This window comes from Pseudotamlana haliotis (assembly GCF_008806375.1).
GTDB lineage: Bacteria > Bacteroidota > Bacteroidia > Flavobacteriales > Flavobacteriaceae > Pseudotamlana > Pseudotamlana haliotis.
The window spans coordinates 1-57,671 of the sequence record NZ_WAAT01000050.1; the positions used below are offsets into that span (position 1 = coordinate 1).

Sequence of the window (57,671 nt, forward strand, 5' to 3'; positions counted from 1 at the left end):
AACGATTAAACAAATAAACGTTAGGTAGATGCTTCAGTCGTGCCTCCTTCTGCATGACAAATAAAACGGCTTGTCATCACCCTTCCAACTTCGCTGACAACTCAAACCAACGTTCTTCCTTTTCATCCATGGTGTCAATGATTTTCTGCAAGTCATCAGAAAGTTTGTTAATTTGTTCTTGAGTTAAATCAGGGTTGAGGAACTTGTTTTCCAGCTCTTTTTTGTCGTACGCTAGAGAATTCAGTTTGCTTTCAATGTTTTTAAGTTCTTTTTCCTCGTTATACGATAGTTTAGAAGCTTCATTTTGTTTTACAGATTTCGGATCTTTTTTGTCGGTTTGAGCTTCAGAAACAGTCGGTTGACTATCTTCATAAACACGATAATCTGTATAATTCCCAGGGAAATCTTCAACCACACCTTCGCCTCTAAAAACAAATAAGTGATCAACGACTTTATCCATAAAATAACGGTCGTGCGATACCACTATAATACAGCCAGGAAAATCTAATAAGAAGCTTTCAAGAACGTTAAGCGTAACAATATCGAGGTCGTTGGTAGGTTCATCGAGAATTAAAAAGTTCGGATTCTGAATTAAAACCGTACAAAGGTATAAACGCTTGCGTTCGCCACCACTCAGTTTTTCTACAAAATCATATTGTTTTTTTCTGCTGAAAAGAAAACGCTCTAAGAGCTGTTGTGCACTAATTTGGCGGCCTTTTTTTAAGGGGATATAATCACCAAATTCGCGAATCACATCAATGACTTTTTGTTCAGGCTTAATGGTGATTCCATTTTGTGTGTAGTAGCCAAATTTAACGGTTTCTCCTTTTATAACCTTCCCAGCATCAGGCGCCATGGTTTGGGTTAAAATATTTAAAAAAGTGGTTTTTCCTGTACCATTTTTTCCTATAATACCAACACGTTCGCCTTTTTTAAAGTTATATTCAAAGCCATCTAAAATGACTTTATCCTTAAAGGCTTTGCCAACCTTATGAAATTCTAATATTTTACTACCAAGACGCTCCATATTAAGTTCTAATTGAACCTGGTGGTCGTTTCTGCGTTGGTGTGCTCGGTGTTTTATATCGGCAAAATCATCAATTCTCGATTTAGATTTTGTAGTTCGTGCTTTGGGCTGGCGACGCATCCAATCCAACTCTTTTTTAAACAGTTGCTTGGCTTTACCAGTTTCAACAGCTTCACGTTCAATGCGTGCTTCGCGTTTTTCAAGGTAATACGAATAGTTGCCCTTATAACTATACATTTGGCCTTCGTCAAGCTCAATGATTTCATTGCAAACACGTTCTAAAAAATAGCGGTCGTGAGTGACCATAAACAGGGTGATGTTTTCTTTGGCAAAAAAAGCTTCTAACCATTCAATCATTTCTAAATCTAAATGATTGGTAGGTTCGTCTAAAATTAAGAGGTCTGGCTTGTTAATTAAAGCATTGGCGAGAGCGAGACGTTTTTTTTGTCCGCCCGAAAGCACGCTCACCTTCATGTCAAGCTTTTCGAGTTTCAGTTTGAAAAGAATTTGCTTGTATAAGGTTTCAAAATCCCAAGCTTGATGGCGTTCCATAGCTTCAAAAGCTGCTTGGTATGCATCGGTGTCATCGGGGTTTAGGAGTGATTTTTCGTAATTGGAAATGACTTTCAATATGGGGCTGTCACTGGCAAAAATGGTTTCTTCAACCGTTAAATTCGGATCAAATTTCGGGTCTTGTGATAAAAAGGACACCTTAATATCTTTTCGGTATATGACATTTCCAGAATCGGCTTGATCATCACCAGAAAGTATATTTAAGATGGAAGTTTTTCCCGTCCCGTTTTTGGCCACAAAGGCAATTTTCTGGTCTTTATGCACACTAAATGAAATGTCTTCAAAAAGCACATGTTCGCCGTAAGATTTTGATATGTTTTCAACCGTTAAATAATTCAAAGTGTATTTGTTTTTTTGCAAATAACGGAAAATTAAATGGTGTAATATAAATGAAGGTTTAATTAATGCACAGCTGTAGTCGCCTCGAGGGGGGTAGAGGGGCTCAACAGCAAGACTTAGTGACACGCTTACAGTCCCCTAAATCAACAACAACAAAAAAAACACCATAAGTTTCATGGTTGCTTTCGAAAAGCTATATTTGTGATTTACAAAACGAACCCTAATATGAAGAAATGGCTACTTGTGACTTTGGTCATTATTAATACCATTTTTGTGTCCTGTATTACAAATAAAGATGTGGTGTATCTCCAAGAGAACGAAGATGGCAGCGACAGCATTCCTGTTTTACGAGAGTTACCAAAACCCTACAAAGTTCAAGTGAACGACCTGTTGAGTATCAATGTAAAGGCTTTAGATGAAGAACTTACTAAAATATTCAATCCAGTTCAAACCAATACTAATGGTACCAATACTCAACAGAGCCAGTCTGCTTTATATTTCAACGGTTTTACGGTAGATGATCACGGTAAAATCAAGTTTCCGATTTTAGGAGAAATTACCGTTTTAGGCTATACCACTACCGAAATAGAAGAAATTGTTAAGCAAGAACTGTTAGAACAGTATTTTAAAGAAACTGCCGAGTTGTTTGTAACAGTAAGACTTCCAGGGGTGACTTATACCGTGACCGGTGAAGTTAACGGTACAGGGATTTATACCATTTTTGAAGATCGGGTCAATATTATTGATGCACTTGCCAATGCCGGTGATATTAGTCTTACAGGAAACCGAAAAGATATACTTATCGTGAGGCAATATCCAGACGGACAACGGATTCATCATATCGATTTAACAGATATTAAGGCTATGAATTCCCCTTATTATTACATTCAACCAAACGATATTATATTAGTAAAACCATTAAAACGTAAAGTTTTAGGTGCTGGACAAACAGTGATGCAAAATTTTGCCACCGTTTTGTCAATTTTAGCAGGGATAACCTCTATTTACGTATTAACCAAAAGTTTATAAAAGCCAGACTATGACAGAAGAATTTGAGAATTCGGGATCATCAGCAGCAAGCTTTGATATAAAAAAGTTCTTGTTTAGAGCCTTAAGCTACTGGAAACTGTTTGTGTTACTTCTAGCTATAGGTGTCTTCTTTGTGTATCAAAAAAACATTAGAGAGGAATTCTCATACCGTTTAGGAACAAAAATTTCTATTGAAGACGATAGCAACCCACTTTTTACTTCTAATGCCAGTTTAACTTTTAACTGGGGAGGTGTTACCGCTAAGGTGCAAACTATGATTGTGACTTTAAAATCAAGGTCGCATCACGAAAAGGTTGTAGATCGCTTAGAGTTTTATAAAAGCTACCTAAAGGAAGGTCGGTTTAGAAAACATGATATTTATAAGGCTGCACCATTTCGGTTTTATCAAGACAATAGTTTCGGACAACTCATAAACAAACCCATTCAAATAAAGTTTCTAGATGAGGAAACTTTTGAGTTGCAAGTAGAGTTTACAGGGGTTACAGCGGCCGTTCAAAACTATAATACCAAAGAAATTTCTCATGTCGATGTTCCACTAGGCATTTTTAAACAGCCATTTAAGTTAGGTGAACCTATTAATTTACCTTTTCTAAAAGGAGTTGTGAGGTTAGCAGAAGACAGGCAGGCCAGTGCTGGATCGGTATATTTTATCCAGTTTAATAATTTTGATGGGGTTGTAGCCAGTTATAATTCACGGTTAGGAGTTTCTAATATGAAATCGTCTTCAATTTTAGATATTACCTTAGTCGATAAAAATAAAGGCAAAATCGTAGATTATTTAAATGCGGTAGTTGATGTTTTAAGTGAAGATGAGCTGAGTAGAAAAAATCAATATGTAACCAACGCCATTCAGTTTATAGACGATCAAATTGCACGTGTTAAAGTTGAAATGACCGATAATGTTGAAGAGCTAAACGACTACAGAAAAGAAAATAAAATTTATCAACTCGATAGTGATGGCTCGCTATTGAATGAAAAACTATCCAAGTACGAGGAAGAAAAGGAAGCCATAAACAAACAGTTGGATTATTATGCCAATCTTAAAAATTACTTGCAAACTAGTAATTCCTTTACCGATGTTCCGGCACCTTCAATTGCTGGGGTGACTGATCCGAATATTCTATCTAATGTTTCTAAAATTAATGAGCTTTCAGTACAAAAATCGAAATTACAATACTCGGTTAAAAATGATGCTTCTATTTTTAATGATTTAAACCGACAAATAGAAGGTTTAAAAAATGTACTTCTAGAAAACATCAGTTCGGTAACCAGTGTGCTAAGACGAGAATTGGAGGGGGCATACGGCAACTTAAACAAATTACAATTACAATTTAGTAAACTGCCAGAAGACCAGCAAAAGTTACTAACCATTCAACGTCAATACACCTTAAGCGAGAAATCATTCAACGTGTTTTTAGCAAAACGAGGGGAGGCCGAAATTATAAAAGCCTCCAATGTTTCTGATATTTTGGTCGTAGATCGAGCTAAAAATACAGGCGCAACAGTTTTGGGGCGAAACCTAAACGTGCGTTACGTTTTTGCCTTTTTTGCAGCTTTGTTGGTGCCCTTAATTATCGCCTTTATTTTAACCTTTTTAGATAATAATATTCATAGTCCGTTAGATATTGAAAAGTTATCTACCATTCCGTTGTTGGGAGTTATCGGTAAGAACGCCTTAGACGATAATTTGGTGGTACACCGAAAGCCAAAATCAGCCGTAGCAGAATCCTTTAGGGCCATTCGAAGTAATTTACAGTACTATTATAAGACCAAAGATTTTGACGGTACAAAAACCTTAATGATTACCTCTTCGGTTAGTGGTGAAGGTAAAACGTTTTGTTCCATTAATATGGCGACAGTTTTCGCTTTAAGCGGAAAGAAAACCATTTTATTAGGTTTAGACCTTAGAAAGCCAAAGATTTTTGGTGATTTTAAGATTAAGAATGATTTAGGGGTGGTGAATTACTTAATCGGACAATCGACATTGGAAGAAGTGGTTCAAAAAAGTGGTATTGAGCATTTAGATTTGATTGTGTCTGGACCTATTCCGCCAAACCCTTCAGAATTATTGATTGGGGAAAACATGAAAACCTTAATCACCGAACTGAAAAAAGAGTACGAATACATTGTATTGGATACACCGCCAGTAGGTCTAGTAGCCGATGCCCTAGAGCTTTTGGATTTTGTAGATGCTTCCATTTACGTGGTACGCCAAGATTATACTAAAAAGGGGATGCTTAATTTTATTAATGAAAAGTACCTTTCGAAACAAATAAAAAACCTCAGTTTTGTATATAATGGTTACGACCAAAAAGCCAAATACGGCTATGGTTATGGCTATGGCTACGGCTACGGCTATGGATACGGAAATTATGCCAATGGGTATCATGAAGATGATAAAAAGAAAAAGGGTGTTTTTAATAAGATAAAAGGTTTTTTTAATAAGAATAAAAGGGCTTAGTTTTTAGGGGTGACGGCGGGAACTTGAGTTAGGTACTTAACACGTAGCGTCATGCCGAACTTGATTCGGTATCTCATTATTGTTGTTATTCTGATTTTGTTTTAGAGTTATAATAGTTAGCCTCGAACCTATCGTCACACTGAACTGCTTTCAGAAGCTCATAAAAAACGAACCCATCAATTGTAAAAAATAATGCCATTAGAAACTAGAATATATCAAAAGGAAAACCACTTAAAATTAGGTCACTTGTTTAAGGCCAGTTTTAAAGATATGCTTAGTTCTCGGTTTTTAGCAAAACAACTGGCAGTACGAGATATTAAGGCGCAATACAGACAAAGTTTTTTTGGAATTTTGTGGGCCTTTATAACCCCTATGTTTACGGCTTTAGTTTGGGTGTTTTTATCACGATCGGGTACAGTCACACTTACTGAAACTGGAGCACCATATCCCGTTTTTGCCTTTACCGGCACCTTAATTTGGTCCATCATTACAGAGTCCATAAACGCACCTACAGCAAGTACAAAAAGTGCTAAAGGGATCATGTCTAAAATTAACTTCCCCAAAGAAGCTTTAGTTTTATCGGGGGTCTATAAACTTCTGTTTAACACCTGTATAAAAACCCTTTTGTTATTGTTTTTTGTGTTTTTTTATGGAGTAGGTTTTCATGTGTCGCAATTATTTTTTCCATTGGCTATTTTAATGGCCATTTTATTTGGAACCACCATAGGCTTATTTTTAACACCTATAGGTATGCTATATAATGATGTGGGTAAAATTATTAGTGTCGGCCTTAGTTTTTTAATGTATGTTACACCAGTGGTTTATGTTATTCCTAAAGAAGGATTAATGAAAACCATTATGGAACTTAATCCTTTAACGCCGCTAATTTTAACCTCTAGAGATTTGATATTAGGTAATCCACCTGCTTTTTTAAACTATTTTTTAATACTATTTGCCGTAAGTGCGCTGTTGTTTTCAGTAGCTTTGGTATTTTACCGCATATCGATTCCTATTTTAGTAGAACGATCTAATGCGTAGTGTGGTGAGAGGTGAAACGTGAAGCGTCAATCGTGAGACGTGAAACGAAATTTACGTCTCACGGAAATCGTTTCACGCCTATTCAGGCTAATGAGCACGTTTCACGTCTAACGTTTCACGTTATAAAAAAAATGAAAGAAGAAAAAAACATACATACAAATAGTGAGGTTCTTGTTAAAGTAGAAGGGCTTAGTAAAAAATTCTGTAAGGATTTAAAAACGAGTCTATGGTATGGTGTGAAAGACTTAACCGCTAATGTTTTTGGAAATAAAAACGTGCGTCAATTACGCGATAAGGAATTTTGGGCCGTAAAGGATATTAATTTTGAATTAAGGCGTGGTGAATGTTTAGGGTTAATAGGTCATAATGGTGCAGGAAAATCCACTTTACTTAAAATACTAAATGGCTTAATAAATCCAGATGAAGGAAAAGTGACTATAAGAGGTCGCGTTGGTGCATTAATTGAACTAGGGGCCGGATTTAACCCCATTCTAAGCGGACGTGAAAATATTTATAATAACGGTGCGGTTTTAGGGTTTAGTAAAAAAGAAATTGACGAGAAGGTTGAAGCCATAATCGATTTTTCTGAAATTCGAGAGTTTATCGATATGCCTGTGCAAAACTACAGCTCAGGAATGAAAGTGCGTTTGGGTTTTGCCGTAGCTGCTCAAATGGAGCCTGATGTATTGATTATTGATGAGGTATTGGCTGTTGGAGATATTGGGTTTGCTATGAAATCTTTTAATGCTATTAGTCAAATATTAAAAACATCTGCTGTGATTTTTGTGAGTCATAGTATGCCATTTATCTCTAGGATATGTGATAATATTATTTTGATGGACAAAGGTAAGATGCTATTAAAAACAAATGACGTAGGTTTTGGGGTTCAATCGTATTTTGATAATCAAAAATTGTTGGGGGCTTTAAATTTTGGTGAAGAAAATATAATCCTTAATAATGTAAAAATACATTCAGAAAACCCACGTCTAGAAGGTATTATAGAATATGGTAAAAAATCAATTTTTGAAATAAATATAGATTCATTAAATGATTACCCAAAAGTGAAAGTTTCCATACTTGTTTATAATATGGCTCAAATTAATGTTGCGCTATTTGAATCTAGATATATTAGTATTAAATCAATAAAAGGTCAAAAATTCATTTTTGATTTCGGTGATAGTTTTCTGTCTATAAGTAATTATTTTATAACAGTTCGTTTTGATGATTTAGATAATAAAAAAGCACTTGTAGTTTCTAATTATGTAAACTATAGAAGCTTTCAAGTCACCGGTGCTGAAAGATTAGTTTTTGCACCACTTTATTTAAAAGAAAAAATATGAGTTTATTAAATATTTTTAAAAATAAGAAAAGAGATAAAGTTGGTTTATTTATATTAGGTGCACAAAAATGTGGTACTACTTCATTACACTATTACCTAGATCAACACCCTTTATTAGTTGGTTCACAACCAAAAGAGACTGATTTTTTTAGTTTCGATGGGTATTATGAAAAGGGTGTCAAATGGTATCATAAATGTTTTGAGTTAAACCTAAAACCAAATTGGTTATTAAAATTTGATTCCTCAACAGAATATTTGTACATACCATATTGTGCAGAAAGGATTAAAAAATATAATTCTAATTCTAAATTTATTATAATAAAAAGAGACCCTTTTAAACGAGCAGTGTCGGCTTATAAAATGTATAGGGCTTTAAGTGAGGGTAAACTGTGGTCAAAAAGTTATTTGAAAAAAGTTAAAATGCATAATAGTGTTTTACAATCTAAAATGATTGAATTATTAAATAGAAAACCATTTCCTGAATTTGTGAATTTAGTTGAAGAAGAAATCAAATTGCTTGATCAAATAAATAATGATTTTATATATGAACCTAGTCTTATATCACGAGGGAACTATGAGCATCAAATGAATCGATTTTTATTGCATTTTCCTAAAGAAAATATATTCGAAATTGATTTTGAGAGATATACGGAAAACACAATAGAAGTATTAAATGAGGTACTTGTTTTTTTGGGTGTAAATCATGATTTTTTTGACGAAAGTTATGATTTTTCAATTCAACTAAAATCAAGTGAATCTTTTTCAATAGACGCAGCAGCATATAAACATGTACAACAATTATTTAATGAAAAAATAAATGCATGAAAGTTAAGTCTCCTATAACATCAGGAAGTACAAAATTATTAAAAAAACTTCCAATAAGTTATTTGAGTTTTTTATACTCAGAAGGATTGGGTGTGTCTATAGAAGAATACTTTAACGGGCTTGAATACATTTATTTATATCAGTGTGTTGATACAGGTTATAAATTTTATTATCCTTTTAATATAGCAGGACAAGAGTCCTTTTATAAGAAATTAGAATTGGATAATAATTGGTATTATCAGAAATGGAAATGGGAATATGAAGAAGCTAATTCATTTATTAAGGAAGGACAGAGAGTCTTAGAAGTAGGTTGTGGTAGAGGGCATTTTCTAGATCATTTAAAAAATAGAAATATTAAAACCGTAGGCTTGGAACTGAATAAAGAAGCTATGGCTTATGCAAATGAGAATGATATTAACGTATTAAACAAATTAGTTGAAGAATACTCTAAAGAAGTGATTGAGAAATTTGATGTTGTTTGTGCTTTTCAATTACTTGAACATATATGGGATATTGATTTGTTTTTAACTCATTGTATGAGCTTGTTAAAACCAAAAGGATTATTGATTTTTGCCGTGCCTAATAATGATGCGTTTTTTTTCAATCAAAAAAAAACACTTCCAAAAAGTAATGTTAGATTTATTAACCAATTACAAACATTAGCGCTTAATATGCCACCTCATCATATGGGGCTTTGGGATAAAAAGTCTTTAAAGAGTGTAGCAGATCATTACTCAAATTTAGAGTCCGTTTGTATAAAAGAGGAGCCAATTCATGTAGGAAGAAATGAGTTGAATACTGAAATATTAAAAAATTTAAGTATTAATAAAAAAATTTTTAATAAACTTAAAAAGGTTTTTTTTAAAAGAAGTTTAGTAAAAGGAGATAGTTTATTAGTCGTTTATGAAAAAAAATAAGAGTTTATTAATTATTTCTTTGATGCAAGGTTGTCCATGGGGTGGAAGTGAAGAATTATGGTTTAAAACAGCAATTCATTCATTGTCAGAAGGTACTTGTGTAGATATTTTGATAAAGAAATGGCCAAACGATCATGTGAATATTACAAAGTTAAGATTGAAAGGTGCCAAAATTCACTATTTTAATGATAATCAACCCAAAAAGAAAGGTATTGTTAAAAGACTTATTAGTAAAAGCTCTAATACAAATGATACTGGTTTTGGGAATATAAATTTGTCAGAGATTGACAAGGTTTTGGTGAGTCAAGGTGATACTTTCTCGGCTTTTGGTAATGTTTTATTTCAAAATTTATTAAAAACTAATAAACCAATTTATTTAATCAGTGAGCATTTATCAGATACAGGAATACCAAATGATAATATGAGAAAGATTGCAAGAAATTCATTAAATAGAATTGAGAAGTTCTTTTTTGTTTCTAACCGTTCTCTTGAGCTTACTAAAAGGTATTTAAATTCTAATGGTGATAATTTTCTTTTAGTAAATAACCCTGTAAACTTAAATAATAAAGTTGTAGTTGAATATCCTAAAAAGAAAACACCAAGTTTTGGAGTGGTTGCTAGGTTAGATTGTAAGTTTAAAGGGCAAGATGTATTAATAGAAGTTTTAAGTCAAGAAAAATGGAAGTTAAGGGAATGGGAATGTAATTTGTATGGTGATGGACCAGATTATGAATACCTTAATAGTTTGATTACAGCTTATGGCTTAAACAATAAAATTTTTATTCGTGGGCATTATAAATCTGTTAAAGAGATTTGGGATTTAAATCATGTTTTGATTTTACCATCGATAAGCGAAGGAACACCTTTGTCGTTAGTGGAAGCACAAATTAGTGGTCGAGTATCAGTAGGGACAGATGTTGGTGGAATTGCTGAAGTTATTGAAGATGGTATAAACGGTTGGATTGCTCAGGCACCATTAAAACATTATTTAGATGACGCAATGGAAAAGGCATGGCATGCAATGGATAAATGGGAGGAGATGGGACAAGTAGCTCATAACATGATAATGAAAAGGTATCATAAAGATGCTGGAGAAGAGTTATATAATATCATTTATAGAAGTTAGTTACTTCTTATAATAAATTAAGCCTTTTTCTTTCGTACAACACAAGTCAATAATTTTTTATACTAACATGGTTCATATTTCAGTAATAGTTTGTTGTTACAATAGTGAAAAATTATTAAAAGAGACCTTAACTCATTTGGTAAAACAAGACGTTAAAGATGGTTTTGTGTATGAAGTTATTTTAGTAGACAATAATTCATGTGATCAAACAGCCCAAGTAGCAAGAGATTTATGGAGTCAGTTTAAAACAACGGTTTGTTTAAATATTATTAAAGAAGAGAAACCAGGTTTATCTTATGCAAGAAAAACAGGGGTTTTAGCTAGTAAAGGTGGTATTATTATATTTTGTGACGATGATAATTGGTTACAAGTAGATTATTTACAAATAGCTTATGGTTTTATGAATAGTAACCCCAAAGTGGGCGCATTAGGAGGACAATCTGAAGGTGTTTTAGAAATAGAAGAACCAAATTGGTGGCACAAAGAAAAACTTAATTATGCGGTAGGTGTACAAGGGGGTCAGGATGGCGATATTACAAAAAGAGGTTATGTTTGGGGGGCTGGTCTGGTTATTAGAAGTAGTATATTACAAAGATTATACGATATCAACTTTGAATCATTATTAACAGATAGGGTTGGAAGTGAATTGTCCTCTGGTGGTGATAGTGAAATATGTAAATGGGTACTATTAATGGACTATAAATTATGGTATTTAGAGTCTTTACGGTTTAAACATTATATTACAAAAAATAGACTTACCGATGAGTATTTGATAAAATTACTGGAAGGGCATAAACAAGCACAACCTTTATTAAATCTTTATAATTGGTTTTTTTATAATGGTATTTTTAAAAAAGTAAATAGTTTAACATTAAAAAATAGAGGAAGTTATATAAAGAAAGCTATAAAGTGCTATATAAGAAATGATAAAAGTTGGAGTACACATTGTCAATTGGCATTAGGAACGTTTTTGAAAATTCATACTGATTTATATTTAATTACCAAAACGTATAGACGCCTAAGTAAAAAGCAGCTTGATGAAAAGAATAATATCTAAAATAAACAAAAAAATTAGTATCATATACCGTACTTGTTACTACCATAAGTTAAAAAATAAAACGATAATAGTACATACGTTGGGCAAAGTAGGTTCTTCTACTATTTATGAAGAGCTTAAAAAAATTAGTCCGTGGAAAAATATTTTTCATACTCATTTTTTATCCAATGAGTGGCTAAATGTAAAATTAAAAGAAGGAAATCATTATGAATCTAATTATAAGGCAGCAAAAAAGGTGTTTTCCTATTTAGATAAAAACTCAGATAAAAAAAAGTATATTATAGCTCTTGTAAGAGAACCTGTTTCTCGTGAAATTTCAAATTTCATGCAAAATCCAAAAGATTTTATAGAAGGAGATATTTTATCAGAATCATTAGATAGTTTGAAAAACAGCTATTTACAAAAACTTAATTATGATTATACCTTAAATTGGTTTGATACTGAATTTTTAAATTATACGGGCTTTGATGTTTATTCTAAACCTTTTGATAAGGATAGAGGGTTTTCTATATATCATCATGACGACTTTGAAGTGTTAATTATTAAACTCGAAAAGTTAAATGAATGCTATAGTGGTGCTATGAAGGAGTTTTTTGATTTAAATTTGAAATTAAGTGGTAATTCCAACCAATCATCACAAAAAGAAATTTCAAATATTTATAAAGAATTACAACAAACGATTAAATTTCCAAAAGAAGAATTAAGCACGCTTTATACTCATAAATATATCTCTCATTTTTATACTTTGGAAGAGATAAAACAATTTAAAGAAAAATGGTCTTAATTTTAAATTTGAGATAATATATGTTAATTTCAATAATCACTATTAACTATAATGACTTAGAAGGTTTAAAAAAAACCATGACAAGTGTATTATCTCAAACTTTTAAAGATGTAGAATACATTGTAATTGATGGTGGTAGTACAGATGGAAGCAAAGACTATATAAAAAGTCATGAAGACGATTTGGCCTACTGGGTAAGTGAACCTGATTCTGGAATTTATAATGCCATGAATAAGGGGATAGATCAAGTTACTGGAGATTATGTGTTGTTTTTGAATAGTGGGGATTATTTGGTAGATCAATTTGTTTTGAAAAAATTTATAGCATTTAACCCTGTCGAAGATCTTGTTTATGGTAATACGTTAATAGTTATTAATGGCGAATTGGTTTTAAAAAAGATGGCTGAGTCAATTAATAGTATCGCTAAGTGTTTAACAAATACAATCAATCATCAAACTATATTTTATAATAAACGATTATTTGATGATGGGAGTCGTTATGATTGTACATATAAAATTTGTTCAGATTGGGTATTTACCAACAATGCTATTATATTTAAAAACGCTAGTTCGCGCCATATTGATTTAGAAATTCCTGTTTATGACACTAATGGTGTGAGTGGCAGTATTGAATTAAGGGTTAAAGATAGAAAGCGGTATTTGGAAACTAATTTTGATTCACATTTTTTAAACTTATTGAAAGACTATAATCAGTTGAACACTGATTATACTAAGTTTAAAAACAATAAATGGATCCTTAGAATGCTTAAAATAAAGCGCATTTATACTAAAATAGTTAAAAAACGTTAGTATGAACATACCTTTAGTTAGCATTATAATCCCTACCTATAACGCTGTTGATTTATTGCCAGAAACGGTTGAAAGTGCCCTACAGCAAACCTATAAAAACATTGAAATTATTGTTATAGATGATGGTTCTACAGATACAACAAAAGCATTGTTTGATGAGTTTCAGCAAAAGGGAGTGCACAGTTATACTATTAAAAACCAAGGAGCTTCAAACGCTCGTAATATTGGTTTGTCTAAGTCCAAAGGGGAGTACATTCAATTTTTAGATGCCGATGATATACTGCACCCAAATAAAATTGAATTGCAAGTTGAAAACATGTTACTTGAAAACGCAGACCTATCATATACTACTTGGGCACACTTTTCAACGGATATTAATAGGCATAGTACTTTTAAGTTTAAGGATATAAATTTTCCTAAAATTTGCACGGGTAAAGAAATGATGATTAGTTTTGGAATGCAAAATTGGTTTATGCCCGTTTTTTGTTGGTTAACACATAAAAGCTTGATTGAAAAAGCTGGTAATTGGAATATTGAGATTACCAACAATGATGATGGGGAGTATTTTTCTAGAGTATTGTACAATGCCAAAAAGGTAATTTGTATCAATCAAATTTTAAGCTATTACAGAGTGTTACCTACCATTAGTTTAAGTAATTTAAATTCTGTAGATAAAATTAATTCAGCCTATAACAGTTACCAAATAATAGAAGAGTTGTTGCAAAAAACAATGAACCCTGTTTTACTAACTTACCCTAGAAGACTGTACTATACTCAATATTTAATAATCAAAAAAGATTATCCTAAATTAGCTAAAAGAGCAGCGAAATCATTTGATAGAATAAAAGGAGACTTTTTTTTAAGTCGTAATAAAAATAGATGGTCATTTATTACAGCTTTTGGCTTATATTATGGTTTGCCTCTATATGAGTTTTTGTTTAAAACAGTTTTAAAGTTAAAGAAGATTGGGGTTAAATAAACAAAATTTAATTTTTAAATTAAACGCTTTCCCTCAAGTCTCCGAGACTTTTGTTGTTAACTCTATAATAGAGGCGATTGAAAGTAGAAATGACGTGATGGTGGTAACCGATATACTAAACTCTTTACGCCAAAGTTCACAATTAGACCTTATAAATAAATATAGGTTACTCGATAAAACCTTGGTTTTTGAGCAACCTAAAGATAAATCTAGGCGCATGAATGCTTTTCTTAAGCTTTGCTTACATCCTGTTTATTTATTTTTCTATTTAAAATTCTATCAGTCCTGTAAAAAACGTAGCTTAGATTATGTGTTTTATCTAAATTTTTATAAAAAATACAGAGCGGAAACTAATACATTTCATGTGCATTTTGCGACTGCCTTAGAGCCACTTTTAGTATTAAAGAGAATTGGTTTTCTAAAAGGTAAAATAATTGTAACCTTTCATGGTTATGATGCTCACTATTTACCACATGGTGAAATGTTAAACGAGTTAACAAATAATTATAAAAAGTACGTTGACCACATTACAGTAAACTCAATTTACCTTAAAAACGTTTTGTTAAACAAAGGTTTTCCTGAAGTGTTAATATCCATAGTTCCTATAGGTGTTGATGTAAGTTTTTTTAGGAGATCGAAGCCGAAAGTCATTAACCAAGGACCTGGATTAAAACTCATTACTGTAGGTCGTTTGATTCCTTTAAAAGGGCAACGATACGGTATTAAAGCAGTGAAAAACTTAATTGAAAAAGGATTGAACTTACATTACACAATTGTTGGTGATGGTACAGATTTAGTGCTCTTAAAGCAATTAGCGAAGGAATTAAATATAGAGGATTACATATCCTTCACCGGAGCTAAAAGTCAACAGGAAATAAAGCATTTGTTGGAGGATCATGATGTGTTTATTATGCCGTCCACTCACGATAAAAGTGGTAGGCGTGAAGCTTTTGGTGTGGTGTCCCTAGAAGCGCAGGCTATGGGGTTACCCGTAATTGCTTTTAATTCTGGAGGTGTCGTGGATACATTAGTGGATAAACAAACAGGGTTCGTTGTTAATGATCGAGATGTTGAAGGGATTTCAAAGAAAATAGAAGAACTTTATAATAACCCTAAGGTGTTAAGCGTCGTGAGCAACAATGCTATTGAGCATATTAATTCAAATTTTAATTTAAAACAAACAAATAAAGGGTATTTAAAATTGTATTAATATTATGATGCTGTTGGTTGAAAACGTTGAATTCTATAATGATTCTTCTAAGTCTCTTGAAAATTAATTTATATTTGCTCTCATATCTATTTTCATGAAAACGCCCTTAGTTTCAATAATAATCCCAACTTTCAACCGCGCTCACTTAATTGGTGAAACTTTAGATTCGGTGTTAGCACAAACCTACACGAATTGGGAGTGTATTGTAGTAGATGATGGGAGTACAGATGGTACTGGTGCGGTAATGAAATCCTACTGTGAAAAGGATGCCCGGTTTCAGTATCATCACAGGCCAAAAGACCGATTACCAGGCGGAAATGCGGCTCGTAATTATGGGTTTGAGCTTAGTAAGGGTGAGTATGTGAATTGGTTAGATAGTGATGACTTGTTTTCAAGTAATAAAATAGAAAATCAAATTTGTTATTTAATTGAAAAATCAGCTGATATTTCCACATGTAAATGGGGGAGAGGGCAGGGTTTTAATAGTTTAGATTTAAAATTAAGCTTAAATATTTATAAGGACTATAATATGGGTATAGAGCTTATTAAAGACTATGGAAGTTTTTCAGAGTTTTTTCCATCCCACGTATTTTTAATAAAAAAGACTAATATATTTAAGTCTGGTTTATGGAATGAAGATTTAAAAATAAATCAAGATGGTGAGTTTTTTTGTAGATTATTAATTGTTTCTAAAAAAATTGCTTTTGTTGAAAATACTATTGTATTGTATCGTAATAATAAAGGGGGAAATACAAGTTCCATAGATAGCCTATTAAAGGCAAAACATTTAATTATTAGTTGGAAACTTATTGAGCAATACTTGCGAATAAAGGATTTAAAATATTTTGAGGATTATATTACTAATGGAAAGGATTATTGTTATTTGAAGTTGAATGAGAAATATTATAATTTAATTTTAAAGCATTTATATTTTTTTAAAAAGCAATTCAGATATAATTCTTTAGTGAATCGTATAAAACGTATGTTGTTTTGAAAAAAATTTTAATCATAGGGCCTATAGGTGATTTTGGAGGAAGAGAATTGGAGGCTGGGTTTATTGCAGACTCTCTAAAAAATAACGCAGAGATTCTTATTTGTTCAACAGGTGTAATATCTAATGATTCTCAAGTGTTTAATTTTGTTAATAGGAAACAAGTGGTTTCCCTTAAGGCATTGGTTTTTGATAGAAACTTTTTGATTAAGCTTTTTACATATTTTTCATGGTTAAAAAATAATGTAAAAGGTTCTCCTTTATTATATCTTTCAAATAAAGTTAATAAAAAGTATTTTAATCTTAATAAATTAGTAAAAAGGGAGCTTGAACAAATGGTGCAAAACTCAGATGTTGTGATAATTTGTGCTCAGTTAACCTCAAATTATGTTAAAACGATTATTATATCTGCTAATAAATTAAAAATTCCTGTTTTTTTCAGAACGACAGGAACCATTAAATCAATAAACTTAAGTCAATCTAATTATTTAGAATTAGTAACTCAATTTATTCATCACTCAAAGAAAAATGCTTTTAATTTAAATTCACAAATGAACCTTCCATATAAAGTTATAGATCAATGTGCATTTAATGAAAAAGAACTTTTAAAAATTCCGTTGATCAGTAAAAAAGTAAAAAAGTATTTAGTTTTAGGTAGAATAGAAAAGGAAAAAAACATAGATATTATAATTAGAGCATTTCTTAAAGTTAAAGAGAAAGGAGATCTTTTATATATAATTGGGGCAGGAAGTGAGTTGTTAAATTTAAAAGAGTTATCACGAAATAATGATTTTATTATTTTTACTGGATTTGTTAACTATCAAAGTTTAAAAACGTATTTTCATATTGCGGATGCTGTTGTCATTGCATCAAAAGAGGAAACAGGGCCATTGGTTGGTATCGAGGCTATGGCAGGTGGAAAAATTATAATATCCACAAAAGTTGGAGCGATGCCTGATCGATTAATAGAAACTAATGCCTTTTGGTTCGAACAAGATGTAGATAGTCTTACTAGACAATTGAAAAGGGTGAAAAACTTGACAAGTCTTGAAGTATTACAGATTTCTAAAACAAATAGAGGTAGGTATCTAGAAAATTATTCGCTATCGATTCTGAAATCAAATTATTTAGACGTCTTAAATAATGTATTGTAAATATGCGAGTAGGTTTTAACCCTAATAAAGATAAAGAAATAGACCAGGTTGAATATACGCATCAGGTTATAATGCCGGTGCATATTCCCCATTTTGAAGGCTATTTTAAAGATAGTTTTAAAATTCTAGAATATAGTTTAGAATCTTTGTTTAAAACATCTCATAAAAACACATATATAACTGTGGTTAATAACGGGAGCTGTGAAGAGGTAAAGAACTTCTTAAATAGTTTATTTCATCAAGATTTAATTCATGAGCTTATTCATACAATATGTATAGGTAAGCTTAATGCTATTCTAAAGGGGGTGGTAGGTAATAGGATAGAGTTAGTAACAATTTCTGATGCCGATGTACTGTTTCTTCCTAATTGGCAACAAGAAACGGTAAAGATCTTTGAAAATGTACCAAAGGCAGGAGTGGTAGGTATTGTACCTCAATTTAAAATGTTTGAAGCCAATTGTGGTAATGTACTTTTTGATACTTTTTTTAGTAAAAAACTAAAATTTTTACCAGTAAAAAATCCAGATGCCTTAGCCTTGTTTTACAAAAGTATTGGTTGGGCTAATGATTATAATCAAGATTATTTAAAATATAATTTAGGACTTGACTTGAGTGAGGATTTTAAGGTTTTAGTTGGTTCTGGGCATTTTGTAGCAACTTATAAAAAAGATATGTTTGATGAGGTGAAATCTTATTTAGGTTATAAATTAGGAGGGCTAAGCGAAGCTTATCTTGATAAATCATCACTTAAAAAAGATTATTGGCGATTAACAACTCAAGATAACTATGCCTACCATATGGGGAATACTCTTGAAGATTGGATGGAAACCGATTATCCGGTAAAAAATACACAGCAGGTTACTCATTCAGGTTTTTCAAAGCGTAAACCTATGAGCCATTTTATGTTTTTCTTAAAGAATAGACTGTTTTCTAAGTTTATTTCCATCCCATTTCTATATAAATGTTTTTTAAGAAGCAAAGGCCTGCCTAAAGCTATGATAAATAAATATTAGCTTTATGTTAAACCCAACTTTCTCCATACTAATCACTACAAAAAACCGACTAGAAGACCTAAAACAAACGCTTAGGGAATTGATGGTTTTTATTGATAATAATGAGGTAGAATTTATTATTTGTGACGATGGTTCTACTGATGGGACTTCAAATTTTATAGCTACCAAATATAAAACGATTTGTTTAATTAAAAACAACAAGAGTGAAGGCCTTATATACAGTCGCAATAAGCTACTTGCTTTAACAAAAGCAAAATACGCCATCACTTTAGATGATGATGCACATATAGTATCTAAAAACTCATTAGAAATTATAGAGACTTTTTTTAAGTCTCATCCCAAATGTGCTGTTATGGCTCTTCGGGTTTTTTGGGGTAAAACATTACCTGTTAATTTAAACTGTAACAAAGCTTCTTTAAGGGTCCAGGGCTTTGTAGGTTGTGGCCATGTATGGCGCATGGAAGCATGGAGAGATATACCTTATTACCCAGATTGGTTTGTGTTTTATGGCGAAGAAGATTTTGCTTCGTATCAATTATTTAAGAAAGGATGGAATATTGTTTATAACCCTAATGTATTAGTTCACCATAGAGTGGATGTGAAGTCTAGAAAAAAACAAAAAGACTACAGACTAAGGTTAAGAAGGTCTTTAAGGTCGGGGTGGTATTTATATTTTTTATTTTACCCTATTAACAAAATCCCTAAAAGACTTGTTTATACTTTTTGGCAACAAATAAAAAAGAAAACTTTTAAAGGAGATGTTAAAGCTACTATTGCTATATTTCAAGCAATGGGAGATGTCGTGTATAATTTTCCACGATTAATTAAATATGCCAATAGGTTAACAAATGGGGAGTTTAAAGAATATCAAAAATTACCAGATACGAAGCTGTATTGGAAACCTTTAGAGTCATAAAATGGATGAAACAAATGTTTAAAAAATTTATTACATACCAAAACAGGTTGAAAATCAGATATAAAGGGCGGGCTTTATTTGCTAAATTATATCCTTTTAATTTATCGAAAATAGCTAGAATTCATAAAACTGATAAGTTTGGTGGTCATTTTTATACACCGCATTATCAAAACCATTTTTCGAAGTTTAAGTTTAAGCGAAATACTATTTTAGAAATAGGGGTTGGAGGTTATGAAGACCCGTATCTGGGAGGGAACTCTTTAAGAATGTGGAAATCGTATTTTCCGTTTTCCAAAATTTATTCATTGGATATACATGATAAATCATTCCTTCAAGAAAATAGGATTAAAATTTTTAAAGGAAGTCAGGTAGATTTTAATTTTTTAGATACAATTACTGTTGAAATAGGGGGTATTGATATTATAATAGATGATGGAAGTCATATAAATGAACATGTTATAGAAAGTTTTAAGTACCTTTTTCCAAAACTTAAAAATGGAGGTATATATGTAGTTGAAGACACTCAAACATCATATTGGAAGGATTATGGTGGTGATTCAATTAATTTAGACAATAAAGAAACAATCTATGGTTTTTTTAAGGGGTTAATAGATGGCTTAAATAATGAAGAGTTTGTTATTGAAGGATATCAAAAATCTTACTTTGATAAACATATTGTTTCGATGCATTTTTATCATAACATGATATTTATTTATAAGGGAGAGAATAATGAATTGTCTAATTTTTTAGTTAAAAACAAAATCCCTCATGAATAAATCCAAAATAGCGATATTAACTACGGTTGCTAATTTCGATTTATATAAGATAACATCAAAATTGTTCCCTAATGATATAAAAAAATATGTAATAGACGGAAGTAATGGAATGCATGGTATTCATAGTCTAATTTACATGTTTGATAAGTTATCTAAAAAAGATATAGATTGGTTAATTTTAGCGGATGAAGACGTGATTTTTAAAAATAACAATCTTATTTTCTCTTTAATAGATAAGATGGAAGCAGACCAATTTACCGCTTGTGGTGTTAGAGATGGTGGTGTTGTTAAACATAGAACCTATAATCCTCATATGGTCAACACTTTTTTTACAGTCTTAAACTTTAGAGAAATTATTAAAATATGGGATAAGCAAAAGGTGTTAAAAAATCAATACCTTTTACCATTAGAATTTAATATAGATAATGCAGAGTTAAGAGGTGTTTTTGATATTGACAGTTTATATGAACCTTATTATTGTTTCTTTTTATGGTTAAAAAGAAAAGGAAAGTCGTTTTTGTATTTGGAATCTAAAATGTTAGATGATAACATTTCTAATGTTATTTTATTTAGTAATCAAGAAGTGGCTTATCATACTTGGTATGCTAGAAGTTATAATAAAAATGAAAAGCACACTAACAGAATTAATGGAGTCTTTAACACCTTGGGTATAGATTTTAATATTGATACCAATGATTTAGATTTAAATATTACAATATTTAAAGATCGTTTCTTTTATACAAGAATGAAGATCTTAAAAATTATTACAAAGATTCAAAGGAAAATAAATTTAAATAAAGTTTAAACTTTATAGTGGTAATTTAATTATCATAAAGAGGAAGAGTATTGAAAACCATAGCCATTATACCAGCCAGAGGAAAATCTAAACGTTTGCCTAATAAAAACACCAAATTGTTAGGAGGTGTGCCATTATTGATTCATAGTATAAATTATGCTAAACAACATAATTTTATAGATGCGATTTATGTGTCTACAAATGATGAAAATATAAGAAAAATAGCTTTAAACTGCGGAGTTCAGGTAATTGACAGGCCCGAAGGCTTATCTGGGGATTTAGAACCCACAGTGTCTGCTTTAAAGCATGTTCTAGAGTCTATTGATTGTGATGTTGAAAATGTGGTCCTCCTACAGCCCACGAATCCATTGCGTCCTAAAGACTTACTGAAAGACGCATTTCAAACATTTGTTGAAAAGGATTTTGACAGCCTGTTTACAGTGACTAGAAGCTATGAAAAGCTTGGAAAAATTGAAAATAGCTGTTTTAAATCATTTAATTATGCCATAGGACAGCGTAGCCAAGATTTGGAACCTTTGTATTATGAAAACGGTTTGCTGTATATCACCAAGGCGAAACACATTTTAAAGAACGTAATAATTACGGAAAAAGCTTATCCCTTCGAGGTGGATCATGTTTTTGCAAAGGTGGACATTGATACTCAAGAAGATTTTGATTATGCCGAATTTTTGTTTCATAAATCAAGGACGTCCTCATCAGGCTTATAAAATGAATTATAAAAAGAAGTCTCTAATTGTTGAAGAAAAAATATAAAATAATGAATCGCCCATTTATTGAAATAGCAGGACGTAAAATCGGTCAAGATTATCCACCATTGGTTATTGCTGAAATAGGTATAAACCATGAAGGATCCTTAATGGTTGCAAAAGAAATGGTAGATGCGGCAGCGCGAGCAGGTGCTGAGGTCGTGAAGCATCAAACTCATATTGTGGAAGATGAAATGAGTGGTGCTGCTAAAAAAGTCATTCCAGGTAATGCTGAAATTTCAATTTACGAAATTATGGAACGCTGCGCACTCAACGAAGCCGATGAATTGGCTTTAAAAAACTATGTGGAAAGCAAGGGAATGATTTTTATATCCACCCCATTTTCACGTGCTGCAGCCAATCGTTTAAAACGCTTCGATATTCCTGCGTATAAAATAGGCTCCGGCGAATGTAATAATTATCCATTACTAGAACATATTGCTCAGTTTGGAAAACCTGTTATTCTAAGTACAGGGATGAACACTCTGGAAAGTGTGAAAAAAGCAGTCGCTATTTTTGATAAATATCAAGTCCCAGTGGCACTATTACATACTACTAATTTATATCCTACACCTAGTCATTTGGTTCGTTTTGGCGCAATGCAAGCACTACATCAAGCTTTTCCAGAGAAGGTTTTTGGACTTAGTGACCACACTTTAAATAATAATGCAAGTTTGGGAGCTGTAGCCTTAGGAGCATCTGTTTTAGAACGTCATTTTACAGATCATATGCAACGTACAGGTCCAGATATTATATGCAGTATGGATGAGCAAACCTGTAAAGCATTAATAGAAAACAGTGCGGAATTAGCTTTAATGCGTGGAGGTACTAAAGAACCAGCCAAAGAAGAACAAGTAACTATTGATTTTGCTTTTGCCACGGTTTGTACCATAGCTCCAATTAAAAAAGGTGAAGCTTTTACTAAAGAAAATATTTGGGTAAAACGTCCAGGAACTGGTGAGATTTTAGCAGAACATTTTAATGGTTTAATAGGTAAAATAGCCGCTAAAGATTTAGAGAATGATGTACAATTACAGCTTTTAGATGTTAGGTGATTTTTTTAGTTTTTTTAGGGACAGAGTGTTCCCCTCTAGAGCGGGGTTAGGGGTGTGTCATATTTAAATACACCCACTAATACTTTAGCATTTAAAATAAAAGCATTAAAATTGTTGGCTAGAACCATAATGAAACAATTCTAACCTATTTTTTAGTATAATTCATGAAGAAAATTGCATTCCTTACGGGAACAAGAGCTGATTTTGGAAAACTAAAATCATTGATTGCTATTTTACAGGATGCAACTGATTTTGATCCTCATATTTTTGTAACAGGGATGCATTTACAAGAGTTATACGGTTATACACTGATTGAAGTTCAAAAAAGTGGGTTTAAAAATATTTATACTTTTGAAAATCAAACCCATGAAACGTCAATGGATTTAACCTTGGCTAAAACAATTTCGGGATTTTCTGAGTATGTAAAAGAGATGGCGCCAGACTTAATTGTTATTCATGGGGATCGAGTAGAAGCTCTAGCAGGAGCTATTGTAGGGAGCTTAAACAATATTTTAGTGGCACATATTGAGGGCGGAGAAGTCTCTGGAACAATAGATGAATTATTACGCCATGCCACAAGTAAAATGAGTCACGTACATTTCGTATCAAACCATCAGGCCAAGTTAAGATTGGTTCAAATGGGAGAAATAGAAGCATCTATTTATACCATTGGGTCTCCAGATGTAGATATCATGTTTTCAAAAAAGCTGCCAACGTTAGAGAATGTAAAAGCATATTACGACATTCCTTTTGAAACTTATAGTATTGTTATGTTTCACCCAGTAACAACTGAGTTTTCTGAGATGTCAGGTTACGCCGAAGCTTTAGTAAATGCCTTGATGTCTAGCAAGCATAATTATGTGATTATATACCCTAATAATGATTTAGGAAGCGCTAGTGTTTTAAAGGCTTTTAAACGTCTGGAAGGGAAATCGAAATTTAAGCTTATACCATCTTTGCGTTTTGAATATTTTTTAACTTTGTTGAAAAATGCTCAAAGTATTGTTGGTAATAGTAGTGCAGGTGTTCGGGAAGCCCCCTATTATGGTGTGCCAGTAATAAACATTGGAACACGGCAAAAAAATCGTGTGACGCATTCTGAAATCATAAATATAAATTATGAAGAGCCCAATATTCTAGAAGCTTTAAATTGTATTCCAAAGTTAGAAAGAAAATCACAATTTTCTGAATTTGGAGGCGGGCAAAGCGCTGAGCTTTTTCTGGAATCCTTACAACAGCAAGGTTTTTGGAGCTTAAATCATCAAAAACAATTTAGAGAACTTAAATGAACGGTAAATTAGGTATAGTAATAACCGACGGAGTAGGCTTTAGAAATTTTATTTTAAGCGATTTTTTAAAAGAAGCAGAGGCTACTTTTGGTGAGGTGGTTATTTTATCATGCTTGCCCAGAGAAGTTTATAGGCTTCATACCCACGTGCGTGTAATTGAGTTGGATGTTTTTGAAGAAACTTTTAAAACATGGTTTTTTAGAAAAGCAAAAGAAATAGCACATCTTAAATTACACCAAAAAGGAAATTTGGGCATTAAAGATAATTTAAAAACGAATGATTCAAAACTTAAAACGACAAGGGGATACGCTACCCGATTCATTTATAAATTAACGTCAATTTTCCATTCAGAATCCAACATTCAACAATTTCAGAAGTTGCAAAACAGCACGTTTGCTAATCATCAAATAACCCATGCATATACTTCTATTTTAAGGGAAGAACAATTTAGTTTATTGTTTTTTACCCACCAGCGGCCACCATATATTGCACCGTTGGTTTATGCTGCGCAACAGCAGCAACTTAAGACAGCAGCATTTATTTTTAGCTGGGATAATTTAGCATCCAAAGGGCGTATGGCTTCAAGTTTTGATTATTATTTGGTTTGGAGTTCGTTGATGAAACAGGATTTAAATCAGTTTTATACCTCCATAAACAAGGAGCATATTAAAATTGTTGGCACCCCGCAATTTGTACCTTACGTGTTGCCTGAATACAAAATATCTAAACAGGATTTTATTTCTGAATTTAGTTTAGATACTAATTTAAAAACCATTTGTTTTAGCTGTGGCGATATTTCAACCAGTAAAAATGATGAATTATATATTGAAACCATTGCTGAAGCCATTCAAGATAAAACCATACAACTCGTAAATTTTGTTGTAAGAACATCGCCTGCGGAAGACCCTATTCGGTTTAAAAATTTAGTTGAAAAATATCCGTCTATAAAATGGAATTTCCCTAAATGGAATCAAGTGAGGGCAAACCATCAAGAATCTTGGTCGCAACGCATCCCCTCACGAGATGATGTTAAACAGTTAAGAGCTTTATTGGAATATTCTGATTTAAATATCAACATGCTATCCACCATGAGTTTGGATTTTATGCTGTTTAACAAACCGGTTATCAACCCTGTTTTTGGGAATAAAACCAATGGCTTGTACGACGATCAACGTTTTTTAGGTTATGCCCATATTGAACATTTAGTGAACAGTCAAGCATCAAAAGTGGTTAAAACTAAAGAAGCATTATTGGAAGCTATTGCTAGTTATTTAATGGATGATGTAGGTGGTGAGCATAGGGAAAACTTCATTCACCAACAGGTGGGTGTTTCTTTAGAAAAAACAAGTAAAGAATTAGTAGAGGGTTTAAAAGCATGGGCGTAAAACCAAAACATATCGCCATTATTTGCAACTATGAACTACTTGAAAGCAGAGTAGGCGGTATGGATTATTTTTTCTGGGCTTTTAATAAGAAATGCAGGGAAAATCAGATAAAAATTGATTGGTTTTTCCCGAATATGGCATCTCATGGCGACTATGGAACATTTCATATAATTCCCACTGAAACTATAAGTTTAGAACAGAATTTTATACATTATATTAAAACCGAAAATCTTCAGTATTCTCATATTATCACGCATTTTGTGGAGTTATGTACCTCGTTTTTTGCGGATATAAGAAAATGTCAAACTTCAAAAATTATTGTCGTCGACCATAATCCAAGGCCTTTAGTAGGATATTCCCTTAAAAAAAGAATCAAAAAAAGAATTAAAGGAGCTTTGTATTCAAAACACATCAATCAATTTATTGGTGTTTCCGATTATACCCGTAAAGCTATTTTACAGGATTTCGGAAGTTTTTTAGAGCTTAAAACCCACACTATTTATAATGGGGTGTTGATTGATAGCATTATTCCTAAAACAACAGAAAGACGAACAGAGAACCCGAAGTTTTTGGTGGTATCGCACCTGCGTTTTTCAAAAGGTATTCAAGATTTAATTGAAGCTGTTAATGTATTGCCTACCAATTTAAAATCTAATTTGGAAATTACTTTGTATGGTGATGGTCCTTATAAAAGTGAATTACTGCAATTAGTTTCTAAGTATGATCTTGAATCTAATTTTTATTTTCAGGGCAGTCATTCTAGCATTAATGAATTATATCAAAATTTTGATTATTTAGTGCAGCCTACTCATATGGAGTGTTTTAGTTTGTCTATTTTAGAAAGTTTGGCAGCTAATATTCCAGTAATAACAACACCTGTTGGTGGCAATTTAGAAGTAATAACCCATGATAAAAATGGTTTTGTATTTGAGACAAAAAACAGTCGAGAATTATCAGAATTATTAAATTCTATTATGAAAGGTAAAAAAGGTATTGTTGGGAATACAAGAACTTTAATTGAAAATAAATTTTCAATTGATAGGATGGTGAAAAAGCATTTTGAATTAATAAATAACAATTAATGCTTTTCAATTCATTTACTTTTTTTGTGTTTTTTAGCATTGTGTTTTTATGTTATTGGTTCGCTTTAAAGGATAAAACAAAATCACAGAATATTTTTATTCTAGCATCAAGCTATATTTTTTACGGCTGGTGGGACTGGAGGTTTCTAGGGTTGATTGCACTTAGTACTTTAGTTGATTATTATTTAGGGAAGCTAATTAGTAAAGAATTAAATACTATTAGAAAAAAGATTCTACTGGCTATTAGTATTATTTTTAATGTAGGATTGCTATGTTATTTTAAGTATTATAATTTTTTTATTGATAACTGGGTTGACGCCTGGCAGAGTATAGGGTTTGAGTCTAATATTTCATCATTAAATATTATTTTACCAGTTGGGATTTCTTTCTATACATTCCAAACAATGAGCTACACTATTGATGTTTATAGAAATAAAATCAAGCATTCAAATTCATTAATTAATTTCGCAGCGTTTGTAGCATTTTTTCCTCAGTTAGTTGCAGGACCCATAGAAAGGGCTTCACATTTATTGCCGCAATTTAGCATAAAAAGGGTCTTCAATTATGACCAAGCAGTCTCGGGATTTTATTTAATTGTTTGGGGGTTGTTTAAAAAAATAGTTATTGCTGATACCTGTGCTACATATGTAAACACCATATTTGATAATTATGAAAACATGAATTCTCTAAGTCTTTTGCTCGGAGCTGTCTATTTCGCTTTTCAAATATATGGTGATTTTTCTGGTTATTCAGACATTGCGATTGGTATATCAAGACTTTTGGGATTTGATATTATGATGAACTTTAATAAGCCTTATTTCTCAAGAAATATTGCAGAATTTTGGAGGCGTTGGCATATATCATTATCCACTTGGTTTCGTGATTACGTGTATATACCGCTAGGAGGCAGTATAGGCACTCCTGTTGGTAAAGTTAGGAATGTTTTTATTATTTTTTTAATTAGTGGATTTTGGCATGGTGCTAACTGGACATTTGTTTTTTGGGGATTATTAAATGCAGTATATTTTTTGCCTTTATTATTATTAAATAAAAATCGAAAATATTTAAATAATGTATCCATTTCTTTTAACCTTTCAGGGTTAATGAATATAATAAATATGTTTATAACATTTTTTTTAGTTGTAACTACTTGGGTGTTTTTTAGATCAAAAACCATTACCGAAGCATTTGCATATTTAAAACGTTTTATATCCGATTTGAATTTTACAAATCAATATTTATCTATAGAACGTTATGCAATAGAAGCATTAATTTTAGTGTCCTTTTTTATATTAGTTGAATGGTTTTCTAGAAATTATGAACATCCTTTTCTAGGAAAGTATAAAACAATATATTTAACATTTATTATTTTTTTAATCATTGTTTTAGGTGTTTATTCAGAACATTCAGATTTCATATATTTTCAATTCTAAATGAAGAGATTTCTAAGAAATAGTATTGTTTTAAGTGTTGGGATTATTACATTACTTTATGGGCTAGATTTTATATATACAAATGTTTATGAAAATTCTTTTCCAAGAAATAAAACGCAACATATTCTAAATTTAGAAGAAGGCGAAAAGTTAGATTATGTTTTTTTAGGAAGTTCAAGAGTAGAAAATTCAATTGTTAGTAGAGAAATTGAAAATATCACAGGAAAAAGAACGATAAATCTTGGAACCCAAGGAGCAAAATTAGATGATATCAATATTTTTTTAAGACTTTTAATAGAAAAGAATGTAAAAATAGAAAAGCTTTTTATACAAGTAGATTATATTTTTAACCATGAGTCAAGTTCAGATATTGTTCGTTCTCAGGCATTACCTTACATCAAAACTAATAGTGTTATTAAAGAATATTTGAAGCGAGTGGATTCTAATTATTTTAAAAACTATTACCTTCCTTTTTATAGATATGCAAAAAATGATTATAGATTAGGGTTTAGAGAGTTTATAGCGAGTCTCGTAAATAAAAAGTCTAAAATCGATTTTAATGACGGATTTGTACCATTATTTGGTGTAATAAATAAAAATGATTTTGGAGGTTCTGAGTTACCACAATCAATCTTGAAATCTAATAAAAGTTTAAAAGAGATAGATTCTCTATGCAAAATGAATAAAATAGATGTTATTTATTTTTGTGCACCATTTTGTTCCAGATTAAAGACTAATGATTATTTAATGAAATTAAAAGAAAAGCTTCCTAATTTTAAAGATTTTTCATCATCAATTCCAAGTGATTCTTTATTTCAGAATTGTAGTCATTTAAATAAAAATGGCGCTGAAGTTTTTTCAAAATTACTTATAGAAAGTCTCAGTTTATGAAAATTGCATTCCTAACGCCCGAATATCCACACCCCAAAACAGGACATGCTGGGGGTATTGGTACCAGTATTTTGAATTTAGCAAAGGCATTGTCGCAGTTAAACCATGATGTTAGTGTTTTAGTTTACGGACAAGGTGAAGACGATCATTTTACTGAAAATAACATTGATTTTTATAAAATTAAGAATGTAAAAGTGAAAGGTTTATCACTTCTATTTACTCAAAAAAAAGTAGAACGGTTGCTTAACTTCTTATATGATTCGGGAAAGATTGATATTGTTGAAGCACCTGATTGGACAGGGTTTACAGCTTTTGTTAAACCAAAATGTCCGTTGGTAATTCGAGAAAATGGCAGTGACACCTATTTTTGCCATTTAGATGATAGAACCGTAAAATTTAAAAATAAATTTCTTGAAAAGCGTGCTTTAAGAAATGCAAATGGTATTATTAGCGTGAGTGCTTTTACAGGTAATTTAACCAATGAGTTAATGGCCATAAACAGAACCTTTACTGTTATACCAAACAGTATTGATGCCTCACAATTTGAGCCTAAGCAAAATGAACATAAAAAGTTAACCATACTCTATTTTGGAACGCTCATTCGTAAAAAAGGCCTGTTGGAGTTACCTCAAATATTTAATTTAGTTCATGAAAATAATAAGCAAGTTGAATTAATTCTAGTTGGAAAAGATAGTCCGGATATTAAAACGGATTCTAAATCTACTTGGGAGTTGATGAAGCCAATGTTTAATAAATCAGCAATAAAGAAAGTAAGGTATTTGGGGGCGGTTCCTTATTCGAAAATTCAAGATTTAATTAATGAAACTACGGTTTGTGTGTTTCCTACCTTCGCAGAAGCTTTGCCGGTGTCGTGGTTGGAAGCCATGGCTATGGAAAAGGCAATTATTGCTTCAAACATTGGTTGGGCTAAGGAAATGATTGATGATGGTGTTGATGGTTATTTAGTGCACCCCAAAAATCATGACATTTATGCACAACGCATATTGGAGTTACTAGATAACCCTATAAAACAAAGGACATTTGGCATGGCCGCACGTCAAAAAGTAAAAAATAAATTTAGTCATGATATCGTTGCAAAACGTTCGGTTGAATTTTACAATAAATTATTAAAGCCCTAATGGAATTAAAGGAATATTATACAAAGCAGGGAACCGTATTGTTATATACAGGAAACCCTAATTTCCAGTTGTTAGAAGTCTTAGCAAAAGGAGAAGGTGATATTTGGCATAGCAGTTTAGATCAAGGCTATAAAAATTCATTCCCAGAAATAATTTATCAAACGGTTGTTTTCTTTTGGTATGCTAACGATTTTGAAGGTTTAGACAAATCGGTGAGTTGGCGTATTAACCCACATGCTTTTGTAATACGAAAAGAGGTTTGGGAAACTTTAGAAGGTTTTGATACTGACTACGATAATATAAAAACAGCTGCTTTAGATTTTGGATTTAACGCATTACGCTATCAAGGTGTTGTGCCTTTATATGTCAAGGAGTTATTTCAAGCCCAAAGTGAAATTGTCTCTATTTCTTCCAAGGATGTTTATGCATTTTATATTAAAAATTTTAAAAAATCACAAGGTGTTTACATGTTGTGTCGCCGTATGTTTTTGAGGCCTTTTGAGGTTTTTGATTTTTTTAATGCTTTGCGCAATTTTAAGTTATCAAGTAAAACCAAGATTTTGCCGCCAAGGAGTTTACTAGATATTCAAGGAGCTCCAAAAGTAAGTTATATTATTCCTACCATGTTACGTCAGGAGTATACAATGAACTTGCTGAATGATTTGGAGCATCAAACCTACAAACCTTATGAGGTTATTGTAGTGGATGCTACACCGGAAGGATCAAGAAATGAGACCTTATATAATGCTGATAATTATTCGTTTAAAGTTGTTTTTAAGTGGCAGACTACAAAAGGTAGTTGTCGTGCAAGAAATGAAGCGATAAAATTGTGTTCTGGAGATTATATTATATTTGGTGATGATGACATCAGAATTCAACCTGAGTTCATAGAAAACCATATTAAATTATTACAAACCTATAACGCCGAGGCATGTAACGGGTTAGATATAAGAGCAGATCATCAACGACAAACGTTAATAGATTTAGATAGTAAATTAAAAAAGATAGAAGATTCTAGGTGGAAAGTAGGAGCATCACAATCATTTAGTAATGCAAATTCATGCGTGTCTAAACGGGTTGTTGATATTTTGGTTGGGAATGATATAAATTATGATGGAGGTTATGGTGAAGATAGCGATTTTGGATTATCAATTTCAAAATTAGGTGTTACTGTTATGCATAATCCGTTTTCTGTTAATTTGCATTTAAAACCGCCTTTAGGAGGGTATCGATTTTGGGGAAAACAAGCAGGTATTAAAGGGAAAAAGCGAAAACAACAACCTTGGGAATTAGATGTTCCTGTAAAAAAAATAGTGCCGGTACCAAGTCCTACAATAATGTACCAACTTTATAAGCATTTTGATACAAACCAGCGGCGCGAATATAAAATAAAGTACTTCGTCTTTTATTTTACAAAGGCAAAAGTGTTTGAGCTCCCTAAGCGTGTTATTCAATTTCCAATACGGGTTTTAAAGTTTAATAAATCGGTGTTTTATGCCAAGCGGTTAATGGCGTTAGGGAAAAGAACGGAATAGAAATAATTAAAAGAAAGGAATATTACCTTTGTTAAAATAGATAGAATTAGGGCTTTACGGACTATTTGTACACTTGTAATTAAATAATAGGTCTTTAAATTAATAGCAACTCACAATAATGAACTTCACCTTAATAGTTTGTACATACATGCGTCCAGAGCCTTTATTAAAGCTATTAAACTCTGTGAAGGCTCAAACCCTATATCCCAATGAAATATTAATTATTGACGGTTCTACAAATCATGAAACGGAAATTATTTTTAATGAAAACCCATTCAAAAACCTAAAATATTTCAAAGTAGAAGAAAACCAAAGAGGGTTAACCAAACAACGAAATTTTGGAGTAAGTAAAGTGTCTGAGACTGTTGAGGTGGTTTGTTTTTTAGATGATGATGTAATTTTAGAATCTGATTATTTTGAACAATTGATGGTAACCTACGCCGAAAAACCAGAGGCCTTAGCCGTAGGTGGTTATATCACGAATGAGGTGGCATGGGGACGAACTGATGATCAAAATGATTCAAGTAAATTTTATTATGATGGCTGGATGCGCAATGAACCTTCTCGATTCAAAATGCGTAAAAAATTTGGATTATTACCAGATGTAGAGCCTGGTTTTATGCCTACATTTTCACACGGACGCTCTATTAGTTTTTTACCACCTTCGGAAAAAATATATCAGGTCGAACAGCTTATGGGAGGCGTTTCTTCATGCAAGAAAAGTGTTTTTAAAACTTTAAAATTTTCTACTTATTTTGAAGGTTATGGCCTGTATGAAGACGCCGATTTCTCCTTGCGAGTTGCCAAACAAGGCAAGCTTTACGTGAACACCGCAGCTAAATTGGAGCATTTTCATGATGCATCTGGACGCCCAAATAAATTTAAATATGGAAAAATGGTGATTCGGAACGGTTGGTATGTATGGCGGGTGAAGTATCCGAAACCAAGTTTTAAAGCCGTAATGAAATGGCATGCCACCGCTTTTTTACTTACTTTAGTGCGTCTTACAAATGTGGTTAACACGAAAAATAAGCAAGAAGCTTTTAGAGAAAGCTTCGGGAGAATTGTAGGGTGGTTATCTTTAATTTTTAATGCGCCAAAGGTAGATAGTTAAATGACTCGTTTTCTTTTAGATATAAAAAAATATAAAAAGTATAGTGGAAGGAAGTCAGCTTTGCTTTTGATTTTAACGAACCAAGGGTTGTGGGCCCTTTTTGTTTATAGGCTTGGTAATGCCTGTTATCGAAGTAAGCTCCCCGTTTTTTTTAAAAGAGTTGCACTTCTTTTATTCGTGTTTTGGCAAAAGGGCATCGAAATCGTTACAGGAATTTCTTTGCCTTATTCTGCTCAAATTGGTGAAGGATTTTATATTGGCCACTTTGGTGGTGTTATCGTTAACCCTTCTGCCATAATTGGAAGGAATTGTAATATTTCTCAAGGCGTAACCATTGGGGTGAGTGGTAGAGATGAAAAAAGAGGCGTACCTGTTATAGGTGACAATGTGTATATGGGAGCAAATGCTGTTATCGTAGGAAAAATTAAAATAGGCAATAACTGCGTTATAGGTGCAAATTCATTAGTGAACATGAATATTGAAGATAATAAAACTGTTCTTGGTGTTCCGGCGCAGGTTATTAGCGATAATACATCAAAAAATTATATTTAATGAAGTTCTTTGTAGTTTCAGATGCGCCAACATTAAAAAAAGATGATCTCTATTGTGCTTATGCCCCTTATGTATTAGAAATGGGTATGTGGTTTAAGCATGTCACTGATATCACTGTGATGTCTCCTACAACACATAATGCACCTCTTTTGACTCGCACCTTTTCCAAGCAACCCAAAGTAGTTTCAGTACCCGCCTTAAATTTTACATCGTTTAAAAATAGTTTTATCAGTGTAATCAGAATACCATTTATTGCATTCACATTATTTAAAGTTTTCAGGAAATCAGACCACATTCACCTAAGATGCCCAGGAAACATCGGTTTGTTAGGCTGCTTGGTTCAAATACTATTTCCAAAGAAACCTAAAACGGCTAAATATGCAGGGAATTGGGATCTTAAGGCTAAGCAACCCATAAGTTATAAAATTCAAAAATGGATTTTAAGTAACACTTTTTTGACCAAAAATATTCAGGTTTTAGTTTACGGGGATTGGCCAAATCAATCTAAAAATATCAAATCCTTTTTTACTGCTACGTATAAGAATTCAGAAAGAAGAGATCCCATGGTTAGAGATTATACAGATGTATTAAAATTTGTGTTTGTAGGTACCTTAACTCCAGGGAAACAACCTTTGTTGGCCATTCAGTTGGTAGAAGCTTTACATAAACAAGGTAAGAAAGTAAGCTTAGATTTTTATGGTGATGGGGTTTTAAGAGAAAGCCTTGAAAGCTATATTTTAGACCATAATTTAGAGACTATCGTGACCCTCCATGGGAACCAACCCCAAACGACGGTTAAAGAAGCCTTAAAAACAGCTCATTTTTCTATACTACCATCAAAGTCGGAAGGCTGGCCAAAAGCTATTGCAGAGGCCATGTTTTTTGGAACCATTCCTATCGCTACACCAGTATCTTGTGTACCCTATATGCTAGACCATGGGAACAGAGGCTTTTTGTTTACCAATGATTTCATAAAGGATTTTACTAGTTTAACAACCTTATTGCAAAACCAAGATACTCTAAATAGAATGTCTGAAGCAGCCGCAGTATGGTCGCAACAGTATACTTTAGAGCGTTTTGAAACTGAAATCGCGAAGTTACTTTGATTTTGCTGTTTAAATGTTATTTACTTTGTCATCCAGAAGGAGGTACGACTGAAGGATCTCATCAACAGTATAAAGATTCATCACTTCGTTCTGAATGACAAGTAAGTTTAGGCATTACGTTTTCTTGAAGATTGTTGTACTGTCATTAAGAAGGAGGTACGACTGAAGAATCTCATCAACAGCAAAAAGATTCATCACTTCGTACTGGATGACAAGCATGTTTGGGCATTACGTTTTCTTGAAGGTTGCTGTACTGTCATCCAGAAGGAGGTACGACTGAAGAATCACATCATCAGCATAATGATTCATCACTTTGGTTGAATGACAAGCATGTTTGGGCATTACGCTTTCTTGAAGGTTATTGTACTGTCATTCAGAAGGAGGTACGACTGAAGAATCTCATCATCAGCATAATGATTCATCACTTTGTTTGAATGACAAGCATGTTTGGGCATTACGCTTTCTTGAAGGTTACTGTTTTGTCATTCAGAAGGAGGTACGACTAAAGGATCTCATCAACAGTATTAAAGATTCATCACTTCGTTCTGAATGACAAGCATGTTTGAGCATTACTGTTTCTGGAAGGTTGCTGTACTGTCATCCAGAAGGAGCTACGACAGAAGGATCTCATCAACAGCCTAAAGATTCATCCCCTCGTTCCGAATGATAAGCATGTTTGGGCATTACGTTTCCTTGAAGGTTGCTGTACTGTCATCCAGAAGGAGGTACGACAGAAGGATCTCATCAACAGCCTAAAGATTCATCACCTCGTTCCGAATGATAAGCATGTTTGGGCATTACGTTTCCTTGAAGGTTGCTGTACTGTCATTCAGAAGGGGTTACGACGGAAGGATCTCATCAACAGCATAAAGATTTATCTCTTCGTTCTGAATGACAAGTAAGTTTATACATTACGTTTTTTTGAAGGTTGCTGTACTGTCATCCAGAAGGAGGTACGACTGAAGGATCTCATCAACAGCATAAAGATTTATCTCTTCGTTCTGAATGACAAGTAAGTTTATACATTACGTTTTTTTGAAGGTTGCTGTACTGTCATCCAGAAGGAGGTACGACGGAAGGATCTCATCAACAGCATAAAGATTCATCACTTCGTTCTGAATGACAAGTAAGTTTATACATTACGTTTTTTTGAAGGTTGCTGTACTGTCATCCAGAAGGAGGTACGACTGACGGATCTCATCAACAGTATAAAGATTCATCATTTTGTTCCGAATGATAAGCATGTTTGGGCATTACGTTTCCTTGAAGATTGTTGTACTGTCATTCAGAAGGCGGTACGACTGAAGAATCTCATCAACAACATAAAGATTCATCACTTCGTTCTGAAAGACAAGTAAGTTTAGGTATTACGCTTTCTTGAAGGTTACTGTGTTGTCATTCAGAAGGAGGTACGACTGAAGAATCTATTCCAATCAAATGGTATCATTCAAAAACTTCCATGAAGTATTGAAACTATTAACTAAACTTTCTTTTTTGAATCGACTGTAGCCCTTAATTTGTTTTTCGCGCTTAATTGCAAAATTGATATCACTAAAATGTTCATAGTATATGAGGTAGAAGCATTTATACTTAGCAGTAAAAGATTTTGAGAAAGGTAGCGGGTTTTTATGAGTATAAAGCCGTTGTTTTAAATCGTTTGTTACTCCAGTATATAGTACAGTTTTATTTTTATTTGTGAGTATATAGACGTAATAATTATGATTTCCTATTGTTTTCATGGTGGTAAGGTAAGAACATTAAACGATGTAGGAATAATCAGATGTACTGTCATCCAGAAGGAGGTACGACTGAAGAATCTCTTCAACAGCATTAAAGATTCATCACTGCGTTCTGAATGACAAGCATGTATGGGCATTACGTTTTCTTGCAGATTGTTGTACTGTCATTCAGAAGGAGGTACGACTGAAGAATCTCATCAACAGCATTAACGATTCATCACTTCGTTCTGAATGACAAGCATGTTTGAGCATTACGTTTCCTTGAAGGTTGCAGTACTGTCATCCAGAAGGAGTTACGACTGAAGGATCTCATTCCCAGCATAAAGATTCATCACTTTGTTTGAATGACAAGCATGTTTGGGCATTACATTTTCTTGAAGGTTGTTGTACTGTCATTCAGAAGGAGGTACGACTGAAGGATCTCATAACATAAAGATTCATCACTTCGTTCTGAATGACAAGTACGTTTGAATTTTATATAATTATCTTTCAAATAATATAAATATTTTCCTACATTTGTTAAAAATACATAAAAATGCCAGGACCAATAGCAACAGTAGGAAGTATGCACATTTGCCCGATGTGTTCAGGAACGGTGCCTCATGTAGGGGGACCAGTGTCACAAGGCGCAGTTAATGTGCTTGCCAACGGAAAACCCATTGCCACAGTTGGGAGTATCTGTGTTTGTACGGGGCCGCCAGATACAATAATGAGTGGCGAATCTAATATACTCATCAACGGCATGGCTGTAGCGACAACAGGAAGTTTAACGGTTCACGGCGGATCAATAAGCGTTGGGGAAGCCAATGTTTTAGTGAACTCGGGAGCAGGAACTTCTCCAAGTCTCACACCAGTAGATCGTATGGAGCTTCCAAATATAAACCTTACAAAACGTACATTATCCGTGCTTAGCGGTAGAGGCAAACAGGTGAAAGAAGCAACAAAACAACAGCATAAAAATCAAGAAGAAGCCAAAAAAAACGGTTTTTTAGGTGATTTTGACTTTAGTGTTTAACCCTTACGTATATTCCCTTGAAATTTTTTTACCCCGAAAAAGACCATAATTTAGATCAGCGTAAAACTTCAACTACTTTTGGTCATTATCCATTGAGCTCTTATAATACGTGGCATGGTGGTGTTCATGTTGAAAGCCCTTTAGCTGCTTTAGTGGCTATATCTGATGCACGGATTATTGCTTTTAGATTACCTTCTGTATATTTAGAAAGCAAACATGAATGCCCAGAGACCTATTCCAATGGGTTTATCCTCTTGCAGCATGAGTATAAGAGTCCGAAAGGGCATGAACTCACTTTCTACAGTCTATACCACCATATTGCCAGTCAGTTTGATATAGAAACCAATAATTTAGAAATTCCAGATTACCTTAGTGAAAAAGTGACCAAAATAAAGGCTGCTCAGACCCCAAAAGGTGTAAGGGGACGATCGGCTTCCGCTGAAAAAGAAAAAAAGCGTGGACCAGAAATCGTACTCATACCCAAAAATCATATGGTTACCCGTAATAGTGAATCTTCTTTAGCTGATTGGGCTATTAGCTATAACACAAAAAAATCTTCTGAAAAGCAAAAATATTATAGCTACACTTACACCGATCCTTTTACCAATACCATTTATGAAGATATTCATATTCATTCGAACTGTTTAAAGTTAGTCTCTAGTGAAACAAATGAATATAGAGTGACGTATGGGGTAGATACTAATACCACTACTGTTAACGGTAATAAAAAAACCAAAACCGCACCTCTAAACCCTGAATTGAAAAATGGTGCTTTATGTTATGATATCACAGTAAATGGTTTTGAGAAACTAGCATGTATTGATGTCATACCAACAGGAACAAAGGTTAGCATCATTGAAGGGTCAGAATCTGAAGATAAGAAATGGGTCAAGGTAAAGAGTACAGAAAGGGAATACCGAGGTTATGTGGAAGTCGACGATCTTGAAACACTGAAAAGTGTAAATAAGAACCTTACCGATAAAATTATAGCCTGTGATATTCCTGTCAAAGCGGGAGATACCGTGGCTTATGTGGGAGCTTTTGGTTTCCGTAAAAATGAAAAAAAATACGCCAGTCATGTGGAGTTATTTACCGATGATCCGGATGAAGATGTTTCGTCATTACTTGATAATTGTGCTGGCGATGGTGAAGACCGTTTTCTGCGGTATAAAGTTTTGTCAGGGGCTAGATTAGAGCCTAATTTGAAAAGTAAAAAGGTACTTAAGGCGGGGATTCCGGTTGAGGTTATGGACATAAAAGAAGATTATGTTAAAGTGAAAGTAAACCGCCTAATTAAGGTAATTGACAAGAAAAAACACCTGATTACACAACATCGAGGTGAAAATTCTAAAGGTGTGTTTGATTATATCAAGGACAATATATGTAACCATAGCCGAACGAGATATAAAATTAAAGCGAGTAGTTTTGAGTATGTTAATAAGCAATTTAATGGTCTGTTAACTAAAGGGGATTACGTTTATTTTTATACCACTGATACAGGTAATCTTAGAAAAATTATTATAGAACCACCATTTTGGGACCAAGAATTTTGGATAGATAAGTCATTATTAAAATTAAAAGCAGGTGGGACCGTTACTTCTGGGGTAGAAACGGTCTTAGATTCTGATAGTTGTCATGTTTACCCTAGAGCACCTCTTGTACCTCACGAAAATGGGAACACTTTTAAAAAAGACATAGTGCTTAAGGGGAAGCCAGAAATCACTATCACTGATGATGACGGACAGGAATGGTACTTCATAAAGGAAAGCTATAACCACGAAAAAACACATTATTTGCATACCGGATGGCTAAAGGCGGGTGATCTGCATACAGAAGATATCAACCCATTTATTTGGCGTAATTTTGGTTTTGATACTTTCGATGCTGGTAATGAGTATGTTTATGCGATGAAGGACTATCATAAATCCCCTAAAACTGATGTGTTCATTGATGAAGTTTGGAAAATAGTAGACGAAGATGGCAATGGCGTACTTACGCCTATGGAGTTTTTATGCGCCCAACACGACCCAGAGAAATCTGAACGTATGGGAAAAATGGTGGTGAAACATAAAAGTGAATGGAGTTACACCCCAGAAAAAATAAAAACCGAAGCCCAAGAATTTTATAAACTGGGCATTGATTTAGAAAAAGACCAAGATAAAAAGAAACTTCTCGAGCAAAAACGCGATGCCGAATTAGAGCATCTGGTTGAAAAAACCACAAACCTCATGTTTTGGCAAGAGCTACAAAACACGACCTATACGCCTAAAACGACGGAAAAAGACAAAGAATACGAAGAGAAAAAAAGAGCCTTAGAGAAAAGGTATAAGCGTTATTACGTAACTAGTGAACAATTTGCAGAAAATAATTCTTACTTCGACACCCAGTTGGATGAATTAGATCAAGAATACAAAAAAGGTAAATATAAAGAAGAAAAAGCTGAAACCCGCCGTTTACCAAGTTCAGATATGCTTTGGCATTTTAATGTGAATAGTTTTGTTCGGCAGATGCGGGGGATGTATTTGCAGGGGGGTGGTGATTGTTATTGTAACCGTGATTTGACAGTCGAAGAATTTTCACGTATAATAAAAAGGCTGAGGAAAAGTGAAGGCTTAGGAGGAAAAACCATCTTTAATCATTCAAATTGTCTTATACCGGATAGCGATAAAACTTATGAAAGATTAACTGAAGAGTTTAATAAGACTACTAAGCGATATAATATCAATAAGTGTATTCAGAAGATTCAGTTCATTAGTCAAATATATTGGGAGTCTGGTAGGTTTACAACGGCTCTAGAGATTTCCAATGGGGAGCGGTATAATCCCGGGAATCATAGTGATTCTGAAAAAATGGGCAATACCATAGCAGGGGATGGCCCTAAGTATAGGGGGCGTGGTTTTATGCAGTTAACTTGGCGTAATACACAAATTAAATATTTAAAAGAAGTGGCTAAAGATACTGAAGGAGAGCTAAAAGGAAAAACAGATAATGAGCTAGAGTTACGAGAGAATAATTATGAAAAATATATTTCAGATAACTTACATTACGCTATGGATTCCGCAGGGTGGTTTTGGACAAGTTATAAAAAAATAGCTTTTAGAACAAAGGCAAGTAAATCAAAGTATGTCAATATTTTGGGTAAATCTTTAAATGAAGTTGCATTATATGACGATAAGTATGTTAATATAATATCCACTTTTGTTAATGGAGGGGGAAATGGAAAAATAGAAAGAGAGAAGTATTACAATGTACTTAAACAAGTTTTTAGATTCGATTATACTTGTGTAAATAACGAAAATAGACAAGAGATAATTTCAGGAGACAAGGCTCCTTGGATTAAATTTGTTTACCAGGAATATCTAGCATTTAAAGGTGTAAAAGAAAATGAATCTCCACTCAAGGAAAAAATAATAAAATATCATAAATCAGGAAGAGGAAGTGGAGATTATAAAATACCATGGTGTGCATCCTTTGTTAATTGGTGTTTTGAACAGGCTAATTATAAAAACGTTAATTCTGGTTCTAATTCATTTGCATTTGATTGGGGACCTGAGGCGAATGAATTAGCAAAAGAAAAATCTCAAAAATTTGGAGATAAAAACTTATCTGGTTGGGCAGAAGGGGAAGCGTGTGAGGCATTTGTTGGAGCAGTTATTGTATTAGATTATTCCCATTGTGCAGTAATTGTTGGCAAAAATACACCAAAGAATAAATATGTTTATATTGGAGGGAATCAAGGAAAAGGCATTCAGGAAATTAAATATGGAACAGTATCAATAGGAAAGGAATATGCGATTATGAAGCCTATAAGTTATGAGCCTAATTTATATGAATTACCTGAATTAAATAAAAATGAAGATGGTAGCTATGCAACAACACACTAAATTTTGTAAAACCGTTATAAAGTTGGTGTTTTTATTATTAATTACATTATTGTCTTGTAAAAAAAGAAACAACCAATTAAATGACTATCAAAACAAAGGAGTTGATGGAGTAGGTGTAATTAAAGATAAAGAGACTAATAGATACAAAAATTGCTTTTCAAAGGACGATGTGCAACTGTTGAACAAACATTTTAGAGAATTAAAAATCGCAATCAGATCTAATATTGATTACGACTTTTCAACAGCGCCTATAAAATATACTAGTCTTCAGGAAAATAACATTTCTTATATCTTTAATGATCGTTTCTGTGAAAACGAATTAATCGTATTGAGAAAGGATTGTACCAAAACAATACTTTTAGAGGTGCTTTGTGTAGAAGAGATTATAAAAGATAAGGATGAAGAACATGTTAGAGAAGAATATTATAGCTATACATTAGAAAAGAATAATAATGTCATTTTTATCACTAAGATTGATGGAGCAGGTTAAGAAATTATGGAAAATAAGTTTATTGTTAGTTGTTTGCTTTTGTTGTTTATCCTGTAAGAATAGTAAGGAAAAAAGTGCTAATGAAAAAAAAGAACTTTTGGCGGTAAAAAGTATTGTTTTTTTAGAGGAGGATTTTGAGTTTGTAATTAGTTTATCAAGCAGTAAAATCTATAAGTTTGAGGCTGTCGAACTTTTATTTGATTCCTATGTAGAATTCATAAAAATTAATTCTAATTCATTCCAATTTACAAATAGAGATCATTATGGAAATCATGTTACAATGCTGTTTAAATTTAATACAACAGATTGTAACTTATACCTTAGTAGAATAGAAGGTTTTTTTCCTCTCAAACAAGATCTTTTTGGACGCGCTAAATATTGTGTTATGGAAAATCTAGAACTAGATATTAGTGCTATAAATGAGGAAGAATTATTCGATAAGTTTGTTACCCAGAAGTATTGTGAGATAAAGGATGGCGAATGATTTCAAAAAAAAACTAGACAATTAGTTGATTGACTCTTCTCAGGAATTAAAATACTAATCATTATTTGACACTATCCTATAAAGTGTGTGAGTACAGAATATCATATCTGATTCCAAAGAAACGTTATCATATTCAAATAAATCAATAATGAAAAAAAGGATTTTACTAGTTTTAACGCTATGTTTTTTTTGCTCTTGTAGACAAGAAAAATCAAAAACTATTGAGAGAAAATTAAAAACAAAATCAGAAAATCTAACTTTAACTCAAAGTACATACACCTACGCTGTTTCCGATACGATAATCACCTCTCCTAATATTATTTTCGTTATACCAAATACGGCAGAAATAGAAATGCTCAAAAAAAAACATGGAGAGGATAACTTTTATACAATAGCCGATGATGCTAGTTTTTACATGGCGGAAATCACAAAGATTCTGAATTTTAAAGATGTTGTGTGTTCTTCAAAAAATAGTTTTTCTTTCGTTAAAGAAAGTATGACAATAAACAAGAAGGATTTTAAAGACTCATGGTTTATTATAGATTATGTTCAGGGAAAACCTTTAAAATATTCACTGATCGATTATTACTCAAAATTAAATAGCCAGGTCAAATCATTCTCGGTCTTTAAAAACAATAAGGATTTCTTTATTAAAGATATAGACATTAATAATGATGGTATTATGGATAAAGTGGTGAGTAATAAGCCTTATAAGGGAAATGGGGTGTATTTCTTTTGTAAAGAAAACAATAGATATGTTTTTGCTTTGAAAAGTGTTAATTTTTCAGAAGACGGAGGAAACATAATTAAGGATATTTACCCTTCAAAAGAGGATGAAAATACATTTGTTTTACATACAGTATTTCCTGATGGTGGAAATTTTCAATCTTTTCATTACATTAAGTATGTTGATACTAATAATTGGGAGTTAGATAAAACAGTATATGAAAAAACAAACTGGCAAGATTCAAAAACGTATGTGTGTAATATACAACAAGGTGTTAATATGAAAAATTTTATTTCAGGAGAAGGATTTGAACAATTAAAAACGATCCCTGAGAAGATTTCAGAAAGTAAAATGTGCATACTGAAAAATTGAGATCTTCAGTTAATCAAAGTTCTAGGTGAATTATGAGGTCAAAAATTTTAATTGCATACATTCACCCAAAAGTTGGTCTGACTATAGGATTTTTTTTAGATAAAGTTTTTTGTTGCAAGTCCAACTCTCGGTGATCCTCTGCGAAATCTCCGCGTATTTCGGCGTAATAATTTCTCGAAATACTGCTTAGTCGCAAGGTGAATTAAGTAAAAAATTGGTAAAAATTCGTGTCAAAAATAAGATTTCGAGGTGAAATCTGTGAAAATCAGTGAAATCTGTGTCTGAAACCCTTGCTGATCCTCCGTGAAATCTCCGCGCATCTCCGCGTAACAACCCAACCCAACAACCAATCCATCAAAAAACTACCCATACCCCATGTCCTTTTAAAGAATACAATTATATTTATCCCTTAAAAAGCAAAAGTGCGGGTATTACAACTAATAGATTCTTTAAATGCGGGGGGCGCCGAACGCATGGCAGTAAATTACGCCAATGCATTAACGTCTCGTTTAGAGGGGGCCTATTTGTGTGCTACTCGAGAAGAAGGATTGCTTAAAGAGAGTCTTTCTGAAAATGTAGGGTATCTGTTTTTAAATAGAAAAAAAACGATTGATTTATCTGCAATAAAGCGTTTAAGTACGTTCGTGAAGCAGGAGCACATAGATGTGATTCATGCCCATGCCACTTCGTTCTTTTTGGCCACACTTATAAAAATATTAAATCCGAAACTGATTTTAGTCTGGCACGACCATTACGGGAACAGTGAGTTTTTAGAAAACCGACCATTGTTTGTGTTAAGAAGGTGCTCGGCATGGTTTAGCCACATTTTTACGGTGAATTCGAAACTTGAAGCATGGGCTAGAACTAAACTGCCATCAGTACCAGTATCCTATTTACCTAATTTCGCTCAAGTGGATACCAATAAACCCAAGACTGGGTTAAAAGGAACCAAAGGCAAACGTATTTTGTGTTTGGCAAATTTGCGTCCGCAAAAAGACCACCTAAATCTCCTAAAAGCTTTCCAATTAGTATTAGAAAAATATTCAGATTGGACGTTGCATTTGCTTGGAAAGGATTTTAAAGATGATTATGCTTCAGAAATTAAAGGCTATATTAATAAAAACCACTTAAATAAAAATGTTTTTCTTTACGGTAGTTGTACAGATATCAACCATGTTTTAAAGCAAGGTGATATTGGCGTTTTAGGGTCAAAGTCTGAAGGTTTACCTTTAGCATTATTAGAATATGGTTTAGCAGGGCTCCCTGTGGTGGCTACACAAGTGGGAGACTGCTATAAGGTGGTATCGAAGCCTAACGAAGGTATTTTGGTTGAGCCAAATAACCATAAAGATTTATCTCAAGCCATTTTAAAGTATATAGAGCATGAAAATTTACGACATTTGGCTGCAACGCATTTAAAAGCAAAAGTATTAAGTGATTTTTCAGAAACAGCTGTTATAGAATCTTTAATCTCCATATATAATTCACATAAATTATGAAACTGACCTTATTTTATAAATTGCTCGGTTTTCATGTGGTTTTGGCCATTGGAGTGTACCTTTTTCAACCTCTGGCTTTGTTATACTTTTTATTTACTACAGTTTTTTTTAGTTATAAAATTTTAAAGGCTTCTAGAAAGTATAAATCCTTCTATGTTTTAATAGCTTGTGCTTATGTGGTAGGAATCGAAGTGTTTTTAAGGATGAATGGGGGTACTATTTTTTATGAAGCAAGCAAATATCTCGTGATTGTATTTTCTGTGATGGGCATTTTGAGTAATGGTTTTTCTAGGCAGTCTTTAATTTATGTGGTGTATATCCTGCTGTTAATTCCGGGTATTTTCGTAGCCGTTGCCGATATGGGCTTTGAAACGAATATCAGGAAAGCGATTGCTTTTAATTTGAGTGGTCCTGTTTGTTTGGGGATTGCCGCTATTTTCTGTTATAGGCGCACCGTAACCATCAACCAATTAAAAATTATTCTATGGGCTTTTTTATTGCCCTTAGTAAGCATAACCACTTATTTGTTTTTGTATACACCTGATTTAAGGGAGGTAATTACAGGTACAGGTTCAAATTTTGCAACCTCAGGAGGTTTTGGTCCTAACCAAGTGGCTACAGTTTTAGGGATCGGTATTTTTGTTTTAGCGGTTCGATTTTTTATTTCCAAGGAAGCGATTTGGCATAAAACTTTCGACTTGATACTTTTAGGTTTGTTAAGTTTTAGGGCTTTAGCTACCTTAAGTCGAGGCGGCGTGATTACAGCAGTAATTATGATTATTGCTTTTTTAGGCATGTATTACCTAAAAGGGAATTTAAAAACGAAGTTCAAAATTAAGTTTTTAGGACTCATTTTTTCCGGAGCAATCGTGCTTATTTGGTTGGTGAGTTCTATTCAAACCAGCGGGTATTTGGATAAACGTTATGCGAATCAGGATGCGGCGGGACGCGAAAAGGAAGATGTGACCACCGGTCGTGTCGATTTATTTACTCAAGAATTTAATGAGTTTTTAGATCACCCTTTTTTTGGGGTAGGCGTGGGGAAGATAAAAGAAATTCGATTCAATGAAACAGGAATAGTAGCTGCCTCACACAACGAAATGAGCCGTATTATTTCAGAACACGGACTTATGGGGATTTTGGCCTTTTCAATTCTATTGTTTGCACCGCTAGTTTACCGCATCGGCAACAGGCAAAACTTATTTTTCTTTTCCTTTTATTTTTTCTGGTTGCTAACCATAAATCATTCGGCGATGCGTATTGCGGCTCCAGGGTTTGTTTATGCGCTGTCCTTGTTAAATGTGAGTTATAAAACTCCAGTAAAACCTAAAAAAACAGAAGGAGAGTCTGCTTAAAACTTTATGAAAAAACTACTCTACATAGGCAACCAGTTAGCCCAAAGCAACAAAACAGTTACAACCATCGATACCTTAAGTCGGTTGCTGACTAATTCTGGTTACCATGTGATTACGGCCTCTAGTAAAGCAAATAAAATATGGCGTTTGTTGGATATGCTTAGCCGTATTGTGAAGCACAGAAAGGGTTTGGATTATGTACTTATTGATACCTACAGTACAGATAATTTTTATTATGCTGTTTGCTGCGGAAGTCTAAGCAAGTGGTTGGGAATTAAATACGTCCCGATTTTGCACGGCGGAAATTTACCAAATCGTTTGAAGCACACTCCAAGGCTTTCAAAACTATTATTCAATTGTGCTTATATAAATGTAGCGCCTTCTCAATATACCCAGTCAAATTTTGAAGCTTTTGGCTATTCGAATACGATTTGTATTCCTAACACCATAGAATTAAGTAATTATCCGTTCGAATTACGCACTACTAAGGTGATTAAGTTACTTTGGGTGCGTTCTTTTTCTGAAATATATAATCCGAAATTAGCCGTTGATATTCTGAAAATTTTAAAAGACAAGAAAATTTCTGCTGAATTATGCATGGTTGGCCCAGAGGTAGACGGAAGCTTGAAGAGCACCAAAGATTATGCTGAAAGCCTAGGTGTTCAGGTAACCTTTACAGGGAAATTGTCAAAACAAGAGTGGATTGACCTTTCAAAAAATTATAACATTTTCATAAACACCACCAATGTAGATAACATGCCGGTAAGTGTGATTGAAGCCATGGCTTTAGGATTGTTTGTGGTCTCTACCGATGTCGGCGGCATGCCTTTTTTGATAGAAAATCATAAAACCGGCATTTTAGTAAAACCCAATGATGCACAGGCTTTTGCTAATACGATTATGAAATTTTCCGAAAACACCTCACAAATAGAAAACATGACTTTAAAGGCTCGTGAAGCTGCCGAACAATACGCCTGGAAAAATGTTGAAAAACAATGGTTGAAAGTTTTTAATGAAAGTCAGGTATAGTGTAACGGACTTATTATCTTTACCATCCCTCAAAAATTTAATCCATGGCTAAAAGTAATCTGCATTTTAATATATCAGAACGTAAAATAATATTACGAATTTTTGATGTGTTTTCTATATTGGGGGTCTTGTATTTAGTAAGCCAAATTCTTCATTTTGATTATTTTACCATAAACAAGGAGAATTGGACTTGGGTGTTTGTATTGGTGTTGTATGTTTCTGTTTTCGGCTCCATTTTCGAACTTTACGATCTACAGAAATCCAGCAAAATTGAAAGCATTGCTTTTGGAATTGGTATTACGGTTTCTGTAACGGTGTTATTTTACCTGCTAACACCTTTTTATACGCCAGTTTTACCCAATAACCGACTTCAAATTTTAGTGTTTTATTTTGCCATGCTCGTTGCGCTTTTTGTGTGGAGATGGGCTTATATCTTATTAATTACATCTCCTAGGTTCTATAAAAAAGTATTGATCATTGGTGAAATTAGTACCATTGAAAAGGTCGTTCGTGCTTTTGATGAAACCGACCCCAATTATAAGATTGTTGCTTTTGTGAATTGTGAAACGGATAAGCAAAACAGTATTCAAATTGAAGGAGTTGAAGAGTATCACCCTGATGCTATTGAAGATGTTATTGCTTCGGAAGGCATTTCGGAAGTTATTGTAGCCAGTTATCACGCTGAAACGATTACACCAGAGATTTATAAGACACTAATCAAGTTACTTGAGGAAGGTTTTCCTATTAATGAATACACAAACGTCTATGAGGAAATGACTCAAAGGGTGCCGGTTCAGTTTGTAGGAAAGGATTTTTATAAATATTTCCCCTTTAGTAGAAATAATCAAAATAAATTATATCTGTTTTTTAGACGAATCTTCGACTTAATACTATCGGTAGTAGGCTTATCAATCGGACTCCTTTTTCTTCCGCTTATATTAGCTGGAAACCTTATAGGAAATCGTGGACCACTCATTTATACACAAGAACGTGTGGGTAAAAATGGTAAACCTTTTAAGATTATAAAATACCGTACCATGATTAAAAATGCGGAGGATTCAGGGGCCGTATGGGCACAGAAGGGCGATGCACGAATTACACCTTTTGGGAAATTTATGCGTCATACCAGATTAGATGAATTTCCGCAGTTTATCAATATCATAAAAGGGGACATGAGTTTTGTCGGACCAAGGCCCGAACGCCAAGTGTTTGTAGATGCTTTGTCAAAGGAATTACCGTTTTATGAAACCCGTCACATCGTAAAACCTGGATTAACAGGTTGGGCGCAAGTGAAAACCCGATATGGCGCATCGTTAGATGATAGTTTACTGAAGCTACAGTATGATTTATACTACATCAAACACCGCGGCTTCTATCTCGATATGATAATCTTAGTAAAAACCATGAGTACCGTAGTCTTCCTAAGAGGACAGTAGTGCTTTAATCTAAGCCTACTTAAATTACTATTTACCATCTTAAGCCCTTGAGGTTCTAGGCTATGAGTAGTGGCTAGGATTTTCAGAAGTAGGCGAGAACGAGCAATTACCCATAGCAATGTTGGTTGTAGTTATATTTTACTCAAAGATTTTAAAAATTCATCTGCTGTCATAACAGGTAACAATGATTTTTTAAAGTCCTTTCCATTTCTTGTTATTATTATTTCACATTCTGATTCTGTTGCACTGAAATATTGCAAAGCATCTTCAAAGTCCTTAATTGAGGAATTGAGTCCTTTTTCAATCGTTTGTTCATCGAGTGAGCATATTTGACAGATTATCTTAAATTTTCTTAGTTTTTCTCTTGCTATTTTTCCGTTCTCAAATTTTTCGAGAAAATAGTTTACAGTAGCAAACGAAATAGGGGATACAACCATTGTTAATTTTTCTTTTTCAGCTAACGTTGCGATTTTTGCAATCGGTTCGTAAAATGGCTTGCGCTCTCCTAGAAAGTCCAACATCACATTGGTATCTATAAATATTCTTTTACTCATTTATATTTCTCAATTAAAAAATCTGAATATTCTTTTTTATTATCCAAATTAGATGGAATTTCAGTTCCGGTTGAGATACTTTTTACGAATGGTGAAATTTCAAATTCAGAGGTGTCACTTTCAGATGTCAAAGATTGTAAATAGGCTTCTACAATTCTAGACAAACTCATTTTTTTGTTGGAAGCATACTCTTTTGCTTTTTCAATAATATGTTGATTAAGCTTTAATGTTAGTTTAGTATCCATAACAGAATTATTTTATACGTACAAATATAATAAAATAATCCGTATTGTTTGTTCTGTCGATGATTTTTGATGTGCGGTCTAATTACGCCTAACTACTAAATAAACATACCGAACCAACAAAGCTAAAACCACAGGAATCAATCCAATCGCAAAAACTTGCACGCCAATAATCCAATGTAAAGTCATTAGACACAATAGGATAATTAGTAGTTTTACATATTTCACAAACCAGGCGGAAGGTGTAGCCTTAAAAAACTGACCAATCACAAAAAGGTTTAAAGCAAATGCCCAAAGCAGATTGTAATTATGATGCGTACCCTGATGGTCTGTAGCAAACCAAAGAAGTAGTAGTAGCACGCCAATAATACCTGTAACAACAAATATCACCACATCAAGCCACTTGCTTTGCTTTTTCTTCTTATAATCTTGAAAAGTGATAAACATGATGAACGCACTAAGAAGTCCTAAAATGAATAGGGGACTGCTAAAAAAGTTGTTTGGCTTCTTTATGTTTTGTTGTTCGTATAAAACGCGGTGAGATGCCACAAGTGGGGTGTTGTTACCGTGAATGGTTGCGTTTTCAAAGAATATATAAATGTTTTTAGGCAGAAACATGTGGTCTTCAGGTGTGGCAGTTCTATCGATTACCGAACCTAAACAAATATCAATGCCCAAGCTGCCCCAAGAGTTTTTGTTCAGTTCATTTTGAATGAGTGTACGAAAGCTTGCGTCTTCAAAATCTTTAGGGGTGTTAAAAGTGATGTTGTTATTGACTGCAATACTAGTCACATCCTTGATTTTAGTTGCGCAATTATCAAAAAAGAAATCGTACAAGTATCCTCGATTTTCAGGCTTGTAATTATCAATTAAATAATCGTATAGCTTTTGTTTTTCCGCTTGCGAAAGGTTTAAGGTTTGTTCACGAATCGAGCGGTCGTAGTAGCGGTATATTTGATAAAAACGGTTGTATTCCGTTTTACTGATTAAATAATTTAGCTTACCCTGAGCGAATTTTAAATAAAAGTTAGGCGTGTCAAAATCGTATTCGCCATAGCCATAAACCACATCAAGCCCCGATAAACGGTCTTTAATTCTGAAGCCACTGTGTCCAAAAGCATCATTTAAGTTATTGCCAGGACCCACAGTGAGTACACTTATTGTGGCGGTTTCAGATAAAATATGTTGTTGGGCTGAGCTTAGCGAAATTGCTAAAAGGAAAAAGAGAATACTTAGTGTTTTTTGCATCATCTAAAAATACTAAAATCGAGTTTCAATGAAAAGACATTAGAATATAAAGCCACACTTTGATCACCAATATCTGTAAATGCATAATCCACCTGAATGCCTTTGTAGTTAAAGCCTACGCCAAAGGTTGGTTGAAAGGTTAATTGTTCAGAATGGTCAATTTGAAGTTCATTTTGAAAATTCCCCATACCACCACGTAAGTATACCATATCGATATAACCAAATTCAAAACCCAATGCTGGATTTACACTTGCAAACGAGGAGGATATCACATCATTGTTTTCTTCAAATCGTACGTTTAAATTCATTGAAGTCAGTAAGCTATAATCGTAATTAAAGTTGACTTTTTTTGAGATTCCTACTTGTAGTTTCGGAATGGTGAGTTCGGTCGTTTCTGGTAAATCTTGGTTTTCACCCGGAATAGCATCTTGTATGGTTTCAAACTGTTCTTCATCAATAGCCCAAGTGTTATAAGTCGTTGTAATATCTCTAGCCATCACACCAAACTTCCAGTTGTTGTTGGTTTCAAATTGCATTCCAAAATCCAAGCCAAAACCCCAGGAAGTGGCAAATTCACCAATAATACGTCTAATCACTTTGGCGTTTACGCCGTAATTTAGTCCTTGAACGGGGAGGTGCCTGGCGTATGAAAAGGTTAAGCCGTAATCTGCAGTAGAGAATAAACTAATTCGGTCATAGTTAATATTACCTTGCGCATCGATGAGTTGAGTGGTATTAAGAATATCATCAACAGCAAAACGAATGAGCGAGAACCCCACAGCACTACGATCGTCTAAAGGCATGGCGAAAGCCGCATAATCGTAATTGGCAATATTGGCAAAGTAGCTGGAGTGCATAAGTGCCGCTTGATTGTCTTCTAGTTTTAAAAGTCCTGCGGGATTCCAATAGCCTGAATTAACATCGGCGGAATGCGAGGTTACAGCATTACTCATGCCTAAAGCCGCAGCATCAACACCAATATTCATAAACTCGTTAGAGTATTTTCTAGCGGTTTGTCCAAAAGCAGAAAGCGAAAGGATAAAAATGAATACGATTAGGTTGGTTCTCAAATGTAAATTTTTTACAAATATGCACATAAATTATAAACCTATAAACTGCAATTTATACTAGTTATTGTTTATTCGTTATTACAGCCGAAATTTGTTTGTTATTTTTACTGAAATTTTGAGCTCGATTTGAAAAAGTTGTTGTTTTAATTCTTGGAATTAGGAAACGTAAATTAGAGTGTTTTGTCAGGAACCTGATATGTCAGCTTGAGCCTGTCGAAAGACATGATTAGCATTGATTAAGTTGCGCTTCGACAAGCTCAGCATGACAGACTAAGTATAAATAGTAAAAAACTAAAACCATTTCATCTAAATTATGAAGAAACACATACCTAATGCGCTAACACTTTTAAATTTATTCAGCGGAAGCATAGCGGTGATTTTGGCAGTCAATAATCAACTTGTAAGCGCTGCTTTTTTTGTGTTTCTGGGTATATTTTTTGATTTCTTTGATGGTTTTGCTGCAAGGAAACTTAATGTTTCTAGTGAACTGGGCTTGCAGTTAGATTCTTTAGCCGATATGGTTACTAGTGGTTTGGTGCCAGGGATCGTGATGTACAAGTTGCTAGAGCTATCACTTCCAGTTTGGGGTGATTCAGAAGCTTCTGAACTAACAGCTTTAAGTTTCGAAAATTTGGAGTTTAATATGATTTTACCGTTTTTCGGACTCCTAGTCACGCTTGGTTCGGCTTATCGATTGGCTAAATTCAATATCGATGAAGAACAACAGTCTTACTTTAAAGGATTACCAACGCCTGCCAATACCATATTAATTTTGGGCTTGCCTTTAATTTTAGAGTTTCAGAGTAGTGAGGTGATTCAAGCAATTATTCTTAATAAATGGTTTTTAATAGGGCTTACTTTTTTAAGCTGCTATATTTTAAATGCCGATATCAAATTATTTGCCTTAAAGTTTAAAAACTTTGGTTTTAAAGATAATGCGATACGTTATGTGTTTTTAATCTTATCACTTGTGTTTATTGTAGTTTTAAAATTTATAGCTATACCTGCAATTATTCTATTGTACCTCATATTATCGGTATTCGATAATGTAACTTCAAAATAAAATCATGGCATCAGGTTTTTTTGCACTATTAGATGATATCGCCAGTTTAATGGATGATGTAGCTGTAATCAGTAAAGTTTCAGCTAAAAAAACAGCGGGTATTTTAGGTGATGATTTGGCGGTAAATGCTGAGAAAGCCACTGGTTTTATGGCTTCTAGAGAGTTACCTGTTTTATGGGCCATTACAAAAGGCTCGCTGCTTAATAAATTAATTATTCTGCCTATAGCCTTTTTGTTAAGTGCTTTTGCGCCATGGGGGATCACCTTAGCTTTAATTTTAGGGGGAGTGTATTTGGCTTTTGAAGGGGTAGAAAAGGTAATTCATTTTTTGTTTCCGCCAAAAGGAAAGCATGAGCTACCAAAAGAAGAAAAAGTCAATATAACGAAAGAAGAACGTGTAATAGCTGAAAAAAAGAAAATTAAGGCTGCTATTTTAACTGATTTTATCCTGTCTATAGAAATTGTAATCATTGCTTTAGGCACGGTGGTGGAACAGCCCATTTTAACGCAAATTCTTGTAGTGAGCATTGTTGCTTTAATTGCAACTATTGGGGTTTACGGTATTGTAGCACTCATTGTGAGAATGGATGATTTCGGATTTAAACTCATCAGTTTAAACGATAGTAAGAAAAGTTGGTCTAGCCTATTAGGAGGCTTACTTGTCAATATGCTGCCGTGGGTGATTAAAACCTTGTCAGTAGTAGGTACTATTGCCTTATTACTTGTGTCAGGTGGTATTTTTGTCCATCATATTGAGCTGTTTCACCACTTTTTAGATGAGCTGCCTTTTGTGGTAAGAGAATTAATTTTCGGAATTTTAATTGGTTTAAGCGCTTTTATTGTTGTGGAAGTTTTTAAACGAATCCTTAGGTTGGTTAAAAGTGAATCGTGAGATGCAAAACGTGAGACGTGAATCGTTAATCGTGAAAAGTTAAAAATGAAAAAAATGGCCACCGATTATACGGTTAAAAACATAAATGTTCCGATTTTATAATAAAGAATACAGGTTCTCAACTTCGCTCGAACATCACTTCTGAAGTTGTTTATTTATGGTGTTCGAGCGGAGTCGAGAACAGTTAAACAAATAAACGATTCAACAAATCAACACTCCCAGCTACTCCCGAATCTTCTTCTTACGCAATTCAAAATTCTGACCTAAATAAACTTTTCTAACCATCTCGTCATTGGCGAGTTCTTCTGGCTCACCGGCTTTAAGAATACTACCTTCAAACATTAAATAAGTTCTATCGGTAATGGCTAAAGTTTCTTGTACGTTGTGGTCTGTAATTAAAATACCAATATTCTTTTTGGTAAGCTGCGCTACAATACGTTGAATATCTTCAACGGCAACAGGGTCAACCCCTGCAAAAGGTTCATCGAGTAAAATAAAATTAGGATCGGTAGCTAAGGCACGTGCAATTTCGGTACGACGACGCTCACCACCAGATAATAAATCACCACGACTTTTACGAATGTGCCCCAAACTAAATTCATCAATAAGGGCCTCCATTTTATGAAGCTGCTCTTTTTTAGAAAGCTTCGTAAGCTGTAACACACTTAAAATATTGTCTTCAATACTTAGTTTTCTAAATACTGAGGCCTCTTGTGCTAAGTAACCAATACCGTTTTGGGCACGTTGGTACATGGGGTATTTGGTAATTTCAGTATTGTCTAAAAATATATGTCCGCCATTAGGTTTTATCAAGCCTACAATCATGTAAAAAGAGGTGGTTTTTCCGGCACCATTAGGGCCTAGAAGTCCGACGATTTCCCCTTGTTTAACTTCAAGAGAAACGTCTTTTACCACTTTTCGTCCGCTATAGGACTTCATTAAATTTTGAGCTTTTAAAATCATAATCTTATGTACTGAATGCCAAAAATACTAAATTGATAAGGAGTAAGGTCGTAATTTTTCTATTTATATTAGGGTTAGCTTTGGGTTTCTAGCTCATCCCAAAACTCATAAGCCCGACGTAAATGCGGAATAACAATCGTGCCCCCAACTAAGGTCGCAATACTCAAAGCTTCAACAACTTCTTCCTTTTTTAAACCTATTTTGTAGGAGGTTTCTAAGTGGTATTTTACACAGTCATCGCAACGTAAAACGGTAGAAGCGACTAACCCTAGTAGTTCTTTTGTTTTAACATCTAAGGCGCCTTCCGCGAAAGCGTTAGTATCTAGATTGAAGATACGTTTTATAATTTTATTGTTGTCGGCTAAAATTTTATCGTTCATTTTAGCGCGGTAGTCGTTGAACTCTTGAACCTTATTTGACATGTTGTTTTTCTTTACGTTTTTGGTTTCTAACTACAATTTTAGAAATAAGAATACTTACTTGGTATAAAATTAATATAGGAATAGCTACAATGACTTGACTCGCAATATCTGGAGGAGTAATAACAGCGGATAGAATGAGTACGATAACCAAAGCATATTTTCTGTATTTCTTTAAAATTTCTGGGGTTACTAAGCCTATTTTAGTAAAGAAATAGATAATAATAGGCAATTCAAAAATAAGTCCAGAGGCCAATGCCGAAGAGCGCACCAAGGCAATATAAGAACTAATATCAATTTGATTATCCACCATCTCAGAGATGCTGTAATTGGCTAAAAAGTTTATAGATAAAGGGGTGACAATATAGTAGCCAAACAGTACGCCAATAAAAAATAGTACCGAAGAAATTATGATGAAACCTCTAGAGTGTTTACGTTCGTCGCTGTGTAAACCAGGGCTTACAAACTTCCATAGTTGGTAAATAATATAGGGGAATGAGATGATGAATCCGCCTAAAATGGCTGTCCAAATATCGGCAGAAAACTGTCCGGCCATGGTTCGGTTTTGTAATATAAGTGGAATTTTTTCATTACAAAATGTTGTGTCTAAGCCCAATAAATTAGCCGTTTTACAAAGGAAATCATAAGTAGGGAAACTCATGTTTAACGGGGCGAAAATGATCTCGTTGAAGATAAATCGACTAAAAATAAAGGCCAATGTTCCTACTAAAACAACAGCACCACAAATACGAATAAGGTGCCAACGTAAATCTTCAAGATGGTCTAAAAAAGACATCTCGTTAATATTCTTTTTCGCCATTATATAATCCCCTCTTTGATTAAATCATGTAAATGAACAATACCGGCGTAATTTCCATCTTCTTCTACCAATAATTGTGAGATTTCGTTACTTTCCATTACTTCTAGAGCTTCAATAGCCATGGCTTTAGAGGCGATCGTTTTAGGATTAGCCCCCATAATGTCTTTAGCTCTCAAACTAGAAAAATCATCCACTTTAGAGAGCATTCTACGCAAATCACCATCAGTAATGATACCAATGATTTTTTGATTTTCAACGACCGCGGTGACACCAAGCATCTTTTCGGTAATTTCAATAATCACCTCTTTAATACTGGTATCAGGCCCCACTTGAGGTTTTTCGTTTACCGATGAAATATCATGAACTGTTAAATATAATTTTTTTCCTAAAGCCCCTCCTGGGTGGTATTTTGCAAAATCATTACTGGTAAAACCTCGTAATTCTAGTAAGCAAATGGCCAAGGCGTCTCCAACAACTAATTGTGCTGTTGTACTGGTGGTTGGTGCTAAATTATTAGGACAAGCTTCTTTTTCGGTGTATGCATTCAGTACAAAATCAGCATGTTGACCTAAAAACGAGTTTTCATTCCCAGTAATGGCTATTAATTTATTTTTCGCACGTTTTATTAGCGGAACAATCACTTTTATTTCTGGTGTGTTACCACTTTTTGATAAGCAAATCACCACATCATCTTCAAGAATGAGGCCTAAATCTCCATGAATGGCATCGGCGGCATGCATAAAAACAGCAGGAGTTCCTGTAGAGTTTAGAGTGGCTACAATTTTGTTTCCAATAATGGCACTTTTACCAATTCCGGTGATAATAACTCGACCTTTGGAGTCATAAATCAGATTAACGGCATTAGCAAAGTCCTCGGTAACAAAGTTAGATAAGTTAGCAATAGCCTGACTTTGCATCTCAATGGTCTGCTTGGCAATATTAATAATAGACTTTTTGTCTTTCAAAATTTCGTATTTTTGATCTGATTTTTAAAGAATTTAGTATCTTTAAGTAATAATCAGAATTGAATTTTAAATGTAATTTGAATTTTCGTTACAAAACTAACGAAAAAATAAATGAGGGATCTTTAATTACATTAAATTATTAGTTCTTTGATTTTGGTTATTTTATTAAGAAGAAGCAAGTAAAATAATTATTTTAAATTGATGTCAATAGCAAAAAACGACTTACATGCAGCTTTAAAAAAGTATTTTGGATTTAATCAATTCAAAGGACTACAAGAAGGAGTTGTAGAAAGTATATTATCAGGGCAACACACTTTTGTGATCATGCCAACTGGTGGCGGTAAATCTTTATGTTACCAATTACCAGCATTAATGCAAGAAGGTACAGCCATTGTGGTTTCCCCCTTAATTGCTTTAATGAAAAATCAAGTAGACGCCATTCGCGGTGTTTCTAAAGAAAATGGTATAGCCCATGTTTTAAACTCTTCACTGAATAAAACAGAAATTAAACAGGTTAAAGAAGATATTACCAACGGGGTAACCAAGTTGTTATATGTAGCACCAGAATCCTTAACCAAGGAGGAAAATGTTGAGTTTCTAAGATCTGTGAAAATTTCATTCATGGCCATTGATGAGGCCCACTGTATTAGTGAGTGGGGCCATGATTTTAGACCAGAATATAGAAATTTACGTCATATCATTAAACGTATAGGCGATAATATTCCAATTATTGGTTTAACTGCAACCGCGACACCAAAAGTTCAAGAAGATATTATAAAAAACTTAGGGATTCATGATGCTAAAACGTTTAAAGCATCCTTTAATAGACCTAATTTATACTACGAGGTTCGGCCAAAAACTAAAGATGTTGACGCCG

Annotated in this window: 52 protein-coding genes (1 of these 52 running past the window's edge); 42 read left to right on the top strand and 10 right to left on the bottom strand. The window is 33.4% G+C overall.

Annotated elements, in window-relative coordinates:
* Positions 1–76: 76 nt before the first annotated feature.
* A complete protein-coding gene (locus F6U93_RS11355; protein ID WP_150939887.1) occupies positions 77–1,939 on the bottom strand; it encodes an ABC-F family ATP-binding cassette domain-containing protein in 1,863 nt (620 codons plus the stop codon).
* Positions 1,940–2,164: 225 nt separating this feature from the next.
* On the opposite strand from F6U93_RS11355, the gene F6U93_RS11360 reads away from it, so the two are divergent.
* The 30 genes from F6U93_RS11360 (at position 2,165) to F6U93_RS11505 (ending at position 34,528) form a co-directional block, all read left to right on the top strand.
* Positions 2,165–2,968: a polysaccharide biosynthesis/export family protein gene (locus F6U93_RS11360; protein WP_150939889.1), complete on the top strand. Its 804-nt coding sequence runs from the start codon at positions 2,165–2,167 to the stop codon at positions 2,966–2,968.
* 10 nt (positions 2,969–2,978) lie between these two features.
* A complete protein-coding gene (locus F6U93_RS11365) occupies positions 2,979–5,450 on the top strand; it encodes an exopolysaccharide transport family protein (RefSeq protein WP_150939891.1) in 2,472 nt (823 codons plus the stop codon).
* A gap of 192 nt (positions 5,451–5,642) precedes the next feature.
* Complete coding sequence (locus F6U93_RS11370; protein WP_150939893.1) at positions 5,643–6,488, top strand: ABC transporter permease; 846 nt, start codon at positions 5,643–5,645, stop codon at positions 6,486–6,488.
* Positions 6,489–6,619: 131 nt separating this feature from the next.
* Positions 6,620–7,828 (top strand): ABC transporter ATP-binding protein, encoded by a 1,209-nt coding sequence (locus F6U93_RS11375; RefSeq protein WP_150939895.1) that lies wholly within the window; start codon positions 6,620–6,622, stop codon positions 7,826–7,828.
* Positions 7,825–8,652 (top strand): sulfotransferase family protein, encoded by an 828-nt coding sequence (locus tag F6U93_RS11380; RefSeq protein ID WP_150939897.1) that lies wholly within the window; start codon positions 7,825–7,827, stop codon positions 8,650–8,652. The genes F6U93_RS11375 and F6U93_RS11380 overlap by 4 nt, the downstream gene beginning before the upstream one ends.
* Positions 8,649–9,569, top strand: a complete 921-nt coding sequence (locus F6U93_RS11385) for a class I SAM-dependent methyltransferase (RefSeq protein WP_150939899.1) — start codon at positions 8,649–8,651, stop codon at positions 9,567–9,569. Before F6U93_RS11380 ends, F6U93_RS11385 begins: the two co-directional genes overlap by 4 nt.
* A complete protein-coding gene (locus F6U93_RS11390; protein WP_150939901.1) occupies positions 9,556–10,695 on the top strand; it encodes a glycosyltransferase in 1,140 nt (379 codons plus the stop codon). The genes F6U93_RS11385 and F6U93_RS11390 overlap by 14 nt, the downstream gene beginning before the upstream one ends.
* A 67-nt stretch (positions 10,696–10,762) precedes the next feature.
* Entirely contained in the window at positions 10,763–11,752 is a 990-nt protein-coding gene (locus tag F6U93_RS11395; RefSeq protein WP_150939903.1) for a glycosyltransferase, read from the top strand.
* A complete protein-coding gene (locus tag F6U93_RS11400) occupies positions 11,733–12,536 on the top strand; it encodes a putative capsular polysaccharide synthesis family protein (RefSeq protein ID WP_150939905.1) in 804 nt (267 codons plus the stop codon). The genes F6U93_RS11395 and F6U93_RS11400 overlap by 20 nt, the downstream gene beginning before the upstream one ends.
* Positions 12,537–12,556: 20 nt before the next feature.
* A complete protein-coding gene (locus F6U93_RS11405; RefSeq protein WP_150939907.1) occupies positions 12,557–13,345 on the top strand; it encodes a glycosyltransferase family 2 protein in 789 nt (262 codons plus the stop codon).
* 1 nt (position 13,346) lies between these two features.
* Positions 13,347–14,324, top strand: coding sequence for a glycosyltransferase family 2 protein (locus F6U93_RS11410; RefSeq protein ID WP_150939909.1), 978 nt, complete (start codon positions 13,347–13,349; stop codon positions 14,322–14,324).
* Positions 14,311–15,534: a glycosyltransferase gene (locus tag F6U93_RS11415; RefSeq protein WP_150939911.1), complete on the top strand. Its 1,224-nt coding sequence runs from the start codon at positions 14,311–14,313 to the stop codon at positions 15,532–15,534. Before F6U93_RS11410 ends, F6U93_RS11415 begins: the two co-directional genes overlap by 14 nt.
* A 94-nt stretch (positions 15,535–15,628) precedes the next feature.
* Positions 15,629–16,528, top strand: coding sequence for a glycosyltransferase family 2 protein (locus F6U93_RS11420; protein WP_150939913.1), 900 nt, complete (start codon positions 15,629–15,631; stop codon positions 16,526–16,528).
* Positions 16,525–17,679, top strand: a complete 1,155-nt coding sequence (locus F6U93_RS11425; protein ID WP_150939915.1) for a glycosyltransferase family 4 protein — start codon at positions 16,525–16,527, stop codon at positions 17,677–17,679. Before F6U93_RS11420 ends, F6U93_RS11425 begins: the two co-directional genes overlap by 4 nt.
* 2 nt (positions 17,680–17,681) lie before the next feature.
* The gene (locus F6U93_RS11430) at positions 17,682–18,692 is read left to right on the top strand and encodes a glycosyltransferase family A protein (RefSeq protein WP_150939917.1); all 1,011 of its coding nucleotides are present in this window, start codon (positions 17,682–17,684) and stop codon (positions 18,690–18,692) included.
* A gap of 4 nt (positions 18,693–18,696) precedes the next feature.
* The gene (locus tag F6U93_RS11435; RefSeq protein WP_150939919.1) at positions 18,697–19,608 is read left to right on the top strand and encodes a glycosyltransferase family 2 protein; all 912 of its coding nucleotides are present in this window, start codon (positions 18,697–18,699) and stop codon (positions 19,606–19,608) included.
* Between the two features lie 5 nt (positions 19,609–19,613).
* Positions 19,614–20,384 (top strand): class I SAM-dependent methyltransferase, encoded by a 771-nt coding sequence (locus F6U93_RS11440; RefSeq protein ID WP_150939921.1) that lies wholly within the window; start codon positions 19,614–19,616, stop codon positions 20,382–20,384.
* Positions 20,377–21,189 (top strand): hypothetical protein, encoded by an 813-nt coding sequence (locus F6U93_RS11445; protein WP_150939923.1) that lies wholly within the window; start codon positions 20,377–20,379, stop codon positions 21,187–21,189. Before F6U93_RS11440 ends, F6U93_RS11445 begins: the two co-directional genes overlap by 8 nt.
* Before the next feature lie 41 nt (positions 21,190–21,230).
* On the top strand, positions 21,231–21,908 hold the full coding sequence (locus F6U93_RS11450; protein ID WP_150939925.1) for an acylneuraminate cytidylyltransferase family protein: 678 nt from the start codon (positions 21,231–21,233) through the stop codon (positions 21,906–21,908).
* Between the two features lie 50 nt (positions 21,909–21,958).
* Positions 21,959–23,002 (top strand): N-acetylneuraminate synthase family protein, encoded by a 1,044-nt coding sequence (locus tag F6U93_RS11455; RefSeq protein ID WP_150939927.1) that lies wholly within the window; start codon positions 21,959–21,961, stop codon positions 23,000–23,002.
* A 164-nt stretch (positions 23,003–23,166) separates the two neighbouring features.
* A complete protein-coding gene (neuC, locus tag F6U93_RS11460; protein WP_150939929.1) occupies positions 23,167–24,291 on the top strand; it encodes a UDP-N-acetylglucosamine 2-epimerase in 1,125 nt (374 codons plus the stop codon).
* A complete protein-coding gene (locus tag F6U93_RS11465; protein WP_150939931.1) occupies positions 24,288–25,676 on the top strand; it encodes a hypothetical protein in 1,389 nt (462 codons plus the stop codon). Before neuC ends, F6U93_RS11465 begins: the two co-directional genes overlap by 4 nt.
* Positions 25,667–26,758, top strand: a complete 1,092-nt coding sequence (locus F6U93_RS11470; protein ID WP_150939933.1) for a glycosyltransferase family 4 protein — start codon at positions 25,667–25,669, stop codon at positions 26,756–26,758. Before F6U93_RS11465 ends, F6U93_RS11470 begins: the two co-directional genes overlap by 10 nt.
* Positions 26,758–28,191, top strand: a complete 1,434-nt coding sequence (locus F6U93_RS11475) for an MBOAT family O-acyltransferase (RefSeq protein WP_150939935.1) — start codon at positions 26,758–26,760, stop codon at positions 28,189–28,191. Before F6U93_RS11470 ends, F6U93_RS11475 begins: the two co-directional genes overlap by 1 nt.
* Complete coding sequence (locus tag F6U93_RS11480; RefSeq protein ID WP_150939937.1) at positions 28,192–29,082, top strand: hypothetical protein; 891 nt, start codon at positions 28,192–28,194, stop codon at positions 29,080–29,082. It abuts the gene before it with no gap.
* Positions 29,079–30,221 (top strand): glycosyltransferase family 4 protein, encoded by a 1,143-nt coding sequence (locus tag F6U93_RS11485; protein WP_150939939.1) that lies wholly within the window; start codon positions 29,079–29,081, stop codon positions 30,219–30,221. Before F6U93_RS11480 ends, F6U93_RS11485 begins: the two co-directional genes overlap by 4 nt.
* Complete coding sequence (locus tag F6U93_RS11490; RefSeq protein ID WP_150939941.1) at positions 30,221–31,756, top strand: glycosyltransferase family 2 protein; 1,536 nt, start codon at positions 30,221–30,223, stop codon at positions 31,754–31,756. The genes F6U93_RS11485 and F6U93_RS11490 overlap by 1 nt, the downstream gene beginning before the upstream one ends.
* A 118-nt stretch (positions 31,757–31,874) precedes the next feature.
* Positions 31,875–32,870, top strand: a complete 996-nt coding sequence (locus tag F6U93_RS11495) for a glycosyltransferase family 2 protein (protein ID WP_150939943.1) — start codon at positions 31,875–31,877, stop codon at positions 32,868–32,870.
* Complete coding sequence (locus F6U93_RS11500) at positions 32,871–33,422, top strand: serine O-acetyltransferase (RefSeq protein WP_150939945.1); 552 nt, start codon at positions 32,871–32,873, stop codon at positions 33,420–33,422.
* Positions 33,422–34,528 (top strand): glycosyltransferase family 4 protein, encoded by a 1,107-nt coding sequence (locus tag F6U93_RS11505; RefSeq protein ID WP_150939947.1) that lies wholly within the window; start codon positions 33,422–33,424, stop codon positions 34,526–34,528. The genes F6U93_RS11500 and F6U93_RS11505 overlap by 1 nt, the downstream gene beginning before the upstream one ends.
* A gap of 1,433 nt (positions 34,529–35,961) precedes the next feature.
* On the opposite strand, the gene F6U93_RS11510 is transcribed toward F6U93_RS11505, so the two are convergent.
* Complete coding sequence (locus tag F6U93_RS11510; RefSeq protein ID WP_150939948.1) at positions 35,962–36,267, bottom strand: GIY-YIG nuclease family protein; 306 nt, start codon at positions 36,265–36,267, stop codon at positions 35,962–35,964.
* A gap of 535 nt (positions 36,268–36,802) precedes the next feature.
* On the opposite strand from F6U93_RS11510, the gene F6U93_RS11515 reads away from it, so the two are divergent.
* From F6U93_RS11515 to F6U93_RS11555, 9 genes are all read left to right on the top strand, one after another.
* On the top strand, positions 36,803–37,282 hold the full coding sequence (locus F6U93_RS11515) for a PAAR domain-containing protein (protein WP_150939950.1): 480 nt from the start codon (positions 36,803–36,805) through the stop codon (positions 37,280–37,282).
* A 17-nt stretch (positions 37,283–37,299) separates the two neighbouring features.
* Complete coding sequence (locus tag F6U93_RS11520) at positions 37,300–41,166, top strand: hypothetical protein (protein WP_150939952.1); 3,867 nt, start codon at positions 37,300–37,302, stop codon at positions 41,164–41,166.
* Positions 41,150–41,656, top strand: a complete 507-nt coding sequence (locus F6U93_RS11525; protein WP_150939954.1) for a hypothetical protein — start codon at positions 41,150–41,152, stop codon at positions 41,654–41,656. Before F6U93_RS11520 ends, F6U93_RS11525 begins: the two co-directional genes overlap by 17 nt.
* The gene (locus F6U93_RS11530; RefSeq protein ID WP_191963506.1) at positions 41,619–42,140 is read left to right on the top strand and encodes a hypothetical protein; all 522 of its coding nucleotides are present in this window, start codon (positions 41,619–41,621) and stop codon (positions 42,138–42,140) included. Before F6U93_RS11525 ends, F6U93_RS11530 begins: the two co-directional genes overlap by 38 nt.
* Positions 42,141–42,288: 148 nt before the next feature.
* Positions 42,289–43,239, top strand: coding sequence for a hypothetical protein (locus F6U93_RS11535; RefSeq protein ID WP_150939958.1), 951 nt, complete (start codon positions 42,289–42,291; stop codon positions 43,237–43,239).
* Positions 43,240–43,661: 422 nt separating this feature from the next.
* Positions 43,662–44,738, top strand: a complete 1,077-nt coding sequence (locus F6U93_RS11540) for a glycosyltransferase (protein WP_150939960.1) — start codon at positions 43,662–43,664, stop codon at positions 44,736–44,738.
* Entirely contained in the window at positions 44,735–46,093 is a 1,359-nt protein-coding gene (locus F6U93_RS11545) for an O-antigen ligase family protein (protein ID WP_150939962.1), read from the top strand. Before F6U93_RS11540 ends, F6U93_RS11545 begins: the two co-directional genes overlap by 4 nt.
* A 6-nt stretch (positions 46,094–46,099) precedes the next feature.
* Positions 46,100–47,122 carry a glycosyltransferase family 4 protein gene (locus tag F6U93_RS11550; RefSeq protein WP_150939964.1) on the top strand — a complete coding sequence of 341 codons (1,023 nt, stop codon included), beginning with the start codon at positions 46,100–46,102 and terminating at the stop codon, positions 47,120–47,122.
* 44 nt (positions 47,123–47,166) lie between these two features.
* On the top strand, positions 47,167–48,558 hold the full coding sequence (locus F6U93_RS11555; protein ID WP_150939966.1) for a sugar transferase: 1,392 nt from the start codon (positions 47,167–47,169) through the stop codon (positions 48,556–48,558).
* 131 nt (positions 48,559–48,689) lie between these two features.
* Here F6U93_RS11555 and F6U93_RS11560 read toward each other — a convergent pair whose 3' ends face one another.
* The 4 genes from F6U93_RS11560 to F6U93_RS11575 all read right to left on the bottom strand — a co-directional run bounded on the left by F6U93_RS11560 (position 48,690) and on the right by F6U93_RS11575 (position 51,672).
* Positions 48,690–49,112, bottom strand: coding sequence for a type II toxin-antitoxin system VapC family toxin (locus tag F6U93_RS11560; RefSeq protein ID WP_150939968.1), 423 nt, complete (start codon positions 49,110–49,112; stop codon positions 48,690–48,692).
* Positions 49,109–49,357: a DUF6364 family protein gene (locus F6U93_RS11565; RefSeq protein ID WP_150939970.1), complete on the bottom strand. Its 249-nt coding sequence runs from the start codon at positions 49,355–49,357 to the stop codon at positions 49,109–49,111. Before F6U93_RS11565 ends, F6U93_RS11560 begins: the two co-directional genes overlap by 4 nt.
* A 78-nt stretch (positions 49,358–49,435) precedes the next feature.
* On the bottom strand, positions 49,436–50,605 hold the full coding sequence (locus F6U93_RS11570; RefSeq protein ID WP_225312683.1) for a lipoprotein N-acyltransferase Lnb domain-containing protein: 1,170 nt from the start codon (positions 50,603–50,605) through the stop codon (positions 49,436–49,438).
* Positions 50,602–51,672 (bottom strand): putative type IX sorting system protein PorV2, encoded by a 1,071-nt coding sequence (locus F6U93_RS11575; RefSeq protein ID WP_449421230.1) that lies wholly within the window; start codon positions 51,670–51,672, stop codon positions 50,602–50,604. The genes F6U93_RS11570 and F6U93_RS11575 overlap by 4 nt, the downstream gene beginning before the upstream one ends.
* Positions 51,673–51,985: 313 nt before the next feature.
* Here F6U93_RS11575 and F6U93_RS11580 point away from each other — a divergent pair, with 313 nt between their 5' ends.
* Both F6U93_RS11580 and F6U93_RS11585 read left to right on the top strand, forming a co-directional pair.
* Entirely contained in the window at positions 51,986–52,735 is a 750-nt protein-coding gene (locus F6U93_RS11580; RefSeq protein WP_150939974.1) for a CDP-alcohol phosphatidyltransferase family protein, read from the top strand.
* A 4-nt stretch (positions 52,736–52,739) separates the two neighbouring features.
* Positions 52,740–53,627, top strand: coding sequence for a DUF808 domain-containing protein (locus F6U93_RS11585; protein WP_150939976.1), 888 nt, complete (start codon positions 52,740–52,742; stop codon positions 53,625–53,627).
* Between the two features lie 222 nt (positions 53,628–53,849).
* Here F6U93_RS11585 and lptB read toward each other — a convergent pair whose 3' ends face one another.
* The 4 genes from lptB to F6U93_RS11605 all read right to left on the bottom strand — a co-directional run bounded on the left by lptB (position 53,850) and on the right by F6U93_RS11605 (position 56,794).
* Positions 53,850–54,590, bottom strand: coding sequence for an LPS export ABC transporter ATP-binding protein (gene lptB, locus F6U93_RS11590; RefSeq protein ID WP_150939978.1), 741 nt, complete (start codon positions 54,588–54,590; stop codon positions 53,850–53,852).
* Between the two features lie 74 nt (positions 54,591–54,664).
* Positions 54,665–55,012: a carboxymuconolactone decarboxylase family protein gene (locus F6U93_RS11595; RefSeq protein ID WP_150939981.1), complete on the bottom strand. Its 348-nt coding sequence runs from the start codon at positions 55,010–55,012 to the stop codon at positions 54,665–54,667.
* Positions 55,002–55,829, bottom strand: coding sequence for a twin-arginine translocase subunit TatC (tatC, locus tag F6U93_RS11600; RefSeq protein WP_150939983.1), 828 nt, complete (start codon positions 55,827–55,829; stop codon positions 55,002–55,004). The genes F6U93_RS11595 and tatC overlap by 11 nt, the downstream gene beginning before the upstream one ends.
* Positions 55,829–56,794, bottom strand: coding sequence for a KpsF/GutQ family sugar-phosphate isomerase (locus tag F6U93_RS11605; RefSeq protein ID WP_150939985.1), 966 nt, complete (start codon positions 56,792–56,794; stop codon positions 55,829–55,831). Before F6U93_RS11605 ends, tatC begins: the two co-directional genes overlap by 1 nt.
* A 201-nt stretch (positions 56,795–56,995) precedes the next feature.
* Between F6U93_RS11605 and recQ the strand changes: the two genes are divergently transcribed.
* On the top strand, positions 56,996–57,671 hold the start of the coding sequence (recQ, locus tag F6U93_RS11610) for a DNA helicase RecQ (RefSeq protein WP_150939987.1). It continues 1,529 nt past the right edge of the window; the window shows 676 of its 2,205 coding nt (coding positions 1–676); its start codon is at positions 56,996–56,998; its stop codon lies beyond the right edge, outside the window.

What these genes read in the sequence shown, in the direction of transcription:
- F6U93_RS11360 (WP_150939889.1), top strand. Translation starts at nt 2,165, where the DNA reads ATGAAGAAATGGCTACTTGTGACTTTGGTCATTATTAATACCATTTTT.
- F6U93_RS11365 (WP_150939891.1), top strand. Translation starts at nt 2,979, where the DNA reads ATGACAGAAGAATTTGAGAATTCGGGATCATCAGCAGCAAGCTTTGAT.
- F6U93_RS11370 (WP_150939893.1), top strand. Translation starts at nt 5,643, where the DNA reads ATGCCATTAGAAACTAGAATATATCAAAAGGAAAACCACTTAAAATTA.
- F6U93_RS11375 (WP_150939895.1), top strand. Translation starts at nt 6,620, where the DNA reads ATGAAAGAAGAAAAAAACATACATACAAATAGTGAGGTTCTTGTTAAA.
- F6U93_RS11380 (WP_150939897.1), top strand. Translation starts at nt 7,825, where the DNA reads ATGAGTTTATTAAATATTTTTAAAAATAAGAAAAGAGATAAAGTTGGT.
- F6U93_RS11385 (WP_150939899.1), top strand. Translation starts at nt 8,649, where the DNA reads ATGAAAGTTAAGTCTCCTATAACATCAGGAAGTACAAAATTATTAAAA.
- F6U93_RS11390 (WP_150939901.1), top strand. Translation starts at nt 9,556, where the DNA reads ATGAAAAAAAATAAGAGTTTATTAATTATTTCTTTGATGCAAGGTTGT.
- F6U93_RS11395 (WP_150939903.1), top strand. Translation starts at nt 10,763, where the DNA reads ATGGTTCATATTTCAGTAATAGTTTGTTGTTACAATAGTGAAAAATTA.
- F6U93_RS11400 (WP_150939905.1), top strand. Translation starts at nt 11,733, where the DNA reads ATGAAAAGAATAATATCTAAAATAAACAAAAAAATTAGTATCATATAC.
- F6U93_RS11405 (WP_150939907.1), top strand. Translation starts at nt 12,557, where the DNA reads ATGTTAATTTCAATAATCACTATTAACTATAATGACTTAGAAGGTTTA.
- F6U93_RS11410 (WP_150939909.1), top strand. Translation starts at nt 13,347, where the DNA reads ATGAACATACCTTTAGTTAGCATTATAATCCCTACCTATAACGCTGTT.
- F6U93_RS11420 (WP_150939913.1), top strand. Translation starts at nt 15,629, where the DNA reads ATGAAAACGCCCTTAGTTTCAATAATAATCCCAACTTTCAACCGCGCT.
- F6U93_RS11430 (WP_150939917.1), top strand. Translation starts at nt 17,682, where the DNA reads ATGCGAGTAGGTTTTAACCCTAATAAAGATAAAGAAATAGACCAGGTT.
- F6U93_RS11435 (WP_150939919.1), top strand. Translation starts at nt 18,697, where the DNA reads ATGTTAAACCCAACTTTCTCCATACTAATCACTACAAAAAACCGACTA.
- F6U93_RS11440 (WP_150939921.1), top strand. Translation starts at nt 19,614, where the DNA reads ATGAAACAAATGTTTAAAAAATTTATTACATACCAAAACAGGTTGAAA.
- F6U93_RS11445 (WP_150939923.1), top strand. Translation starts at nt 20,377, where the DNA reads ATGAATAAATCCAAAATAGCGATATTAACTACGGTTGCTAATTTCGAT.
- F6U93_RS11455 (WP_150939927.1), top strand. Translation starts at nt 21,959, where the DNA reads ATGAATCGCCCATTTATTGAAATAGCAGGACGTAAAATCGGTCAAGAT.
- neuC (WP_150939929.1), top strand. Translation starts at nt 23,167, where the DNA reads ATGAAGAAAATTGCATTCCTTACGGGAACAAGAGCTGATTTTGGAAAA.
- F6U93_RS11465 (WP_150939931.1), top strand. Translation starts at nt 24,288, where the DNA reads ATGAACGGTAAATTAGGTATAGTAATAACCGACGGAGTAGGCTTTAGA.
- F6U93_RS11470 (WP_150939933.1), top strand. Translation starts at nt 25,667, where the DNA reads ATGGGCGTAAAACCAAAACATATCGCCATTATTTGCAACTATGAACTA.
- F6U93_RS11475 (WP_150939935.1), top strand. Translation starts at nt 26,758, where the DNA reads ATGCTTTTCAATTCATTTACTTTTTTTGTGTTTTTTAGCATTGTGTTT.
- F6U93_RS11480 (WP_150939937.1), top strand. Translation starts at nt 28,192, where the DNA reads ATGAAGAGATTTCTAAGAAATAGTATTGTTTTAAGTGTTGGGATTATT.
- F6U93_RS11485 (WP_150939939.1), top strand. Translation starts at nt 29,079, where the DNA reads ATGAAAATTGCATTCCTAACGCCCGAATATCCACACCCCAAAACAGGA.
- F6U93_RS11490 (WP_150939941.1), top strand. Translation starts at nt 30,221, where the DNA reads ATGGAATTAAAGGAATATTATACAAAGCAGGGAACCGTATTGTTATAT.
- F6U93_RS11495 (WP_150939943.1), top strand. Translation starts at nt 31,875, where the DNA reads ATGAACTTCACCTTAATAGTTTGTACATACATGCGTCCAGAGCCTTTA.
- F6U93_RS11500 (WP_150939945.1), top strand. Translation starts at nt 32,871, where the DNA reads ATGACTCGTTTTCTTTTAGATATAAAAAAATATAAAAAGTATAGTGGA.
- F6U93_RS11505 (WP_150939947.1), top strand. Translation starts at nt 33,422, where the DNA reads ATGAAGTTCTTTGTAGTTTCAGATGCGCCAACATTAAAAAAAGATGAT.
- F6U93_RS11510 (WP_150939948.1), bottom strand. Translation starts at nt 36,267, where the DNA reads ATGAAAACAATAGGAAATCATAATTATTACGTCTATATACTCACAAAT.
- F6U93_RS11515 (WP_150939950.1), top strand. Translation starts at nt 36,803, where the DNA reads ATGCCAGGACCAATAGCAACAGTAGGAAGTATGCACATTTGCCCGATG.
- F6U93_RS11525 (WP_150939954.1), top strand. Translation starts at nt 41,150, where the DNA reads ATGCAACAACACACTAAATTTTGTAAAACCGTTATAAAGTTGGTGTTT.
- F6U93_RS11530 (WP_191963506.1), top strand. Translation starts at nt 41,619, where the DNA reads ATGTCATTTTTATCACTAAGATTGATGGAGCAGGTTAAGAAATTATGG.
- F6U93_RS11535 (WP_150939958.1), top strand. Translation starts at nt 42,289, where the DNA reads ATGAAAAAAAGGATTTTACTAGTTTTAACGCTATGTTTTTTTTGCTCT.
- F6U93_RS11545 (WP_150939962.1), top strand. Translation starts at nt 44,735, where the DNA reads ATGAAACTGACCTTATTTTATAAATTGCTCGGTTTTCATGTGGTTTTG.
- F6U93_RS11550 (WP_150939964.1), top strand. Translation starts at nt 46,100, where the DNA reads ATGAAAAAACTACTCTACATAGGCAACCAGTTAGCCCAAAGCAACAAA.
- F6U93_RS11555 (WP_150939966.1), top strand. Translation starts at nt 47,167, where the DNA reads ATGGCTAAAAGTAATCTGCATTTTAATATATCAGAACGTAAAATAATA.
- F6U93_RS11560 (WP_150939968.1), bottom strand. Translation starts at nt 49,112, where the DNA reads ATGAGTAAAAGAATATTTATAGATACCAATGTGATGTTGGACTTTCTA.
- F6U93_RS11565 (WP_150939970.1), bottom strand. Translation starts at nt 49,357, where the DNA reads ATGGATACTAAACTAACATTAAAGCTTAATCAACATATTATTGAAAAA.
- F6U93_RS11570 (WP_225312683.1), bottom strand. Translation starts at nt 50,605, where the DNA reads ATGATGCAAAAAACACTAAGTATTCTCTTTTTCCTTTTAGCAATTTCG.
- F6U93_RS11580 (WP_150939974.1), top strand. Translation starts at nt 51,986, where the DNA reads ATGAAGAAACACATACCTAATGCGCTAACACTTTTAAATTTATTCAGC.
- F6U93_RS11585 (WP_150939976.1), top strand. Translation starts at nt 52,740, where the DNA reads ATGGCATCAGGTTTTTTTGCACTATTAGATGATATCGCCAGTTTAATG.
- lptB (WP_150939978.1), bottom strand. Translation starts at nt 54,590, where the DNA reads ATGATTTTAAAAGCTCAAAATTTAATGAAGTCCTATAGCGGACGAAAA.
- F6U93_RS11595 (WP_150939981.1), bottom strand. Translation starts at nt 55,012, where the DNA reads ATGTCAAATAAGGTTCAAGAGTTCAACGACTACCGCGCTAAAATGAAC.
- tatC (WP_150939983.1), bottom strand. Translation starts at nt 55,829, where the DNA reads ATGGCGAAAAAGAATATTAACGAGATGTCTTTTTTAGACCATCTTGAA.